The organism is Paenibacillus sp. OV219 (assembly GCF_900110075.1).
Taxonomy (GTDB): Bacteria; Bacillota; Bacilli; order Paenibacillales; family Paenibacillaceae; genus Paenibacillus_Z.
This window is the reverse complement of sequence record NZ_FOCJ01000016.1, coordinates 1-56,476: the sequence shown is the minus strand read 5'-3', so window position 1 is coordinate 56,476 and position 56,476 is coordinate 1. Positions and strand designations below refer to the sequence as shown.

The window sequence follows — 56,476 nt, the reverse complement described above, 5'->3', positions numbered from 1 at the left end:
ACCAGCACTACATCTTCAGCACCAAAGCTGCATGCAAATGTAATGTTCGGGAATGTTTCTACTGCAAACTTCAAGATCTCCTGAGGCGTTGCATTTTCCAATAGTTCAGCCTGCTCTTTAATGAGCGCTTCTTTTTCAAAAAGATTCATGGTGAATTCCTCCATCTCTTAATTCCTAGTAAACTAATCTACATTAAATTATACGTCCATTAATCAAATTGTTCAATAATTATAAATACGCAAAAACATGAAAAATGCCTCCCCCGCATAAGCAGAGAAGGCATTGTGTGAAAAATATTAACGTTTCGAGAATTGTGGAGCACGACGAGCTGCTTTAAGACCGTATTTCTTACGCTCTTTCATACGTGGGTCACGAGTCAAGAAGCCTGCACGTTTCAAAGCTGGACGGAATTCTGGGTCAGCTTTGAGCAATGCACGGGAAATACCGTGGCGAATTGCGCCCGCTTGTCCGGAGATACCGCCACCGTGTGCGATAACCAAGATGTCGTATTTGCTTGCAGTCTCAGTAAGAGCAAGCGGTTGTTTCACGATCAGCTTCAGTGTTTCCAAACCGAAGTAATCACTCAGATCACGTTTGTTAATAATGATTCGTCCTTCACCCGGCACGAGACGTACACGTGCTACAGAGTGTTTACGACGACCGGTTCCATAGTATTGAACTTGTGCCATGAACCTGTCCTCCCTCTAATTAACCGCGAAGTTCGTAAACTTCTGGATTTTGTGCTTGATGTGGATGTTCCGAACCTGCATAAACTTTAAGCTTCATCTTCATTTTGTCGCCAAGGCGATTTTTAGGAAGCATACCGTAAATCGCTTGCTCCAGAACTTGCTCTGGTTTGTTCTTGATCATGTCTTGGGCTGGAGTAACTTTCAATCCGCCTTGGTACATGGAGTGACGGTAGTACATTTTGTTTTGCAGCTTCTTACCTGTCAGGTGGATCTTCTCAGCGTTGATGACAACAACGAAGTCACCAGTGTCAACGTGAGGTGTAAATTGCGGTTTGTGCTTGCCGCGGATCAGGGCTGCAGCTTCGCTCGCTAGGCGACCAAGCGTTTTGCCTTCTGCGTCAATGACGTACCATTTGCGTTCAACTTCATTTGGCTTAGCCATATAGGTAATGCGCATGGATGTTTCCTCCTTCTTCATTCAAACAATCGGTTCATGTATGATGTTACGTGACCTTTAAAGATGATGCTGAATCGACCATCGGTCTCCTCGAGCCAATCATCTGTAAACGGCTCGATTACTCTTTTAATTGCTACTGTTTAAACGGCAATCTCAGTCGGGGCTGTGGGAGAGCCACTAAGAAAGCACAAGTTATATTCTACTATAACGAATAGGTAAGTGCAAGTCATTTCTTTGGACACGATACATGTGAAGAGCTGGTAATGCTCGTCAATTGTCGTATTCCACTTCCCACAAGGTAAGGCCGTGAGCCATAGCCGTAGGCCCAGCCTTGGTGCGGTCCTGCGCAGCCAGAATGCGGACGACATCATCCACAGTAAGTTTGCCTACACCAACCCGCAGAAGGGTCCCTACAATGATTCTAACCATGTTGTACAGGAAGCCATTCCCCGTAATAAAGAGATCCAGCTTCCCCTCGCTCTCGTCCAACCGAGCTTTGATTACCGTTCTCACATGGGTGCGTTTTGTTGATCGTTGCGATGCGAATGACGTAAAGTCATGCTGGCCCACCAGCTTCGCAAGCGCAGCTCTCATCTCTGACAGGTGAAGAGGCATGGGATAATGAAACCGATAATGCCGTTCAAACACATCTGCAAACTTGTTCGTATCAATGGAATATCGATACGTCTTCCGTTTGGCGCTATAACTGGCGTGAAAATCAAGGGGAACTTCATCCGCTCTCAGAACAGAGATATCATCCGGCAATCTGGAATTGATCGCCAACGCCCACCTATGCACCGGAATTGGTGAAGATGTCAGGAAGTTAATGACTTGTCCTCGAGCGTGAACACCGGCATCTGTTCTTCCCGACGCTGTAATATTTACGTTTTCCCCTGTTAACACGACAATCGCCTGCTCCAGAATATCTTGAACCGTATTACCGATCGGCTGTGTCTGAAAGCCATGGTAGGAAGTACCTACATAGCTGATGACCATCCGAATGTTCCTCATCCCAAATCTCCTCTCTCCCCTAGACATTGAACCCATGGGCAACAAAAAAAGGTGGCCGCAAGGTCCACCCTTCGTTTGCTACGCGCGGTCTACCAGTTCCAAGTAAACCATAGGTGCCGCGTCACCGCGACGAGGTCCTAGTTTCAAGATACGCGTATAACCGCCTGGACGCTCCGAGTAACGAGTAGCCAGTTCGGAGAACAATTTTTGGATTGCATCTTGCTCACCTGCAACAAGAGACTCACGGCGAACGAAAGCTGCTACTTGACGACGCGCATGAAGATCACCACGCTTAGCAAGCGTGATCAGCTTCTCAGCGATTGGACGAAGTTCTTTCGCTTTCGCCTCAGTCGTTTGAATACGCTCATACAAGAACAAGTCAGTAACGAGGTCGCGGAACAATGCTTTCCGGGAGCTAGCGTCACGGCTCAATTTTGAATATGCCATTCGAATTTCCCCTCCTTAAAACAGTCTATAGACATCTAGTCTGCGCTGCTTTTTATTCTTCCATGCGGAGGCCAAGACCGAGTTCTTCAAGCTTCTCTTGAACTTCTTCCAAAGACTTGCGTCCGAGGTTACGGACTTTCATCATGTCTTCTTCCGTCTTCGTGATCAGCTCTTGAACGGTATTGATACCTGCACGTTTGAGACAATTATAAGAACGCACGGACAGATCGAGTTCTTCGATCGTCATCTCGAGCACTTTCTCTTTCTTGTCTTCTTCTTTTTCAACCATGATCTCAGCATCTTTCGCTTCGTCAGTCAAACCAACGAACAGATCCAGATGCTCAGTCAAAATTTTGGCGCCGAGGCTTACAGCCTCTTCCGGACGAATGCTTCCGTCGGTCCAAACTTCAAGTGTGAGCTTGTCGTAGTTAGTCACTTGACCAACACGAGTGTTCTCAACTGAGTAGTTCACACGAGTAATCGGCGTGTAGATCGAATCAACAGGGATGACGCCAATTGGCTGATCTTCCCGTTTGTTACGATCTGCTTGCACATAACCGCGTCCGCGATTAGCGAATACTCGCATGTGGAGACGTGCACCGGAGGCCAGCGTCGCGATATGAAGATCAGGGCTTAAAATCTCGACATCGCTGTCTGCGCGAATATCGCCAGCCGTAACGTTGCCTTCGCCTTCCGCATCAATTTCCAATACCTTCTCTTCGTCGGAATGGATTTTTAGCGAGAGGCCTTTGAGATTCAGGATGATTTCAGTAACGTCTTCCATCACACCTGGAACCGTAGAGAACTCATGAAGTACACCGTCGATTTGAACAGAGGTTACCGCTGCACCAGGCAGCGACGACAACAGAATTCTACGCAGGGAATTCCCTAGCGTTGCTCCGTATCCGCGTTCAAGCGGTTCAACGACGAACCTTCCGTACGTGCCATCCTCATTCAGTTCTACGGTTTCGATTTTCGGCTTTTCGATCTCAATCACTAATAGAACCCTCCCTCAAAACGTCGCTCCGTTACCATTATCGCGGTTGCAGTCAAATCATGTAGTATGGCAAACCTTCACAACCATTATTCACAAGTTGGATTAATTTGATACCACAAATATTGACTATACGCGACGACGTTTTGGCGGGCGGCATCCGTTGTGTGGAACCGGAGTTACGTCTTTAATAAGGTTAACTTCTAGACCAGTTGCTTGAAGTGAACGAATTGCTGCTTCACGACCTGCGCCTGGGCCTTTAACCATTACTTCGACAGTTTTCATTCCGTGTTCCATTGCCGCTTTAGCTGCGGATTCTGCAGCCATTTGAGCTGCGTAAGGCGTGCTCTTACGGGAACCTTTAAAGCCGAGGTTACCCGAGCTTGCCCAAGAAATCGCGTTTCCGTGCGGATCTGTAATCGTTACGATCGTATTATTGAACGTCGAGCGGATATGCGCTACGCCAGTATCAATATTTTTACGGTCACGACGTTTCGTACGCACCACTTTTTTTGGTTTTGCCATTATCGGTTATCCCTCCTTCTTATTTCTTCTTGTTCGCTACAGTCCGACGAGGACCTTTACGTGTACGAGCATTTGTTTTAGTCCGTTGACCACGAACCGGAAGACCACGACGGTGACGAACACCACGGTAGCAACCGATCTCGATCAGACGCTTAATGTTAAGCGAGATCTCACGACGAAGGTCGCCTTCTACTTTAACAGTCTTGTCGATTGTTTCGCGAAGTTGGCTAACTTCATCTTCAGTCAGATCGCGTACACGAGTATTTTCACTAATACCAGTCGCTTCCAAGATCTTATTAGCAGTTGTTCTACCAATACCGAAGATGTATGTCAGAGCGATGACAACGCGCTTATCACGCGGTAAGTCTACACCAGAAATACGTGCCATGTATCGTTATCCCTCCTTTATCCTTGTTTTTGTTTGTGTTTCGGATTTTCACAAATAACCATAACATTGCCTTTGCGGCGAATGACTTTACATTTCTCGCAAATCGGCTTGACCGAAGGTCTTACCTTCATTGTGATTACCTCCCGATATCTTTCGTGGGTAGACCGCTTAGCAGCCTACTTCCGATAGGTAATGCGTCCTCTAGACAAATCATAAGGCGACAACTGAATGACTACTTTATCTCCAGTCAGAATACGGATGAAATGCATTCTGAGCTTGCCCGATACATGAGCGAGAATCTGATGTCCGTTCTCCAGTTCCACCTTGAACATAGCGTTTGGTAGTGGTTCAATAACCGTACCTTCGACTTCAATGACGTCTTCTTTAGCCAAAGTCAGTCTCCTTTCCCTTGCAAAGCCTTCTGAATAGCATAACGCAATTTTGCGTTTGTTACACGGCCGGTTTCCCGCATGCTGTCAGCCACTTCTGAGCTGACGACCGGTTGCATCAGAAGATGCAGTACGTTCTTCTTCTTCGATTGATCGAAGCGCCGCTTGTCACCATCTGCTACAAGAACAAAACGTTCATCCACAATCTGAATGATAACGGCATATGTGCCTGCGTCTTTACCCCGAAGCACCTTCACAAGTCGGCCGATCTCCGGCATATATTCCAATGCGCTCAACCTGCCTGCTCCCTGGATAGGGTTAATATCTCGCAGCCATCTGCAGTGACAGCCACCGTATGCTCGAAGTGAGCACACCATGAACCATCCTCAGTAACGACTGTCCAATTATCCACCAGTGTACGCACATATCGCTCACCGATGTTGGCCATCGGCTCAATCGCCAGAACCATTCCTGGTTTAAGACGCGGTCCGCGATCGGGTAATCCATAGTTCGGAATTTGCGGTTCTTCGTGCAATTCTGCACCAATGCCATGCCCCACAAACTCACGAACGACAGAGAAACCAGCAGCTTCGATCACTTGTTGAATCGCATGCGAGATGGTAAACAAACGAACATCCGGCTTCACGAGTGCGAGCCCTGCATAGAGTGATTGCTCTGTAATGTCGAGCAGCCTCTGCGACTCTTCACTTATCTCGCCCACACCATAGGTCCAAGCCGAATCGCCATGAAACCCTTTATACTGTGCGCCGATATCAATGCTGATGATGTCACCATCATTCAGCTTGCGTGGTCCAGGAATGCCGTGTACCAGCTCATTGTTTACAGAAGCGCAGATGCTGGCAGGAAATTGATTGTACCCTTTGAAAGAAGGTGTGGCGTCCTGACTGCGAATGTACGATTCAGCAATGTCGTCCAATTCCTTGGTTGTTACACCAGGACGAATCGCTTGTTTAAGCAATTGATGCGTTTCCGCAACAATTTGACCAGCTCTTCTCATATATTGCAACTCCGACTCGGATTTGCATATGATCATTCCGCTGTTCCCCGTAGGCAGCTTACGATATCAGTCGTAACTTCGTCGATTTCCTTCTCGCCGTCTACTTCACACAAAACGCCTTTACTCGAGTAGTACTCAAGTAGTGGGGCAGTTTTGGAGATGTATTCGTCAAGACGCGTGCCTACTTTTGCTTCCGTATCGTCTGACCGCTGATACAGCTCACCGCCGCATTTATCACAAACGCCTTCTTGCTTCGGCGGGTTGAACATAACATGGTAGGTGGAGCCGCATGATTTACAAATGCGACGACCGGTCAGACGCGCAAGCAGTAGACCGCGGTCAACTTTGAGGTTAACGACGTGATCGATACTGCGTCCCATTTCAGCCAACATCCCGTCCAGTGCCTCAGCTTGCTGAAGCGTGCGTGGGAAACCGTCAAGCAGGAAGCCTTCGTTGCAATCCTCTTGCGCAAGACGATCACGAACGATGCCGTTCGTAATTTCATCGGGAACAAGTAGACCTTGATCCACGAATTCCTTTGCCTTTACACCAAGTGGAGTGCCTTGCTTCATTGCTAAACGGAAAGCATCGCCAGTGGAGATATGGGGTACTTTGAAAGTATCCACAATACGTTCCGCCTGTGTGCCTTTACCTGCGCCTGGAGGACCCATGAATAAGATGTTCATTAGCGTGTTCCTCGCTTTAAACATAATAGGCTCGGCCGGGTCCCGCCACATGCTACATGCGCGGAAGCCCGCTAGCGAACCTACAGTTATTTATTGATAAACCCTTTGTAGTGGCGCTTGATCAATTGCGTCTCGATCTGCTTCATCGTATCCAGTGCAACACCGATTACGATTAGCAGCGAGGTGCCGCCTAGCTTCACGTCACGAGGCAGATCTGCGAGCGTACCGAACAGAACCGGCAAGATCGAGATAAGCGATAAGAAAATCGCACCGCTGAGCGTGATTCGCGACATAACGCGTGTAATGTAGGAAGAAGTCGGTTTGCCAGGACGAATGCCTGGGATATATCCGCCATTCTTCTTCATTTGATCAGCCATCTGCACCGGATTGATTTGCACGAACGTGTAGAAGAACGTGAAAGCGATAATCAGGATTACGTACAACACCATACCAAGTGGTTTGTCATACGGCATGTGTTCTTGAACCCATTTAGCCCAGTCATGAGTCGACCAGAAGTTCGCGATTGTGATCGGGAACATCAGAAGCGATACTGCAAAGATTACAGGAATAACACCTGCACCATTTACTTTGAGCGGAATGTGAGTCGATTGACCACCGTACATTTTCCGACCAACAACGCGTTTAGCGTATTGAACCGGAATTTTACGAATCCCTTGTTGAACGAAGATAACTCCGACTACGATTGCAATGATTGCAACGATAATCGCAACTACCTTTATGATGCTGAGGAAAATCGAACCTTGCACATCCACGAACTCTTGTTGATAAATCGAACGCGCATGTGAAGGGATTCTAGCTACGATCCCGGCAAAGATCAGGACCGAGATCCCGTTACCGATGCCTTTCTCTGTGATTTGCTCTCCGAGCCACATGAGGAAGGCAGTTCCTGCCGTAAGGATTATCGCAATCATAATATAATCCGTAGAAGTTGCATTCGGGATCATATCGAGCGAATATAGCCGATTAAAACCAATCGCTGTTCCGAAACCTTGGACCAAACCAAGAATAACGGTACCGTACCGAGTGATTTGAGCAAGCTTACGTTTTCCGTTCTCGCCTTCCTTCGCCCATTCAGCGAATTTAGGGATTACGTCCATCGACAACAATTGTACGATGATCGACGAAGTGATGTAAGGCATGATCCCGATCGCGAAAATCGAGAACTGGAACAGTGCCCCACCGGAAAACGTATTGAGCAAACCAAACAACTCAGAACCGGCCTGATCAGTTTGCGTAAATACATCTTTGTTAACACCAGGAACCGGGATGAATGAACCGATCCGGTAGACCAACAAGATGAACAACGTGAACAGGATCCGTCTGCGAAGGTCTTCCACTTTCCAAATGTTGGACACGGTCTTGAACAATTAGATCACCTCGGTTTTACCGCCGGCAGCCTGGATTTTCTCTACCGCAGATTGAGAGAACTTGCTTGCTTTTACCGTAAGCTGAACAGTGATTTCGCCATTACCCAAGATCTTGATTCCGCTCTGTGGGTTTTTAACGATACCTTGCTCAAGCAGTAGCTCAGGAGTTACCTCTGTGCCAGCTGCAAAGCTATTCAACTCATCGATGTTCACAATCGCATACTCTTTACGGAACGGGTTGTTAAAGCCGCGTTTAGGCAAACGACGGTACAATGGATTTTGACCGCCCTCGAATCCTGGGCGAACACCGCCGCCGGAACGAGCATTTTGACCTTTGTGACCGCGACCCGCAGTTTTACCGTTACCGCTACCGATACCACGGCCTTTGCGGAAACCCTCTTTACGAGAGCCCTCAGCTGGTTTGAGATCATGCAGTTTCATCGTGCGTTGCACCTCCTTAATGTTTTGCGCTGTCTTGCGACATCACTTGTTACTACAATATTGCTGCGCCCTGTATGGCGATTAAGCTTGTACTTCTTCCACTTTAATTAAGTGGCTGACATGAGTAATCATGCCACGGATAGCCGGGCTGTCACTGTGGACAACCGATTGACGAATTTTGCGAAGACCAAGCGTAGCAACTGTCGCACGCTGCTTCTCGTTACGACCGATCAGGCTGCGAACGAGGGTGATTTGCAATTTTGCCATCGTATTCTCCTCCTTAGCCCAAAAGCTCTTTCACGGTTTTACCACGAAGTTTAGCAACGTCCTCGGCACGTTTCAGACGGGAAAGTCCTTCCAGTGTCGCGTTAACCATATTCATGGAGTTTGAAGAACCAAGCGATTTGGTCAGAATGTCACCAACACCAGCAAGCTCAAGAACGGCACGAACCGGTCCGCCTGCGATTACTCCAGTACCTTCAGATGCTGGTTTCAGCAATACGCGGCCAGCGCCGAAGTGTCCAAGTACTTGGTGTGGAATTGTTGTTTTCACGAGTGGAACATGAATCAGGTTTTTCTTAGCGTCTTCGATACCTTTGCGAATTGCATCAGGTACTTCGCCCGCTTTACCGATTCCTGCGCCAACATATCCTTTACCGTCGCCTACAACTACTAGAGCGCTAAAGCTGAAACGGCGTCCGCCTTTTACTACTTTCGCTACACGGTTGATTTGAACTACTTTTTCAGTAAGTTCCAATGCATTGGGATCTATACGCAAGTCGAGTTACCTCCTTCATAAGTATTATCTTTTAGAATTCAAGACCTGCTTCACGAGCTGCATCAGCCAGTGCTTGAATTCTTCCGTGGTACAGGTATCCGCCGCGGTCAAATACGATTTTGTCAACGCCTTTCGCTTTAGCGCGAGAAGCGATCACTTCACCGATTTTACGAGCAGCATCAATGTTACCACCGTTGCTGAATTGTTCTGCAATTTCTTTATCGAGCGTAGACGCAGATGCGACCGTTACGCCTTGTACATCATCAATCAGTTGTGCATAGATGTGCTTGGAGGAACGGAATACAGAGAGACGTGGACGCTGCGTAGTTCCGCTGATTTTCTTACGCACACGCAGGTGACGTTTAAGACGTGCTTTGTTCTTATCGCCTTTTGTAATCATTCGTTGTACACTCCTTTCTCAGTCCTTATGAAGCTATCCGATCAAGCAGCGCGGTTAAGCAGCTGCTTATTTCTTCTTACCAGCTTTACCTTCTTTACGAAGGATACGCTCGCCTTCATACTTGATACCTTTACCTTTATACGGCTCAGGCTCACGTACGGAGCGGATCTTCGCAGCAGTTGCACCAACGAGTTCTTTGTCGATACCTTTTACGATGATCTTCGTGTTCACAGGAACTTCGAACTCGATGCCGCCCTCAGGCGTGATTTCCACTGGGTGCGAGTAACCAACGTTAAGTACGATTTTCTCGCCAGTTTTGCTTGCACGGTAACCTACGCCTACTAGCTCAAGGTTCTTAACGAAGCCTTCAGTTACACCACTAACCATGTTAGCGATGACGCTGCGAGTTGTACCGTGCAGGGAACGATGCAATTTATTGTCAGAAGGACGCTCAACAGTAATGACGCTGTCCGCAACTACCACTTTCATATCTTTGTGAAGTTCGCGGCTCAGTGTACCTTTAGGTCCTTTAACAGTGATTACGCTGTTGTCCAGGTCGATGTTTACACCACCTGGAACTTGAATTGGTTTACGGCCAATACGAGACATTGTTACACCTCCAATCGTTGTGACAGTTAATTACCAAACGTAGCAGACAACTTCGCCGCCGGACTTAACTTGGCGAGCTTCTTTGTCAGTCATAATTCCTTTGGATGTGGAAATGATCGCCATTCCCAAGCCACCCAGTACGCGAGGCACTTCAGTGCTCTTCGTGTAAACGCGTAGACCCGGTTTGCTGATGCGTTTCAGCCCCGTAATTACACGCTCTTGGTTCGGGCCATATTTCAAGAAAATACGGATAATCCCTTGTTTGCTATCTTCGATAAACTCAGCATCGCGGATAAAGCCCTCGCGTTTCAAAATTTCTGCGATTTGCTTCTTAACTTTAGAAGCAGGCATTTCTACCGTCTCATGACGCACAACGTTTGCGTTGCGAATGCGTGTAAGCATATCTGCGATCGGATCAGACATAACCATTGTGTAAACCTCCTTCCCGAACTAGGCTGATTACCAGCTTGCTTTTTTAACGCCAGGTATCTGGCCTTTGTATGCTAATTCACGGAAACAAATCCGGCAAATTTTAAACTTTTGCAAAACGGAATGCGGTCGGCCGCAACGTTCGCAGCGTGTGTAAGCCTGCACTTTGAATTTAGGTGCACGTTGCTGCTTAACCTTCATCGAAGTTTTTGCCACTTGGTATTACACCTCCTGTGGATTACTTCGTAAACGGCATGCCCATTTGGGTCAGCAGTTCACGAGCTTCTTCGTCCGTTTTTGCCGTCGTGACGATGACGACGTCCATACCACGAACTTTATCAACTTTATCATACTCGATCTCCGGGAAGATCAACTGCTCTTTCAAGCCTAGTGTGTAGTTACCACGGCCGTCGAACGCTTTGTTCGAAACACCGCGGAAGTCACGTACGCGTGGAAGAGTAACGTTGAACAGTTTATCAAGGAAGTAGTACATACGCTCACCGCGTAGTGTTACTTTAACCCCGATTGGCATGTTTTCGCGAAGTTTGAAACCTGCGATCGACTTTTTCGAACGAGTTACGACAGGTTTTTGACCAGCGATCAAGCGCATATCTTCAACAGCAGCGTCAAGTACTTTGGAGTTCGAAACAGCTTCACCAACACCCATGTTGATAACCACTTTCTCGATCTTAGGTACTTGCATAACTGTTGAATAATTGAACTTCTGCATTAGAGCAGGAGTGATTTCGTTAAGAAAACGATCTTTCATTCTTACTGCCATGTAACGTGAACCTCCTTTCCGTATCGGTTAATTAATCAATAACCTCGCCGGATTTCTTAGCGATCCGGACTTTTTTACCGTTATCAAGCACTTTGTAACCGATCCGAGTTACTTTACCGCTCTTAGGATCGATGTGCATAACGTTGGATACATGAATCGCCGCTTCTTGCTCGATAATACCGCCTTGCGGATTAGCTTGCGATGGACGAGTATGTTTTTTCACCATATTGACGCCTTCGACGAGAACGCGGTTTTGACGCGGATACGCAGCAATAACGCGGCCTTTTTTGCCTTTGTCTTTACCCGTAATGACCATAACCGTGTCGTCTTTTTTAACGTGCAATTTATTGTTGTGAGATTCCAACACTTTTTTCAACCGTGGCATGAGTTACACCTCCTGCGTGCCCTGCGCCTTCAGCGCAAGATACTAATTAGATAACTTCCGGAGCAAGCGAAACGATTTTCATGAAGTCGCGGTCGCGAAGTTCGCGAGCTACTGGTCCGAAAATACGTGTGCCGCGCGGGCTCTTGTCTTCTTTTACGATTACAGCTGCATTCTCATCAAATGCGATGTACGATCCGTCTTTACGGCGAACCGCGCGTTTAGTACGAACGATTACCGCTTTTACTACGTCACCCTTTTTGACAACGCCACCGGGTGTTGCTTGTTTGACGGAGCAGACGATCAGATCGCCGATGTGGCCTACACGACGTCCAGTACCACCTAGTACACGAATGCACATCAGTTCTTTCGCGCCGGAGTTGTCAGCGACGGCCAAACGCGTAAATGGTTGAATCATTTCAACGTCCTCCTTTCGAGAAAATGCTTCTTAAAGCATTCTTAGAAAATAACAGCAGCTTCAACGATTTCGACTAAACGGAACCGTTTATCTTTCGAAAGCGGGCGAGTTTCCATGACTTTGACGACATCGCCAATTTTAGCCTGGTTGTTCTCGTCATGTGCTTTGAGTTTTTTCGTATATTTAATACGTTTGTGGTACAGGTCATGTTTCTTGTACGTTTCAATCGCAACTACGACTGTTTTGTCCATTTTGTCAGACACGACTTTACCGATTAGAACTTTGCGCGCATTACGTTCGCTCATGTTCATCCTCCTTCCATACATTCGTTATCGGTTCACGGGTAAAAGCAGATTAGCTGCTAATTCCGAGTTCTCTTTCACGAAGAACGGTTTTGGCACGAGCTATGTCCTTACGAACATCGCGGATGCGAGTTGGGTTTTCCAGTTGGCCGGTAGCCAATTGAAAACGAAGGTTGAATAGCTCTTCTTTGAATCCAGCGACTTTCTGTTCGAGTTCAACAGAGGTAAGGTTGCGGAAATCGTTAGCTTTCATTTGCTTCACCACCCACTTCTTCGCGTTTCACGAACTTCGTTTTTACTGGTAGTTTATGTGCTGCAAGACGCATAGCTTCACGTGCGATCTCTTCAGATACGCCAGCAAGCTCGAACATTATTTTGCCCGGTTTTACGACAGCAACCCATTTTTCTACGTTACCTTTACCGCTACCCATCCGAACTTCAAGAGGCTTCTGAGTAATCGGTTTATCTGGGAAAATCTTAATCCATACTTTACCGCCACGTTTGATGTAACGAGTCATCGCGATACGCGCTGCTTCGATTTGACGGTTAGTGATCCATGAAGGCTCAAGTGCTTGCAGACCGAATTCGCCGAATACTACTTCAGCGCCGCCTTTTGCACGACCTTTCATGTGACCGCGTTGTTGTTTACGATGTTTGACACGTTTAGGTACCAACATGATTAGTTGCCTCCTTCCTGTGGAGCTTTCTTCTTAGTTGGAAGGATTTCACCGCGGTAGATCCATACTTTAACGCCGATACGGCCGTAAGTTGTATGTGCTTCCGCTGTTCCATAGTCAATATCCGCACGCAGCGTATGAAGAGGAACTGTACCTTCGCTATAGCTTTCCGAACGAGCGATCTCAGCGCCACCAAGACGGCCGCTAACGGCAGTTTTGATACCTTTCGCGCCAGAACGGAGCGTACGTTGGATCGATTGTTTCATTGCACGACGGAAGGAAATCCGGCGTTCAAGTTGTTGTGCAATGCTTTCAGCTACGAGAACCGCATCCAGCTCAGGATGTTTAATCTCGGAGATGTTGATGTGCACTTTTTTGCCTTTAGCAATTTTCGAAAGCTCGGAACGAAGTGTTTCAACTTCGGAACCGCCTTTACCAATTACCATACCAGGCTTAGCTGTATGAATTGTAACGTTAACGCGGTTAGCTGCACGTTCGATTTCGAACTTGGAAACTGCCGCATCTTTAAGTTTGTTCTTCAGGTGCTCACGGATTTTTACGTCTTCCATAAGCAAGTCGCCGAAGTCTTTACCAGCGTACCATTTGGACTCCCAATCACGGATAATACCAATACGAAGTCCGACCGGATTTACTTTTTGTCCCACACGTTTTCCCTCCTTATTTTTCGGATACCACCAAAGTAATGTGGCTGGTTCTCTTATTAATTCGGCTAGCACGGCCCATTGCGCGCGGGCGGAAACGTTTCATTGTTGGTCCTTGGTTCACAAATACTTGTGAAATGACCAATTTATTCACGTCCAATTGGTAGTTGTGCTCCGCGTTTGCGATAGCGGAATTCAGCAACTTCTCAACGATTGGAGATGCTGATCTTGGCGTGTGACGCAGGATAGCGATTGCTTCGCCAACTTGCTTACCACGAATCAAATCAACAACCAATTGAGCTTTACGAGGTGCAATGCGGACGTGATTAGCGAACGCTTTAGCTTGTTGCATGGATGAACCTCCTCTCAAACTTTATGACCTTAACTATTTAACCGATTAACGACGGCCTGTCTTCTTGTCGTCGTTACCGTGACCTTTATACGAACGCGTTGGCGCGAACTCACCGAGTTTGTGGCCAACCATATCTTCTGTCACATATACCGGTACGTGTTTTTTACCGTCATAAACAGCGAACGTGTGTCCGATGAATTGCGGGAAAATTGTAGAACGACGCGACCAAGTTTTGACAACAGTCTTCTTTTCCGTTTCGTTCAGAACTTCAACTTTCTTAAGCAGGTAGCCGTCGATAAACGGACCTTTCTTCAAACTGCGACCCATGGATGATCCTCCCTTCACGCTATTGTTACGTGGGCGCCGTGCGTTAAGCAGATGACGCCGAGGCGCCTATTACTTCGTACGACGACGAATAATGTATTGGCTCGATGCTTTCTTCTTCTTACGCGTTTTGGCGCCGAGAGTTGGTTTACCCCATGGCGACATAGGCGATTTACGTCCGATTGGTGCACGGCCTTCACCACCACCGTGTGGGTGATCGTTAGGGTTCATTACAACACCACGAACTTCAGGACGTTTGCCCATCCAACGGGAACGGCCGGCTTTACCGATTTTCACGAGTTCGTGATCTTCGTTACCAACAGAACCGATTGTTGCACGGCATTTCTTCAGAATACGACGTACTTCACCAGACGTCAAGCGAATTGTAACGTAATGCTCTTCTTTACCAAGAAGTTGAGCATCAGTACCGGCAGCACGAACCAATTGTCCGCCTTTACCAGGTTTCAATTCGATGTTGTGGATAACTGTACCTACTGGGATGTTTTCAAGTGGCAATGCGTTGCCGATCTTGATGTCTGCACCCACGCCAGATACGATTTTATCCCCAACTTTCAAACCTTTTGGTGCGATGATGTAGGCTTTCTCGCCATCCACATAGTGGATAAGTGCGATGTTGGACGTACGGTTCGGATCGTATTCGATCGTCGCGACGTTACCTACGATACCGTCCTTGTTACGTTTGAAGTCGATGATACGGTATTTACGTTTATGGCCGCCACCGTGATGACGAACCGTAATTTTACCTTGGTTGTTACGACCTGCTTTTTTGAAAAGCGGCGCAAGAAGTGATTTCTCCGGTGTGCTTGTCGTGATCTCTTCAAAAGTCGAGACGGACATACCACGACGCGCTGGAGATGTCGGTTTATACTTCTTAACTGGCACTTCGATTCCCTCCTTAACCGATATCTTGTTTAATCACGTTGACCCTACGGCCCGAACGAAAGATTAAACTGTTTCGAAAAACTCAAGTTCGTTGCTATCAGCGCTCAGTTGAACGATCGCTTTTTTCCACTCGGACGTATATCCGCTGTGTTTGCCATAGCGTTTAGGCTTAGCTGGCATGCGAAGCGTGTTTACGCTTGTTACTTTTACTTTGAAGATTGATTGGATCGCGAGTTTGATCTCAGTCTTGTTCGCACGAAGATCAACTTCGAAAACATAACGTTTGTTCGCCATATAATCGCTCGTTTGTTCCGTGATAATCGGGCGCTTGATAATATCGCGTGGATTTTTCATTACGCAAGCACCTCCTGTACTTTTTCAACTGCTTCTTTAGTGATGATAAGCTTGTCGTATTTCATAACATCTAGAACATTGATGCCATCGGCTACAACGAACTTCACGTTAGGAAGGTTACGAGCGGAAAGAGCTACGTTATCTTCGTAGCTAGCTGTAACAACAAGTGCTTTGCGAGCCACTTTCAGGTTGTTCAGGATAACTGCGAATTCTTTAGTCTTAGGAGCTGCGAATGTCAGTTGATCAAGAACGATAATCTCGTTATCAATAACTTTCGATGACAATGCAGATTTGATCGCTAAGCGACGAACTTTTTTAGGAAGTTTGAAGCTGTAGCTGCGTGGTGTTGGTCCGAACACTGTACCACCGCCAACCCATTGCGGGGAGCGAATGCTACCTTGACGTGCGCGACCTGTACCTTTTTGTTTCCAAGGTTTACGTCCGCCACCACGTACTTCGGAGCGGCCTTTCGTCTTGTGCGTGCCTCTGCGTTCAGAAGCTTGCTGCAACAATACTGCGCTGTGCAATACGTGAACGTTAGGTTCAACACCGAATACTGCTTCGGACAATTCAACCTCGCCAACTTGCGATCCATTCACGCTAAAAAGTGCTACTTTCGGCATTTCATGTTCCTCCTTTCTTTAACGGTTATTTCTTCACCGTAGATTTAACTTTAACGAAGCTATTTTTAGGGCCCGGAATGGAGCCTTTAACGAGCAATACGTTGCGTTCAACATCAACGCGTACGATTTCAAGGTTTTGAATCGTAACTGTTTCGTTACCCATGTGACCTGGAAGGTGTTTACCTTTAGGAACGCGGTTCGCTTGAATCGAACCCATCGAACCTGGTCCACGGTGATAACGGGAACCGTGTGCCATTGGACCGCGGCTTTGGTTCCAACGTTTGATGTTACCTTGGAAACCTTTACCTTTGGAAGTTGCCGTTACGTCAACAAACTCGCCAACTGCGAATACATCAGCCTTAAGCTCTTGGCCAACTTCATATTCAGCGATGCCGCGGAATTCACGAACGTAGCGCTTAGGAGCCGTTTCGGCTTTTTTCGCGTGGCCGATTTCCGGCTTGTTTGCTCTGTTTGCTTTCTTGTCAGAGAAACCTACTTGAATGGATACATATCCATCATTCTCTTGGTCTTTCTTCTGCAAAACAACACAAGGACCTGCTTCGATAACCGTTACTGGTACTACGTTACCTTCAGCGGTGAACACTTGCGTCATTCCAAGTTTTTTACCTAAGATACCTTTCATGTTGACACCTCATTTCCTTTCGGTTTTCAAATGTACTTTATTACAGTTTGATTTCGATATCTACACCGGATGGTAGATCCAAGCGCATCAACGCATCAACCGTTTGCGGTGTTGGGTTAACAATATCGATCAAACGCTTATGAGTGCGCATTTCGAATTGCTCCCTAGAATCCTTGTACTTGTGTACCGCACGCAGAATGGTAATGATTTGCTTCTCAGTCGGAAGCGGAATCGGCCCAGACACGCCTGCACCGGAACGTTTCGCAGTTTCAACAATCTTCTCTGCGGATTGATCCAGAATTCTATGATCGTATGCTTTCAAACGGATACGAATCTTTTGCTTTGCCATTTCAAAGTCCCTCCTTCTATCGCCCAATTTAGTATCGGACATACTCCGTAAGAAAACCCGTCACGCCCCTCATGGCAAAGGAGCCTGGTGTGTCGGCAACCTCTTACATCATCGCAACGTCACAGACCAACAGACAATATTATATCGAATTCTCTGGGCGAATGCAACTAAAATGTTTGCTTCGTTAAAAGAAAAGTTTGGATGACTTCGTCGCGCTCCGCGCTTGTCAATATTCACTCTGCTGCGCATCTCATCGACCAACTTCTTTATTAACTCCACTCAGAGAAAAAGCCATAATAAAAAGCGGCTTTATTCAGAAGCCACTTTCTGATTCGATCAAATGTCCTTGCTGCAAACGCTGATTGCTGTAATCAGCACGTCTTTGTCTTCACCTATAATAATGAATCCACACCAAAACCGCAAACCTCAAATTATAGAAAAAAACAAACCCTCACCAAAGTGAGGGTTTGCCTGCGAGCTGCAGCTTTCGCTGCAATTCATTATTTTTGGATGGATGCTACTGCACCTGCACCAACTGTACGACCGCCTTCACGGATCGCGAAGCGAGTACCATCTTCCAGAGCGATTGGAGCGATAAGCTCAACCGTTACTGTGATGTTGTCGCCAGGCATAACCATTTCAGTGCCTTCTGGCAAAGAGATGATACCTGTTACGTCAGTTGTACGGAAGTAGAACTGTGGACGGTAGCCTGTGAAGAAAGGCTTGTGACGGCCACCCTCTTCTTTAGTCAGAACGTAGATTTGAGCTGTAAAGTTCGTGTGTGGTTTAACAGAACCTGGCTTAGCAAGTACTTGACCACGCTCGATGTCTTTACGGTCTACACCACGAAGCAATGCGCCTACGTTGTCACCAGCTTGTGCGGAATCAAGCAATTTGCGGAACATCTCAACGCCTGTTACAACGCATTTGCGAGTTTCTTCAGCAATACCGATGATTTCAACTTCGTCAGATACTTTAACTACGCCACGCTCAACGCGTCCTGTAGCAACTGTACCACGACCTGTGATTGTGAACACGTCCTCGACTGGCATAAGGAACGGCTTGTCAGTATCACGTTGTGGAGTTGGGATGTAAGTATCGACTTGTTCGAACAATTCGATGATTTTGTCAGCCCATGGGCCATCTGGGTTTTGAAGTGCTTCACGAGCAGCACCGCGGATGATTGGAGTATCATCACCTGGGAACTCGTACTCAGCAAGAAGGTCGCGAACTTCCATCTCAACGAGTTCAAGCAACTCTTCGTCTTCAACCATGTCGCATTTGTTCAGGAATACGACGATGTAAGGTACGCCTACTTGGCGGGACAGAAGGATGTGCTCGCGAGTTTGCGGCATAGGGCCGTCAGCTGCGGATACAACCAGGATTGCGCCGTCCATTTGAGCAGCACCAGTGATCATGTTTTTAACATAGTCGGCGTGACCTGGGCAGTCAACGTGTGCGTAGTGACGGTTAGGCGTCTCATACTCAACGTGAGCTGTCGAGATCGTGATACCGCGCTCGCGCTCTTCTGGAGCTTTGTCGATTTGGTCGAATGCTACAGCAGCACCACCGTATCTTTTCGAAAGAACTGTTGTGATTGCAGCAGTCAGCGTTGTTTTACCGTGATCGACGTGGCCGATCGTACCGATATTAACGTGCGGTTTATTACGTTCAAATTTAGCCTTAGCCATTGAACTAATTCCTCCTTAATTATAGAGAAGATTATGTGATCGGCCGGATGGCCCCGAGTGAGGTTCATCATCCGGCCAAAGTACAACTTATATCATCCAACCCTTAGGCTGCTATTAAGCAGAACCTTTGGACTTGGACACAATTTCTTCCGAGATCGAACGTGGTACTTCTTCATAGTGCGAAAGCTCCATGGAGAACACGCCGCGTCCTTGTGTACCGGAACGAAGAACTGTGGAATAACCAAACATCTCAGCGAGAGGCACCTTAGCACGAACGATCAACGCACCATGGCGAGTGTCCGAACCTTCGATACGACCACGACGGGAGCTCAGCATACCCATTACGTCGCCCATGTATTCTTCTGGAACAGTTACTTCTACCTTCATGATAGGCTCAAGCAGGATTGGATTACATTTTTCTTTCGCTGCTTTAAGCGCCATCGATCCAGCAATTTTGAACGCCATCTCCGAGGAGTCAACGTCATGGTAGGAACCGTCGACAACGACTGCTTTGATATCAACAACCGGGAAGCCGGCAACGACACCATTTTTCATCGATTCTTCGATACCTGCTTGAATTGGAGCAATGAACTCACGCGGAATTGAGCCGCCCACGGTTTTGTTTTCAAAGACAAAACCTGTACCTGGCTCAAGCGGTGAGAACTCAACCCAACAATGACCGAATTGACCGCGTCCGCCGGATTGACGAACGAATTTACCTTCGACCTTCGCAGCTGTCTTAAACGTTTCACGGTAAGCAACTTGTGGTTTACCAACGTTTGTTTCAACTTTGAATTCACGAAGCATACGGTCAACTAGAATCTCAAGGTGAAGCTCACCCATACCTGCGATAATCGTTTGGCCGGTCTCTTCGTCCGTGTGAGCACGGAACGTAGGATCTTCCTCAGACAGCTTTTGAAGAGCAATACCCATTTTGTCTTGGTCAGCTTTTGTCTTAGGCTCAACCGCGAGCTGGATAACCGGCTCAGGGAAGTTCATCGACTCAAGGATAACCGGGAACTTCTCATCACAAAGCGTATCGCCAGTAGTTGTATCTTTCAGACCTACTGCAGCCGCGATATCACCGGAGTAAACTTCGCTGATTTCTTGACGGCTGTTAGCATGCATCTGTAGGATACGACCGATCCGTTCACGTTTGCCTTTCGTTGCATTCACAACGTATGAACCGGAGCTAAGTACGCCGGAGTACACGCGGAAGAACGTCAGCTTACCTACGTAAGGGTCAGTCATGATTTTGAACGCCAATGCTGCAAAAGGTTGATCGTCAGCAGACTTGCGAATCGTCTCTGTACCATCTTCAAGGTGACCCTTGATATCAGGAACATCGACTGGAGACGGCAAGTAGTCAACAACAGCGTCAAGCATCAATTGAACGCCTTTGTTACGGTACGAGGAACCAACGATTACTGGGAAAATCTTAACTTCGCAAACACCTTTGCGAAGTGCGGATTTGATCTCAGGAATAGTAATTTCTTCGCCTTCGAGATATTTAATTGTGAGCTCTTCATCAAGCTCAGCAATTTTCTCGACCATTTCCAAGCGGAGTTCTTCCACTTGTTCTTTGTATTCTGCAGGAATTTCAATTTTCTCCGGATCTTTACCAAGATCGTCTTTGTATTTGTAAGCAACTCGTTCAACCAAGTCGATTACACCAACAAAGTCATTCTCTGCACCGATCGGCAATTGAATTGCCACTGCATTTGCGTTAAGACGCAGGCGCATATCTCTAACTACGTTAAGGAAGTCTGCGCCGATAATGTCCATTTTGTTAACGTATGCGATACGCGGTACTCCATAACGGTCAGCTTGACGCCATACTGTTTCGGATTGCGGCTCTACGCCTTCTTTTGCACTGAATACACCTACGGCCCCGTCCAATACGCGTAGGGAACGTTCAACTTCTACAGTGAAGTCAACGTGACCTGGGGTGTCGATAATATTGATGCGGTAACCATTCCATTGAGCAGTTGTAGCAGCGGATGTAATAGTGATACCGCGCTCTTGTTCTTGCTCCATCCAGTCCATCGTAGCTGCACCTTCGTGCACCTCGCCGATTTTGTGGGTACGGCCTGTGTAGAACAGGATCCGCTCTGTAGTAGTCGTTTTACCAGCATCGATATGCGCCATGATCCCGATATTACGCGTATTTTTCAAGGAGAACTCTCTTGCCATAATTCAGTCTCCCTTCGATTAAGCGAATCCTACCAACGGTAGTGAGCGAATGCTTTGTTCGCTTCAGCCATTTTGTGTGTATCTTCGCGTTTTTTCACGGATGAACCAGTGTTATTGGAAGCATCAATGATTTCTGCTGCCAAACGCTCTTCCATCGTTTTCTCACCGCGGTTACGTGAATAGTTCACGAGCCAACGGAGACCAAGCGATGTACGACGTTCAGGTTTAACTTCGATCGGTACTTGGTAGTTCGAACCGCCGACACGGCGAGCCTTTACTTCAAGTACTGGCATGATGTTCTTAATTGCTGCTTCAAAAACTTCCATAGGGTCTTTGCTCGTACGTTCGTTGATGAGTGTAAACGCATCATACAGAATCGTTTGTGCAGTACCGCGTTTACCATCGATCATGATACGGTTGATCAGACGAGTTACAAGCTTGCTGCTGTAAACCGGATCTGGCAACACGTCACGTTTCGTTACTGGACCTTTGCGTGGCATGTGGAAGTCCCCCTTTCTTTTAGTTTTACATTTTAGGATGAAGCTAACCGCGAACGGCTATGCCTTCATTATTTTTTAACTTTAGGACGTTTTGTTCCGTATTTGGAACGTGCTTGTTTACGGTTGTTAACACCTGCAGTGTCAAGCGCGCCGCGAACGATGTGGTAACGAACACCCGGAAGATCTTTTACCCGGCCGCCGCGTACCAATACTACGCTATGCTCTTGAAGGTTATGACCGATACCGCCGATGTAAGCAGTAACCTCAACGCGGTTCGTCAAACGTACACGCGCATATTTCCGCAAAGCGGAGTTTGGTTTCTTAGGAGTCATAGTGCCTACACGAGTACAAACACCGCGCTTTTGAGGTGAGCTCAGGTTTGTTTCTTCACGTTTCAGTGCATTGAAACCTCTTTGCAAAGCCGGCGATTTCGATTTAACGACTTTCGCTTCACGGCCTTTACGAACGAGTTGGTTAATTGTTGGCATGTTGCATCCCCCTTCCTCACTTAGTAAAGCATTTCAAGACATATTGGCTATTAAGCCCACAGATCCAGGCGGTTCATAAAGAGACAAACGAAAGTTTCTACCTTGTCTTTCAACTTAGTAAAAACGATATTTGCTTTATTCGATTTCCGGAATAACCGCTGCCATCGCTGCCCCAACTTCAATACCGCAGGTTTCCCCAAGGCTCTTCATCGTATCAGACCAGGTGATTGGCACTCCTGCTCGCTCGCAAAGCTGAACAATATTGTTCTTTAGCCGCGGATCTGCATCTTGCGCAACATAGACTGTAGTGGCGAGACGTTTCTCGACCATCTTCGTCGTTTGTTTACTACCTATAATAAATCGCATCAGAACCATCCTTCCAGGTCAACCATTATGACAGGTGCAGAGGTTGTGCGATCAGGCACACTACGACATATTAGCACTTCGCCTAACCGAATGTCAAGCATCTTGCCCATGAATATCGTGTAAATAAATGGGATCCGTGTTTTGCATAGCATGACGGATCAAAGAGCGACTAAACGAATGTGTACGAATACACAGCCGTTCAGCACGCTCTTCGCCTTCACGCTCTAGATCATGCATCTAAGTCAATTATGACTCTACAGGCACGCTCTCTGCTTCTGCTTGTTGCACTTCAGGGCTTAGCACATCATCCATACCGGCAACGTGTACGCTGCGATAACGCTGCATACCTGTACCTGCAGGGATAAGTTTACCGATAATAACGTTCTCTTTGAGACCAAGCAACTGATCGACTTTTCCTTTGATTGCTGCATCCGTCAAGACACGAGTTGTCTCTTGGAAGGAAGCTGCGGACAAGAAGGAATCTGTCTCAAGCGATGCTTTGGTAATACCAAGCAATACCGGTTTCGCAACAGCTGGCTCTTTGCCAGCTAGAATTGCTTCACGGTTATTCGCTTCGTACTCATGGATATCGACGAATGCACCTGGCAATAGCGGTGTGTCGCCTGCTTCAATGATACGGATCTTACGAAGCATTTGCTTTACCATAACTTCGATATGCTTGTCGTTGATTTCTACCCCTTGGTTCCGGTATACGCGCTGAACTTCTTGCAGAATGTAGTTCTGAACGCCACGGATACCTTTGATACGGAGCATATCCTTCGGATCGATCGAGCCGTCTGTCAGTTCATCGCCGGCTTCAATCTGTTTGCCTTTGACGGCACGGATACGCGAACCAAAGGTGACTGTGTATATCTTCGTCTCAGCTTCACCCTGGACTTCGATTTCACGGCGGTCCTTCGTCTCACGGATGTCTTTAATGACACCGTCGATTTCAGAAATGATCGCTTGACCTTTCGGGTTACGCGCTTCGAAGAGCTCCTGGATACGCGGCAAACCTTGCGTGATATCATCGCCGGCAACACCACCGGTATGGAATGTACGCATTGTAAGCTGTGTTCCTGGTTCCCCGATCGATTGCGCTGCGATAATACCGACCGCTTCACCGATTTCAACGAATTTACCTGTTGCCAGGTTACGTCCGTAACAGATTTTACATACGCCATGACGCGCACGGCAGCTGAGTACGGAACGGATTTGCAAGCTTTCAACACCTGCAGCAATTAGTTCCTCCGCTTTATTCGAGTCAATCAGTTGATTGCGGTGAAGAATAACTTCACCCGTTTGCGGATTGCGAACGGTCTCGAAGGAGTAGCGGCCTTCAATACGGTCATACAGGTCTTCGATAACCTCTTTACCGTCTTGAATTTTACTAACTCTAAAGCCTTTATCTGTTCCGCAGTCATCTTCGCGCACGATAACGTCTTGTGCAACGTCAACGAGACGACGAGTCAAGTAACCCGAGTCAGCTGTACGCAGAGCTGTATCGGCAAGACCTTTACGCGCACCGTGCGTCGAGATGAAGTACTCGAGAACTGTCAGACCTTCACGGAAGTTCGATTTGATTGGCAACTCGATGATACGACCTGACGGATTGGCCATCAGACCACGCATACCGCCGAGCTGTGTAATTTGCGATTTGTTACCCCGTGCTTTGGAGTCCACCATGAGCATGATGGAGTTATAACGATCCATCGACTTCATGAGAACATCGGTAATTTGATCTTTCGTCTTACTCCAAATTTCGATAACACGGTCATAACGTTCTTCGTTCGTGATCAAACCGCGACGGTATTGATTCGATACGATCTTTACTTTATCTTCGGACTCTCTCAGGATCTCCTGTTTCTCCGGCGGCACAATAACATCTGATACCGCAACAGTAATACCCGCACGTGTCGAGTATGTGAACCCAAGTTGTTTAATTTGGTCAAGCATTATGGAAGTCCGAGTTGTGTGGTACTGACGGAAACACTCAGCAATGATAAGACCGAGGTATTCCTTGCCGACGCCACCAACAGTTGCCAAGGCATCCATAAACTTCAGTAAATCAGCGCCCTTTTCATGGACAAAATATTTATCCGGAGTTCCGTTCAGCAGGTTCACCTTTGTAGGCTCATTGATGTACGGGAAGTCCGCAGGATAAATTTCGTTGAAAATGACTTTACCGACAGTTGTGCAAATCAGCGCCTTCTGCTGTGCATCGGTAAAGGACGTTTTCTTAAGCACCTTAACTGGAATAAAGATACGTGCGTGCAGCGATACGATACCGCGTTGGTAAGCGGAAATGGCCTCGTTAACGTTAGCAAATACCGAACCTGCACCTAGCGCCTCTTTGTTGTCCATTGTCAGGTAGTAGCTGCCTAGAACCATATCTTGGGAAGGTGTAACGACCGGCTTACCGTCTTTCGGGTTCAAAATGTTACCCGATGCGAGCATCAGCAAACGTGCTTCTGCTTGCGCCTCAGCGGAAAGTGGTACGTGAACGGCCATTTGGTCACCGTCGAAGTCAGCGTTGTATGCTGTACAAACGAGCGGATGAAGTTTAATCGCACGGCCTTCAACAAGAATCGGTTCAAACGCTTGAATACCCAAACGGTGAAGGGTTGGAGCACGGTTCAATAGAACTGGATGCTCCCGAATTACTTCTTCAAGCACATCCCATACTTCAGGGCTCACTCGTTCAACTTTACGTTTCGCACTCTTAATGTTGTGCGCGAGACCTTTGTTGACAAGCTCCTTCATTACGAACGGTTTGAAGAGCTCGAGCGCCATTTCTTTCGGCAAACCACATTGGTACATTTTCAAGCTAGGACCGACAACGATAACGGAACGACCGGAATAGTCAACCCGTTTACCGAGCAAGTTCTGACGGAAACGTCCTTGTTTACCTTTAAGCATATGGCTAAGCGATTTGAGCGGACGGTTACCTGGACCCGTTACCGGGCGGCCACGACGACCGTTATCTATTAATGCATCAACCGCTTCTTGAAGCATACGCTTCTCGTTCTGCACGATAATATCCGGCGCACCGAGATCGAGCAGACGCTTTAGACGGTTGTTACGGTTAATAACACGGCGATACAAGTCATTCAGGTCAGACGTTGCAAAACGACCGCCATCGAGTTGTACCATCGGACGAAGCTCAGGAGGAATAACAGGCAGAACATCAAGAATCATCCATTCCGGCATATTGCCGGAGTTACGGAATGCTTCGATGACTTCAAGACGCTTAATCGCACGGTTACGGCGCTGGCCTTGAGCAGTACGAAGATCTTCTTTCAGTGTTTCAAGCTCACGCTCAACATCAATGTCTTGAAGCAACTTCTTCACTGCTTCAGCACCCATGCCAGCATGGAAGCCATACCCGTATTTCTCACGGTAGCTGCGGTATTCTTTCTCCGAGAGTAGCTGCTTCTTCTCAAGCGGAGTATCTCCTGGATCAGTTACCACATAAGATGCAAAATAGATAATCTCTTCAAGCGAACGAGGAGACATATCAAGCGCAAGCCCCATACGGCTCGGAATTCCTTTGAAGTACCAAATATGAGATACAGGAGCTGCAAGCTCAATGTGACCCATACGCTCACGGCGAACCTTCGCACGTGTTACTTCGACGCCACAACGGTCACAAACGACGCCTTTATAGCGTACACGTTTGTACTTACCGCAATGACATTCCCAGTCTTTCGTCGGCCCGAAAATCTTTTCGCAGAAAAGACCTTCTTTCTCCGGTTTCAAAGTCCTATAGTTGATCGTTTCCGGTTTCTTAACTTCTCCGCGGGACCACGATCGAATTTTATCCGGAGATGCCAATCCAATCTTCATATACTCGAAGTTGTTCACGTCCAACAAGGAGCAACCCTCCTTCGTCCTGGTTCACTTTGTTCTTGCTGCTTACATGTCTTGGCAGCCAGCAGAATGCCTCTATTAGAGAGACTCCCGCCGGCTTGATCCGCCCGTGAAGAAGGATCGACATTGTTTATGACATTAAACAGTAGCACGGCCTATGATTCAGCGCCGACCTCTGTGCCTTCTAGATTGAGGTTGAGCTTGTCAGATGCTCCGTCATCCTCATCATCCATCTCTTTCATTTCGATCTCTTCTTCGTTCTCAGCCAGGATCTTAACATCCATGCCTAAGCTCTGAAGCTCTTTGATCAAAACTTTGAACGATTCAGGCACGCCCGGTTCTGGAACGTTCTCGCCCTTCACGATCGATTCGTACGTTTTGACACGACCGACAACATCATCGGACTTAACTGTCAAAATCTCTTGCAGCGTATATGCGGCGCCATAGGCTTCAAGCGCCCAAACTTCCATCTCCCCGAAACGCTGACCACCGAACTGAGCTTTACCACCCAGCGGCTGTTGCGTAACGAGCGAGTAAGGACCAGTGGAACGAGCATGGATCTTATCATCAACCATGTGCGCCAGTTTGATCATGTACATGACACCAACGGTAACTTCACGCTCGAACGGCTCGCCGGAGCGCCCGTCGTATAGAATTGTTTTACCGTTGCGCTGCATGCCTGCTTCTTCCATAGTGTCGAATACGTCATACTCTCGAGCACCATCGAATACCGGAGTTGCAGAGTGAATACCAAGATGCTTACAAGCCATGCCAAGGTGAACCTCGAGCACTTGACCGATGTTCATACGGGATGGTACGCCTAGCGGGTTAAGAACAACCTCTACAGGCGTGCCGTCTGGCAGGAACGGCATATCTTCTTCCGGAAGGATACGAGCGATGACACCCTTGTTACCATGTCGTCCCGCCATTTTGTCCCCTTCGGAGATCTTACGTTTCTGAGCAATATAGGCACGTACGAGTTGGTTAACGCCTGGTGGCAGCTCGTCACCGTTCTCACGCGTAAATACTTTAACGTCAACGACGATACCGTCAGTACCATGAGGTACACGGAGGCTCGTATCACGAACTTCGCGCGCCTTCTCACCAAAGATTGCATGCAGCAAACGTTCTTCAGCCGTCAGCTCTGTCACGCCTTTAGGCGTTACTTTACCAACGAGAATGTCTCCTGCACTAATCTCAGCACCGACACGGATGATGCCACGCTCGTCAAGGTTGCGGAGCGCCTCTTCACCGACGTTCGGAATGTCGCGTGTAATTTCTTCAGGTCCGAGCTTCGTATCACGCGCTTCAGACTCATATTCCTCAATATGAATCGACGTGTACACGTCCTCTTTAACGAGCTTCTCGCTAAGTAGAATCGCATCCTCGTAGTTGTAGCCTTCCCACGTCATGAACGCAACAACAACGTTACGTCCGAGCGCCAATTCGCCCATTTCTGTAGAAGGACCGTCAGCAAGGATATCGCCTTTCTTAACGATGTCGCCTTTATGGCAAAGCGGACGTTGGTTGATACATGTACCTTGGTTCGAACGCATGAACTTATGCAGCTTCGACTTCACAAGGTCGCCTGTAACCGGCTTGCCATCTACCATTTCAACACGACGCAGCCAAATCTCGTTAGCAGATACGCGTTCAATGACGCCATCATACTTAGCAACGATACATACGCCGGAATCTTTCGCAGACTTATGCTCCATTCCTGTGCCGACTAGCGGCGATTTCGGAATAAGAAGCGGTACAGCCTGACGTTGCATGTTGGAACCCATGAGCGCACGGTTGGAGTCATCGTTCTCGAGGAACGGAATGAGCGCCGTCGCGACGGATACAACCTGTTTCGGCGATACGTCCATGTAGTCAACGCGTTCGGTTGGCATAGTCAAAATATTGTCCGCCTGCTTGTTGTAACGAACGATAACCGCATCATCTATGAATTTACCTTCGCCGGTAAGCTTCGCATTCGCTTGCGCGATAACGTAGTTATCCTCTTCGTCAGCAGTCAGGTATGCAATTTGCTCCGTTACTATAGCCAGCTTAGGATCAACCCAGCGGTATGGGGCTTCAATAAAGCCATATTCATTAATACGCGCAAATGTCGACAAAGAGTTGATCAGACCGATGTTCGGCCCCTCTGGCGTCTCGATCGGACACATACGGCCATAGTGAGAGTTATGAACGTCACGAACCTCAAAGCCCGCACGCTCACGAGTCAAACCGCCCGGTCCGAGTGCGGACAGACGACGTTTGTGCGTAAGTTCAGCAAGCGGGTTCGTTTGATCCATAAATTGCGACAATTGTGAGGATCCGAAGAACTCTTTAATCGAAGCAATAACAGGTCGAATGTTTATGAGCGCCTGAGGCGTAATTGCATTCGCATCCTGAATGGACATCCGCTCACGAACAACACGCTCCATACGGGACAAACCGATACGGAACTGGTTCTGGAGCAGTTCGCCAACGGAACGCAAACGACGGTTACCCAAGTGGTCGATATCATCTGTACTACCAACGCCATGAAGCAAGTCAATGAAGTAGTTGATAGATGAGATAATATCAGCAGGCGTAACATGCTTAACTGCTTTGTCAATAATGCCATTCGCAATAACTTTGATCACTTTACTATCATCCAGTGGAGAGTGTACGCTGATCGTTTGCAATGGAATGCTATCAGCATCAAGCACACCGTTCGCAACGTGATAGGTTTTGAAACCTACGTTGTTCTCCAAATGCGGAATGAGTTCATCCAGCAAACGACGGTCAATCATTTGACCAGCTTCAGCGAGAATCTCTCCCGTAGCCGGATCAACTAATGTTTCAGCCAATCGTTGGTTGAACAAACGATTCTTGATGTGAAGCTTCTTATTAATCTTGTAACGTCCTACGTTAGCAAGATCATAACGCTTTGGATCAAAGAAACGAGCTACTAGCAAGCTCTTAGCGTTATCCAACGTCGGTGGCTCACCTGGACGAAGTCTTTCGTAAATCTCGATAAGCGCTTTTTCCGTGGAATCGGTGTTATCCTTATCCAGCGTGTTGCGGATATATTCGTCATGGCCCAGCAATTCTAAAATTTCAGCATCTGTTCCAAAACCAAGCGCGCGAAGAAGAACCGTCACTGGAATTTTACGAGTACGATCGATACGGACATAGATGATGTCCTTCGCATCAGTCTCAAGTTCCAGCCAAGCACCACGGTTCGGAATCACAGTTGCTGTATAGTTTTTCTTGCCGTTTTTGTCCACTTTCGTACTAAAGTACACGCTAGGTGAACGAACCAATTGGCTGACGATAACACGTTCCGCTCCATTGATAATGAATGTGCCCGTTTCGGTCATCAGCGGGAAATCGCCCATGAACACTTCTTGCTCTTTCACTTCGCCGGTTTCTTTGTTAATGAGCCGCACTTTCACACGCAGCGGAGCTGCGTAAGTAACGTCGCGTTCCTTCGACTCATCGACAGAGTACTTAGGCTCACCAAGTGAATAATCGATGAACTCAAGCATCAAATTACCTGTAAAATCCTGAATCGGCGAGATATCTTGGAAAAGCTCAAGCAAATCCTTCTCCAAAAACTTCTCGTACGATTTTTGTTGGATTTCAATCAGGTTCGGAACTTCGAGCACCTCGCGGATGCGGGCATAGCTTCTACGTGTGCGACGCCCATACTGAACAAGTTGTCCTGCCAACTTAACCTCACCCCTCATGTCTGCTTCACAGAAAGTGAACAATGACCTTGTATAAACAAGCTTAAACAGTTCGCTGTTACTACTCGCTCATGAATTTGAATCATTCACTCACAAGCAAGAAATCTCGAACGTTTCACATTGTTAAAATCAGCTTTGCACCTTTAAGCAAAATACTGATTCAAATAAAGAAAAGCCCTTATCGAGAGTTCGAAAGAAGAGCATACCTCTGTCAGTCATACCTTTACAGCATAGACCGTAAAAGTCTCATATCAAGTAATTTTGACCCAAAATGTAAACATTATACGTCAAATGCGCGTATTCTATACGTTAAAATACCGCTTGACATTTTAGTTCACTAAAGACATTGTACCCATTTTAATACTGACATTTTATAATGATATCACATTAGAAAAGTCAAGTCAACAAAATGTTCATTTATATCCTAGTCTTCTTTCATCGACCTAAATATACGATATCCCTTGTCCTTGGTTACTTCTTCAACATTACCAAATATCGCTTCGAGCTTGGCTTCAGCGGATGGCGCACCTTGCTTCTTCTGAATAACTACCCACATTGCACCGCCCGGAGCTAGTAACTTCGCACCTTCTTCAAAGATACGGTGGACAATTTCTTTACCCGCCCGAATTGGAGGATTCGTTATGATTGTATCGAAGGAACGGTCTTGCACACTCTCATAGATATCGCTTTGTAGCGCAATTGCATTCGTAACGCCGTTCAGCTTCGCGTTCTCATTCGCAAGTCCGACTGCACGCTCATTGATATCAATCATCGTTACTTTACCTTCACTCGCAAGCTTCGCCGCTGTAATCCCAATCGGCCCGTAACCACAGCCAACGTCCAGTACATTCGCCTGCTCACCTAGCTCAAGCGCTTCAAGCAGCACTCTACTGCCATAATCAATGCCCGTCTTCGAGAATACGCCGGCATCCGTCATGAATTTCAGCTTATAACCACGGATTTCCGTCTCTAGCTGATGGCGATCATGCACTGTACTTGGTTTATGCGTATAATAATGGTCTGCCACGAAAGCTTCCTCCTTCAACAGAACAGTCCTATAAATTAAGGAAACCCCTTGAAGCAAGAGCTCCAAGGGGTTCGCCGCTATTAAGCGGATTATTACTTAACTTCTACGGAAGCGCCTGCTTCTTCAAGCTTAGCTTTAACAGCATCAGCGTCTTCTTTGGATACTCTTTCTTTAACAGCTTTAGGAGCGCCGTCAACAAGGTCTTTCGCTTCTTTCAGGCCAAGACCTGTGATTTCGCGAACTGCTTTGATAACGTTGATTTTGGAAGCACCAGCGTTGTTCAAGATTACGTCGAACTCAGTTTGCTCTTCGACTACAGCTGCTGCTGCACCTGCTGCTGCAACTGGTGCTGCAGCAGTTACGCCGAATTCTTCTTCGATTGCTTTAACCAGGTCGTTCAGTTCGAGTACGTTCATGCCTTTGATGGCTTCCAAGATTTGCTCTTTACTCATGAGATAAACCTCCAATAATTTGTTTTGTTTTTGTTATTAAATTCCGGCTTGCCGGATAGGAAATTAAGCTTCTTGTTTCTCTGCAACAGCTTTAACCGCAAGGGCGAAGTTGCGCATTGGTGCTTGAAGCACGCTGAGGAGCATGGAGAGCAAACCTTCGCGGGAAGGCAGATCTGCCAATGCTTTAATTTCTTCTGCGTTGAATACTTGACCTGCGATAACGCCGCCTTTAAGTTTCAGTGCGTCGTTCTTCTTAGCGAAATCAGCCAAGATTTTAGCAGGAGCAACAGCATCATCTTTACTGAACGCGATTGCTGTAGGACCAGCAAGAGCGGCATCCAGCTCAGAAAGTTCTGCGTTAGCAGTTGCACGACGAACCAAGGAGTTCTTCAACACTTGGAACTCAACGTTCGCTGCGCGCAATTGCTTACGAAGCTCAGTTACTTGAGCAACGTTAAGACCACGGTAATCAGCAACAACTGTAGCGGAGCTCTCACGAAGTTTCGTTGTGATTTCTGCAACAGCAGCCTCTTTACCTTGAATGATATTTGCGTTAGCCAAAATGTACACCTCCCGTTATGTTATCAACATCCCGATTGAAAGCAGCGGAGTCCTTTCCAGTCGGTGCATGAGAAAGGCCCCCGCAGACAGTGCGAAGGCCATGATGGTCCGTAAATCGCACCTGCCAAAGCAGGCAGCGAACAAACACGTTTATCATAACACCTCGGTAGGGAATTAAGCCGCGCAGGCACCTACTGTCTTCGGTATGCATATTCGAATTTCAAAGTTGCGTTTTCTCTTAACGGAATTCAGCTGCGTTAACACGCGCGCCAGGACCCATTGTCGAGGAAACCGCAATGTTTTTCAGGTAAACCCCTTTAGCTGCAGCCGGCTTAGCACGGTTCAGCGCATCCACCAACGATTTCAAGTTCTCGTTCAGCTTCTCAGCATCGAACGATACTTTACCGATTGGTGCGTGGATTTGACCTGCACGGTCAAGACGGTATTCAATCTTACCAGCCTTGATCTCTTGAACGGCTTTCGTAACGTCAAACGTTACTGTACCCGCTTTAGGGTTAGGCATAAGACCTTTACCGCCGAGGATACGACCGAGTTTACCAACTTCAGCCATCATGTCCGGAGTTGCAACGCAAACGTCGAACTCAAACCAGCCTTGTTGGATTTTTGCGATTACGTCAGCATCGCCAACATAATCTGCGCCAGCTGCTTCTGCTTCTTTAGCTTTATCGCCTTTAGCAAAAACGAGTACGCGCTTTGTTTTACCAGTGCCGTGAGGAAGCACAACTACGCCACGAACAGCTTGGTCTTGTTTCTTAGGGTCTACACCCAAACGAACTGCTACTTCAACAGTTTCGTCGAACTTTGCAGTCGAAGCTTTCTGAACGAGTTCAATAGCTTCAAGAGCTTCGTAGGTAGCTTCGGAATCAATCAGTTTTGCAGCTTCAAGATATTTTTTACCGTGTTTAGCCATTAAAAATTCTCCTCCTTGTGTGGTAGTAGCGGAAAATACTCCATGCGAAATGGAGATCCTCCCACCTAAGCGAAAACAAGTTCCGCCTAGTCAGACAACGCCATCTGGCGTGTCCTAGTTGTTGCTCATGCGAATTAGTCTTCGATGACAACGCCCATGCTGCGCGCTGTACCTTCAACCATGCGCATTGCTGCTTCTACAGAAGCTGCGTTGAGATCAGGCATTTTTTGCTCAGCGATCTCACGAACGACCGAACGCTTAACTGTAGCTACTTTTTTCTTGTTAGGCTCGCCGGAACCCTTAGCAATCTTAGCAGCAACGCGAAGAAGTACTGCAGCCGGTGGAGTCTTCGTTTCGAAAGTGAAAGAACGATCCTCGAATACTGTAATTACAACCGGGATAATAAGACCCGCTTGATCAGCTGTACGAGCATTGAACTCTTTACAGAACGCCATGATGTTTACGCCTGCTTGACCTAGTGCTGGGCCGATCGGCGGAGCCGGATTCGCTTTACCAGCTGGAACTTGCAGTTTAACCAACTTGATGACCTTTTTTGCCATGATGAACACCTCCTTGCCGTAATAATCACATGTTTGCACTAACGTTTCATCGCCGCAAGGCGATCACGTTAGGCTTGGCAGGTCTATTAAACCTTCTCTACTTGACCGTAGTCAAGCTCAACCGGAGTTTCTCTGCCGAACATGTTGACATGCACCTTCAGCTTGCTCTTGTCGAGCAGAATTTCTTCCACTGTTCCGACAAAATTAGCGAACGGCCCGACTTTAACACGTACCGTCTCCTTCAGATCGAATTCGATCTTCGGTTTAGGTTCTTCCATACCCATATGTTTCAAAATCTGCTCCACTTCATCAGGCAAAAGTGGGGTAGGTTTCGAACCTGAGCCAGTCGAACCGACAAATCCGGTTACGCCGGGAGTGTTGCGAACGACATACCAGGAATCATCCGTCTGAACCATTTCGACGAGGACATAACCAGGGTAAACTTTACGCATGACGATCTTTTTCTTACCGTCCTTGTTTACAACCTCTTCCTCCATCGGTACAAGCACACGGAAGATCTTATCTTCCATGCCCATGGATTCAACACGTTTCTCCAAATTCGCTTTTACTTTGTTCTCATACCCAGAATAGGTGTGAACAACATACCATCTTTTCTCCATCGTTTCCATCTCAAGCCACCCTTGGACCCTTCTTAAACAATCAGTTCAACCAATGCGGAAATCCCGATGTCAAGAACCCAGAAGTAAATTGTCACTGCTACAATCGTAAAGAAAACTACGAGCGTATAGCTTGTCAATTCCTTGCGGCTTGGCCAGCGGACCTTCTTCAGTTCCGCGAAGCTGTCGGTTAAGAAGGAAAAAGTCGACCCGAAGCTCTGCTTCAGTTTAGCTAAAAATGCCACGTCCACACCTCCAAATTGACCTATCGAGTTTCGCGATGAGGAGTATGCTCGTTACAATACTTGCAAAACTTCTTCATCTCAATACGGTCAGGGTGATTCCGTTTGTTCTTGCTCGAAGCATAGTTTCTTTGTTTGCAGTTTGTGCAAGCCAACGTAATTATTACCCGCATTGCTGACACCTCCCGAACTTACCATAAATAAATAAATGTGATGCATGTATGTGAATCTAGCCTGATTCAGAACCCATAATAAAAAAAGACCTATTTAGGGCTACCAAAACACTTTATCACAAGCAATATTCAGTGTCAACGGAAAACTGTTCCTGTACACTGGTATATCACTCACTTGCCGTTCACATAAGAGACATAGACGACAGAGCAAATAAGACGAACATTTCCATTTCCGCAATTGACAGTATTGTCAACGGAGAGGCACTTCAAACCGTGAAATACCCTCCCATTAAAAAAAGAGCCTCGGCGGCTCCCTATTTAAGTCGGTTAGCTTCCAATATCTCGCAGCTCGAGGTAACGTTCTAACTTCCGTTTCACACGTTGCAGCGCGTTATCGATGGACTTCACATGGCGATCGAGATCGACAGCAATTTCTTGATAGGATCTCCCGTCAAGATAAAGCATGAGCACCTTACGTTCAAGATCACTCAGAATCTCCGACATCTTATCTTCAAGACCAATGAATTCCTCTTGATTGATGATCAATTCTTCCGGATCCGACACTCTAGTCCCGCAGATAACATCAAGCAACGTACGGTCAGAGTCCTCGTCGTAGATCGGCTTATCGAGCGAAACATACGAATTCAGTGGAATATGCTTCTGGCGTGTGGCGGTCTTAATTGCCGTAATAATCTGCCTTGTAATGCACAATTCAGCAAACGCCTTGAAAGAAGCAAGCTTATCCCCTTTAAAATCGCGAATCGCCTTGTAAAGACCAATCATACCTTCTTGGACGATATCCTCGCGGTCGGCCCCGATCAAGAAATAGGATCGCGCTTTAGCCCGGACAAAGTTCTTATATTTGTTTATTAAATATTCAAGAGCTTCGCTATCACCCTCGCGAACCGTCTCTACAATGTCTTCGTCCGTTCTGCAGTCATAGTCCAGCGTTTTCCATTCTCTGAGGTCGATGCTCACGAACAATCCCTCCGGCTCGAAAGGCGTACAATGCCCTTAACTTTCAGTAGCATAATCTATATACCGGCGCACATTTGTTAATCATATTAAGAGCATGCAGCAAACCTGGAAAAATCAATCTAGCACTAGTATCCACGATGAGAAACATAGACTCAGTATACATTATGTAACCTAATTCAGTCAATGATAACGGCGCCTCGCGGCTGTTTATTATCTAGCAAATCTGGAATATCACACCGAATCTTAGATGTTTCGTTAACTGAAATTAACACCTTGATTACACCAGCTATACACTACAATTCGCCTCGACGCATCTTTTCCAGTTTCATCCGGACATCCATCTTCAAGTTGCTGTCGAGCTCATTCCTCACGTTAGTCTTCTGCTCAACTTTATGTTGAATCGCTTTGCGGCTCTGCTTGATCTCAGTCAGCAGCTCCCTTGCAGATTTACGAAGAGCGCCTTTGCCGAATATGACATGCTGCTCAATCATATCTGACGTAGCAACATGGATATTACGGCTTCGTTGCGCCATTTCCGATGCAAACCGCTCAATGCAAGCATCGGCTGTTTCCTTCTCCTTCGTAAAAACGACCGTCAGCCTGCGCTGCTTGAAGGTTTTACCGATGCCTGGAACTTGATGCGCGTCAAACACGACAATAACCGTCATGCCCGTAAAACCTTGATAGTCAGCGAGCATCTCCAACAGCCGGTCGCGCGCATCCTCGAAGTCCTTGTCCCGCAAAGCGGCAAGCTCCGGCCAGGCGCCGATCATATTGTACCCGTCGACAAGCAGCACATCGTCCCGCCGTTTCATCGGTTAGCGGTTAAGGCGCTGACGCAACACTTCGTACATAAGCACTCCCGCAGCAACGGAAGCATTGAGCGAATTGAGCTGTCCGTTCATCGGCAGCTTGATTAGAAAATCACACTTATCGCGAATTAATCGGCCGATACCCTTCGCCTCGTTGCCGATGACGATTGCAAGCGGCATATCGAACTTGGTCGATGAGGAGTATACGTCCTGCTTCGCGCCAACATCCGCTCCTGCCACCCAGATACCCGCTTCCTTCAGCTTATCAATCGTTTGCGCCATATTCGTAATACGCGCAACTGGAATGTACTCAACCGCACCGGCCGATGTTTTGGACACCGTTGCCGTTAATGACGCCGAGCGGCGCTTCGGAATAATAACACCATGAACCCCTGTGCATTCAGCCGTCCGCAAAATAGAACCGAGGTTGTGTGGATCTTCAATCTCATCCAGCAGCAGGAAGAACGGCTGCTCCCCGCTTTCTTTCGCCCGCGCCAGTAGCTCATCTACCTCGTAATAGCGGTGTGCCGCCGCTTGAGCGACGACGCCTTGATGCGGTACGCCTTCGACCATCTGGTCCAGCTTGCGCTTATCGACCACCTGAACGATGATCCCTGCTTTCTTCGCCTCCATCATGATCGGCTGCGCATTCTTCTGCGCTTGCTCCGCGATCCAGATCTTATTGATGTCGCGACCGGAGCGCAGCGCCTCCATAACCGGATGTTTCCCTGCAATCCATTCTTGTGATTCTTGTGATTCTTGTGATTCATCTTGTGTGCTCATGCTGATGCTGAACCTCCTCTTCTGATGTCTATTTGTTAAGTCTGCTCGTTTGTATCTTCACGTTCTTCGGGAGCTTCATCGAATGCAATCGCCATTAGCTCACGTATACGCGCAATTTGCTTCCCATAATAGAGATAGCCGATCAAGCACTCCAGCGCCGTTGCTTGCTGATAATGCGCCGGGTCGGCGTTTTTTGGCGCCGTACCCGACTTGGCATTGCGTCCCCTGCGCACAATGTCCGCTTCAGCTTCTGTTAAGTGAGGCTGCCACTTCTCCAACAGCATGCACTGCGCCTTCGCTGAAACGAACTGTGTAGCCTGCCGGTGCAGATGGTTCGGCTTATGATTTGGTAACGAAATCAAGTATTGTCGGACGAGCACTTCAAATACGGCGTCTCCGATATAAGCGAGAACGATCGGATTCAACAGATTGATCGGCTTCGTCGGGATATGAAACAACAGGCTATCTGATGCGAGATCGTCGATATTCATCCGCTCGTTCATCATTTGCGCCGCCAACGGATGCCCTGCGACGTATCTTCCAGCACGATACCAAGCGCCGACAATTGGTCACGGATCTCGTCAGCCCGCTTCCAATCCTTGTTCGTCCGAGCTTCGGTCCGCTGTACGATAAGTGCGTCGATATCCGCATCCAGCAGTTCATCCTCCGTATTGAGCAGACCAAGGACGCGGTTAAACGCTTCGAACGCTTCGAGCAGCAAGTTTAGTGCGGCCTCAGATACGACCGGCCGTTGCAGATACAGGTTTGCTTCACTAACGAGATCGAACAGTGCCGTAATCCCATCAGGCGTGTTGAAGTCGTCGTCCATCTTCGCATTAAACTGCGCTTTGATTTCGCCAATTCGCGCTTCCAATGCTGGAACAGATTCATCCGCCTCACTGACAGCGATAGACAGGCGGTGCTTCAGATTGGTAACTGAGTTCACGATCCGCTCCACGCTATTCTCCGCTTGTGCAATCGTCTCATCGCTGAAGTTCAGTGGACTTCTATAATGCGCGGATAGCATGAAGTAGCGAATAACCTCCGGCTTGATTCGCTTCAGAATTTCCTGAACCGTAATACCGTTGCTGAGCGACTTGGACATTTTCTCATTGTTAATGTTGATGAAGCCGTTATGCATCCAGTAGTTAGCAAGTGGTTTGCCGGTAACTGCCTCGGACTGTGCAATCTCGCACTCATGATGCGGGAACTGCAAGTCATGGCCGCCGCCGTGAATGTCGAGCGTATCACCCAGATATTTGCGCGCCATTGCCGAGCATTCTATGTGCCAGCCCGGACGGCCTGCACCCCACGGACTATCCCACTTGATTTCGCCTGGCTTCGCAGCCTTCCACAGTACAAAGTCTTGACCGCTTTCTTTGCGTTCATCCACGCCGATGCGGATACCGAGCTGCAGCTCCTCCAAGTTCTGATGTGACAGCTTGCCGTAATCAGCAAATGTGCTAGTGCGATAGTAGACATCTCCACCACTCTCGTACGCGTGACCGCGATCCACAAGCTCAGCTATGAACGCGATAATCTCTTCAATGTGATCCGTAACGCGTGGATTCAGCGATGCTTTATTAATGCGGAGACCTTCAATGTTCTCCTTAAACGCCTCAATGAATCGCTCTGCTACCTCCGGCACCGTCGTACCGAGCTGCTCCGCCTTGCGGATCAGCTTATCATCCACGTCCGTGAAATTCACGACGTATGTCACCTCATAGCCAATCGACTCCAAGTAGCGGCGCACCACATCGAAGAAAATGGCAGGACGCGCGTTGCCGATATGGATATAGTCGTATACGGTCGGTCCGCACACATACATTTTGACTTTGCCCGGCTCAAGCGGGATAAAGTCTTCTTTTTCCCGTGACAGGGTATTATAAATTCGCAGGCTCATTTTCTCGTTTCTCCTCACGATGTTTGCGTTTCTCTTGCTCAAGCTCAAACCGCAGCTCCGACACTTCCTTCTGCATCGCCCTAAGCATCTCAATAACAGGATCCGGCAGCTGCGTATGATCTAACCGATCACTGACGCGCGCGCCATTGCGCTTCACAATTCGTCCCGGAATGCCGACTACCGTACTATTCGGCGGCACCTCGCGCAGAACGACAGAATTGGCGCCTATATTCACATTGTCCCCAACCTTGAAGGAGCCTAGAACTTTCGCCCCCGAAGCAATAACGACATTGTTACCAATCGTTGGATGCCGTTTCCCCTTCTCCTTGCCCGTACCGCCGAGCGTTACGCCTTGATAAATAACGACGTTGTCGCCGATTTCACACGTCTCCCCGATGACGATACCCATCCCGTGGTCGATAAAGAGTTTCGATCCAATGGTCGCGCCAGGATGAATCTCAATGCCTGTGAAGAACCGGCTCGTTTGTGATATGAGGCGGGCAATGGTGAACCAATTACGCTTGTAAAATGCATGCGCAATACGGTGTGCCCAGATCGCGTGGAGGCCTGAATACGTGAAGATGATCTCAAGCTTATTCCGGGCGGCTGGATCGTTCTCAAGAATCGTTTCTATGTCGGTTCTAAAATTTCGAATCACGGGCCGAGTCCTCCTCTCAGACATGGTAAACAAAAAAGCCTCCGCAGCCAATTGGCTGCAGAGGCGTGTATACGCGGTTCCACTCTGCATCGGAAATGATTGCTGCTATACACATGTATGCAGTCAACCATTCTCGTCTCATAAGTCCGTAACGAGGACCAAACGTCACCACCCACCCTGCCGATAACGACAGTTCGGAGGCGCGGCTCCCAGGCGCAATGTCTATTCCGAGGAATGAGCAACTCCCAGCCATCAAGCCGTATCCGAATCATAACTAACATGCTCCAGCTCCGTTTGAAGGTCGCCCTCTCTGACAATTCCCAATTGAAATAAACGATCCTGTTCCAAGCCTTATACGTGTGTGTCTGCCTGACAGAAATTAAAGTACCTCAAGTATAGCTTAGCGCCCGAGAACTGGCAAGTAGGACATGCGCCTAAGGCCAGGTCCCGCTTCCTCGCTTAAGCTAAACGACCTTGCAACCGCTGCTCGACTTTCGCCCGGCCAAGCAAAGCGATCGATTGATTCAAATCCGGACCATGCGTCTGGCCAGTGAGAGCAGCTCGAATCGGCATGAACAGCTGTTTGCCTTTGAAGCCGGTCGATGTCTGGACCGCTTTAATCGCTGCTTTAATACCGTCTACATTGAATGCTTCAAGCGCCTTCACTTGCTCAAGGAACGCCTGCAGTACAACAGGCATTTGCTCCTCTGAGAGAACCGTCACCGCTTCTTCCTCATCGGCAGTTTCTGCGCTGAAGAACAGCTCAGTTAACGGTACGATATCTGCTGCAAAGCGGAGCTTATCTTGATAAAGCGCAACGAGGTCGCCGACCCAAGCGCGGTCTTCCGCACTCAGCTCAGAAGGCAGGCGGCCCGCTCCCTGCAGATGTGGCACGCACATATCGACGACACGCGGTAGCTCGGTCTTCTTCATGTACTCGTTGTTCATCCAGCTCAGCTTGTTCGTGTCGAACAAGGCTGGGCTCTTGCTAAGACGGCTCGCGTCGAACGCCTCAATCAATTCCTCACGAGTGAATATCTCCTGCTCACCTTCCGGTGACCAGCCAAGAAGCGTAATGAAGTTGAAAATGGCTTCCGGCAGGTAGCCAAGCTTATCGTATTGTTCAATGAACTGGATAATGGACTCATCGCGTTTGCTGAGCTTCTTCCGGGACTCACTCACAATCAGCGTCATATGGCCGAATACCGGCGTCTCCCAGCCAAACGCTTCATAGATCATGAGCTGACGCGGCGTGTTGGAGATATGGTCTTCGCCGCGCAGCACGTGGCTGATCGCCATCAGGTGATCATCGAGCGCTACCGCAAAGTTATACGTCGGAATGCCATCCTTCTTCACGATAACGAAATCGCCGATGCCATCCGATTCAAAGCTAATTTGACCTTTCACAAGGTCGTTGAACGTATACAGCTTACCTTCAGGCACACGGAAACGGATGCTTGGAATACGGCCTTCTGCTTCGAATGCAGTACGTTGCTCATCCGTCAGGCTGCGGTGCTTGCCCGAATAACGAGGCATTTCGCCGCGCGCTGTCTGCTCTTCCCGCTCCTGCTCCAGCTCTTCTTCTGTACAGTAGCACTTATAAGCAAGGCCTTTGTCCAGCAGCTCCTGCCAATACTCTTTATAAATATCAAGCCGCTCCGTCTGGCGGTACGGACCGTAGCCGCCGCCGATATCAACGCTCTCATCCCAGTCGATGCCGAGCCACTTGAGGTAGGTCAGCTGACTCTCTTCGCCGCCCGCCACGTTGCGCTTCACGTCTGTATCTTCAATTCGAATGATGAATTTGCCGCCTAAGTTGCGTGCAAACAAATAATTAAATAAGGCCGTTCTGGCATTGCCGATATGTAAATGCCCTGTCGGTGACGGTGCATACCGCACTCTGATTGGTTGTGACATAATGGTCAAGCTCCTCCCGTCATTCTAATCATATTGCAGAATCATAGCACAACTTTTACAAGGCAGACAACAGACTGTGCGGCAATCCCTTCGCCGCGTCCCGTAAAGCCGAGCCACTCGGTTGTCGTTGCCTTCACATTCACTTGGTAGCTATCTTCCGCCTCCAATGCGCCTGCGATAATCTCGACCATTTGCGGGATATGCGGAGCCATCTTCGGCTTCTGCGCAATAATCGTTGCATCGACGTTGCCGAGCTTATACCCCCGCTCCTTCACGAGCTTCCAAATATGCTGCAGCAGCTTCAAGCTGTCCGCGTCTTTAAAGGCCGGATCCGTATCTGGAAAATGTTTGCCGATATCACCGAGCCCTAGCGCTCCAAGCACCGCATCGCTAATTGCGTGCAGCAGCACGTCCGCATCGGAATGGCCGAGCAGCCCCTTCTCATAGGGAATCGTCACGCCGCCGATAATGCATGGACGATCCTCCACCAATTGATGCACATCAAAACCTTGTCCTACTCGAATCATTTCTCTTTATCCCCTCTCCTGCTCCCGGCTTGCAAGCAGAAACTCTGCGTAAGGCAAGTCCTCAGGCGTTGTAATCTTAATGTTCGTATACTCCCCTTCAGCGACGGATACTTGAACGCCTAGACGCTCAACCGCCATCGCGTCGTCCGTGCCGAGAAACTGATCTCGAGCCGCCTGCGTAAGCGCCTGCAGAAGCAAGGAACGACGAAAAGCTTGCGGCGTTTGAATCGCCCACAAGCTTCGCCGGTCCGGTGTCGCGGTAATGACGCCGGTCTCATTCACTTGCTTAATTGTATCTTTAACGGGCACAGCCAGTACAGCCGCCTCCGTCTCTTCCGCCTTCACCATACATCTGCGTACGGCTTCAGCCGTCACAAGCGGTCGAACACCGTCATGGACCATCACCCATTCGATATCGCTGCCGAGTGCCTGTATGCCAATTGTTACGGAATGCTGACGTTCGCTGCCGCCTGCAAGCACCGATTTTACTTTATGCAGACCATAGCTTTCGACGACCTGCTCACAGCGGGCTGTATCTTCCTTGCCCACAACGAGCACTACTTCTGCAATATCGTCCATCGCTTGGAATCGTTCAAGGGTATGTACAAGGATCGGCTTGTCCTGCAAGAGCAAATATTGCTTGCTCGTAGACGTTCCCATTCTCGTACCTCGGCCCGCCGCCACAACGACGACACCCCATTTTGCACCTGCTGCTTCCATGCCCTTCAACCGCCCTCGCGTATATAGGTTCGTTCAAGCTACATACGGATTGCTCTTAGTAGCCTATCCCCTATCATACCGCTTTAGAGCGCTTTTTCCAACAGCTTCGGCTTTGCGAAAATCATCCGGCCCGCAGACGTTTGCAGCACGCTCGTAACGAGAACCTCCATCGTCGTTCCGATGTAATCCCGTCCGCCTTCAACGACAATCATCGTGCCATCATCCAGATAGGCGACGCCTTGTCCATGCTCCTTGCCATCTTTGATCACCTGCACGACGATCTCTTCACCTGGGAGAACAACTGGCTTCACTGCATTAGCGAGATCGTTAATATTGAGTACAGATACGCCTTGCAGCTCGCACACCTTATTCAAGTTGAAGTCGTTCGTCACCACTTTGCCGTGCAGCACTTTCGCCAGCTTCACCAGCTTGCTATCGACTTCGCCCTCTTCCGCTTCACCTTCATAGATGAGGACCTTCACATCGAGCTCTTTCTGGATTTTGTTGAGGATATCAAGTCCTCTGCGACCTCGATTGCGCTTGAGCAAGTCCGATGAATCGGCAATATGCTGCAGCTCTTCCAGCACGAACTCCGGAATGACCAGTGTGCCTTCAATGAATCCAGTCTTGCAAATATCGGCGATTCGGCCATCGATAATGACGCTCGTATCGAGAATTTTATGCTCCTCGTAGCTGCTCTCCTCATCCACCCGTACCTGCGCATTCGTGCGCTCGGAAATCGATTTGAACATAGATGCCAGTTCGACCTGTTTACTAAGTCCCACTCGCATTCCGATATAGCCAAGAAGAATTGTCAATGCGATCGGAACAAAGATGCCCGCGCCGGTCAAGCTAGACAGTGCCGGATAAATAAGGGCCGATAACGCCAGACCGCCAAGCAGACCACCACCGCCGGACAACAGTTCGCCTGTCGGCATCGCCGAAGCCCGCTCCGCCCCTTGCTGCATCCATCTCAAGATTGGGCCTGCCAAAACCGTTGCTGCCGCAAAGCCGCATATCGCGCCAATGCCGACGTTCATGTAGTAGCCGCCTGAATGCTGCATAATACCATTTGTTGATTCCATAAAGCTCATGCTCCCATTCAAAGAGCCGTACATTTGAGCACCTAGAAATCCGCCGAACAAAAAACCCATTAATTGAATCATTCGCTTCATCATATAAATCCACCTCCACTAACAATTATGTGCCAATTATTGTCACGCTAATCGCCCGCGCTCCCAATCCATTAGAAATTATTAACTTAGCCCATAAATCGGACAAAATCGTATAAATCGGTTTTGAAAAGAGAGCCGAGGAGGCTTATAATAAAAGTAAAGCAATCCCAATCCTGAAATGAGGTGGTACCCGATGAACGCACCAACATTGGAGCAGTTTCAGAAGCAAGTTTCGGAGCTGCTGCTGCGACACCGCAGCTTGCTAGACGTCATGTCAAAGTACGGCCAATCCGGCACTTCCGTGAATCGCGCGGTAGCGAAGGCTGTTACAGAATGCGGATGTATTGAATTAAACGCGCGGAAGCAGCAGTTTGCAGACGACTTTAATCTCGAGCAGGCCAAGACCAAACTTCACCATCACATTTCAGGCGATCTTTGCGAGCACTGCAAGGAAGCCATTCAAACCGAGCTTGGACGCAATATGTTCTATATGTCCGCTATGTGTAATTTACTCGACATTCAGCTTGCCGACGTCATTGACCGGGAATCTGATAAATGCAGCACGCTTGGGCTATTTAACTTAACGTAACGTAAATCATCTTCATAACAAAAACCGCCTCGTCAATCCGGTTTCGGATTTGACAAGGCGGTTATTTTTGTTTAAGCACATGAATTATGCACTATGTTCGCTATGAACAGCTTCCTCTTGAAGCTGATTTTCCAGCATTCTCTTCCGTTTCCGGCTGGGGAGACGGCGATCAACGTTTTTTTTTAAGCCATAGAGCGCGTATATCACGAGCGGGATGAAAATGATCTTCGATAGATGGTGTGGGAACAGAATACCGAGCACAACAGCAACTGCTACGACGATCGGCACGACCCATATGGCATTCTTCGGAATGCCCACTTTCTTAAAGTTCGGATAACGAACTGTGCTCACCATTAAGAACGAGAGAACGAGTGTACTGATCATTAGAACGGAAACGGTAATATCTTTGTGGAACAGGGCAAGTGTTGCGAGCACACCGCCTGCTGCCGGAATCGGCAAGCCGATAAAGTAACCTGGCATTCCGGAAACAACATTGAACCTCGCGAGCCGCAGCGCTCCACAGATCGGGAACAGTGCTGTAATAATCCACGCCGGAGCTGGATTAAGCTCTTGGAAAGCAACGCTGTACATGATAAAAGCTGGTGCAACCCCGAAGGAAATGACATCGGACAAGGAATCAAGCTCTTTGCCGAATTCACTTTGGGCGTTAAGCGCACGCGCTACCCGACCATCCACGCCATCCATCAGCATCGCGATAATGACCATCATCGCAGCTACTTCAGGCTTTGCATTTTCGGGAAATATAAGAATGATGGCGACGATGCCTAGAAATAAGTTCGCCACGGTAAAAAGACTCGGTATTGACTTCGTGATCATTTTGCTCCACCTCATCTTTACTATGCCCCAAAACCGCAATTTGCAGTATCGACGGCAAACTGAGAAAAAAACTTCCTGCGAAGTTTTTGAAAGGATGCATAAAACGGTTCAATTGTAAGTAATACCCAAATGTGATTTGTCTGCATTCCCTCATTGTATGAGATTTAGATTTGTCTGTCAATGAACATCTGTTCTTGAATCCGTTTGAGCCCTTCTTTAATCGCACGCGCCCTCACTTCACCAATACCATCCACAGAGTCGAGCTCTTCAATCGTCGCCATCAAAATATGAGGTAAGTAGCCGAACCGTTCAACCAGATTGTTCATAATAACTGCTGGCAGGCGCGGAATACGGCTCAGTAAACGATAGCCGCGCGGTGCAACCATCTCTTCCGATGCAGCGCTAAAGCCACTATAGCCAAGCAGCTTAATGATCTGCGGCAGCTCAAGCAGCTCTTCGGAGCTAAGCTTGCGAATGCTTGCACGGATTTCACGAATGCGATCCTCATGCGGGTCTTTCACGTAGTCTTTGAGCAGGAACCACGCTTCTTCCTCTACGCCGCCGACGAGCTCTTCCATCTGCATCGCAATGAGACGACCTTCGGTGCCAAGCTCATTTACATACCGCTTAATTTCCGTCTTCACGCGGATGACCATTTCAACCCGCTTAATGACGTGCGCTACTTCCTGTAGTGTGACCATCTCTTCGAATTCTAGTGCAGACAGGTTTGTAAACGACTGGTTGAGCACCACTTTGTATTTCTCAAGCGTCTGAATCGCTTGGTTTGCCTTTGTTAAAATAACTCCCATTTCCTTCAGCGAATATCTGAACTGGCCCTGGTACAGCGTAATAACGTTTCGCCGCTGGGAGATCGATACGACGAGCTTGCCGGTTTGCTTCGCGACCCGCTCCGCTGTCCGGTGACGTATCCCCGTCTCACTGGACGAAATGGAGCTGTTCGGAATGAGCTGTGTGTTGGCATACAAAATGCGTTTGCGATCCTCGCTAAGAATAATTGCGCCGTCCATTTTGGCCAGCTCGTATAAATAGTTCGGGGAAAAGTCGCAGTTAATGGAGAATCCGCCGTCAACGACCTCCATTACCTCCGGGCTGTAGCCGACTACGATCAGCGCTCCTGTCTTCGCCCGCAGCACGTTATCGAGCCCTTCTCGGAATGCCATGCCGGGTGCGACCATCTGGAGCAGTTGATTTACGAAATCTGTTTGGTTCGTCTCTTTCATCCATTTCCCCCCTCTATCCGAATGCTGCGGACAGCGCTTGTGCGACCGTCTCTACACCGATGATTTCTATGCCTTTCGGCGGAGTCCAGCCCTTCAAGCTCTTGCTTGGCATAATGACCCGTTTGAAGCCCAGCTTCTGCGCTTCTTTCACACGCTGCTCCGCACGGGATACGCCCCGCACTTCACCAGTAAGTCCGATCTCACCAAAAAACACATCGTACGGTCTAGTCGGCGCATCGCGGAAGCTTGATGCAATGCTGACTGCTGCTGCGAGATCGACTGCCGGCTCATCGAGTCTTATACCGCCGGCGACGTTCAAATATGCATCCTGCGTCTGCAGGAACATCCCCATCCGCTTCTCCAGTACCGCGACAATAAGCGTCATCCGATTATGGTCGATCCCGGTTGCCATCCGGCGCGGCGAAGGGAAGTTCGTTGTGGCGACAAGCGCCTGAAGCTCCACGAGCACGGGCCTTGTACCTTCCATAGCTGCGACAACGGTAGAGCCTGATACGCCAAGCGGACGTTCGGACAAGAACAGCTCGGACGGATTGTTGACCTCCCGCAGCCCTTCCTCCCCCATCTCGAAGATCCCGATCTCGTTCGTAGAGCCGAAACGATTCTTAACGGCCCTAAGCAATCGGTACGTATGATGCCGCTCACCTTCGAAATAGAGCACACAGTCCACCATATGCTCCAGCATACGTGGACCGGCGATTGCGCCTTCCTTCGTGACGTGACCGACAAGCACGGTTGCAATGCCTTTAATCTTCGCGACGCGCATGAAGTGGGCGGTACATTCCCTTACTTGCGAGACGCTGCCAGGGGCAGATTGCACATTCGGATCGTACACCGTCTGGATCGAGTCGATAACGAGAAAATCAGGCTGGACCGATTCAATCGCGTCGTTAATTTGCTCCATGTTCGTTTCGCACAGCACGTACAGCTTCTCGGTGAGCGCTCCGAGGCGGTCTGCCCGAAGGCGTGTCTGCCGAACCGATTCCTCTCCGGAAATATAGAGAACCGTTAGGTTCATGGAAGCCAGCGCATGCGAGGTTTGAAGCAGCAGCGTCGATTTGCCAATACCAGGGTCTCCGCCTACAAGAATGAGCGAGCCTGGTACGACTCCGCCGCCCAATACGCGATTGAGCTCCTGATTGGTTGTCTCAATCCGTTTCTCTTGGCCACTTTCTATATGTATGATGGGACGCGGCTTTTCTTTCGTCTGAATGAGCTGCGAGCCCATTCCTTGTGTTTTGACAACCGTTTCCTTCTCTTCCACCATCGTATTCCATTGCCCGCAGCCTGGGCATTTGCCCATCCACTTCGGTGATTCTGTGCCGCATTCTGTACATGCGAACTTGGTTTTAAGTTTTGCCATCAGCGGCTCCTTATACATTAGAGGTATCATTTAAAGTTTACCATTTACAAAGTGTGTAAACCACCCTAATTAAACCTTTATATCAACTTAGCTTCTCCTAAATTCAATTACCCCCCCTTAATTTACTTACCACCCCCTAAATCCCCCTTGCCAGGGGGACCCCAAGGGGTTACCACCCACCCCTCTGGACTCCCGGAAGGTATAACGTTGGAGTTACAGAGAGGCGCTCGCGAGTGAGTTTGTACTAGTACTCGCTTTCGTCCCTTGCGGGACACGCTTTATGTTTGGCGTTGTTTAGTTACCTGGTGTCCCTGCGGGACCATGGGGACGTGAGGTGTCGCAGAGGCGCGTGAGTGATTTTGCCTGCTGGTGCTCGCTTTTGTCCCTACGGACACGCTTCCATTTAGGAGCAGAGACAGATGGAAAAGCCCCTCACTCTGCGAGTGAGGGGCTGCATGTAACTTCGTTACATATTTATCTAACTGCGTTACATATTAACCACGTTACTTCGTTGCCGTTTCCTCTGGAGCCGACACACTATCTACATGAGTAACTGTCAACCCGCCATCCTTCTCATCAATGATGAGCTTATGACCTTTGGCAATAGTACCCATGAGCAGATCTTCGGACAGACGGTCCTCGATATGCTTCTGGATTGCTCTGCGCAGAGGACGAGCGCCGTACTGCGGATCGAAGCCTTCCTTCGCGAGGAAATCCTTCGCTGCGTCAGTAAGCGTAAAGTCCACTTCCTGCTCACGCAGACGTTTGCGAAGCTCTTCGGACATGAGCGTCACGATCTGCGAGATATGCTCTTTTTCGAGCGAGTGGAACACGATTGTCTCATCAATCCGGTTCAGGAACTCCGGACGGAAGCTCTTCTTGAGCTCTGCCAGCACCTTCTCCTTCATGATGTTGAAATCGCGGCCAGCATCCTGCGCTGCCGTGAAACCAAGCGAAGAATTTTTCTTGATTTGGTCAGCGCCTACGTTCGACGTCATAATAATGAGCGTATTACGGAAGTCCACCACGCGGCCCTTGGAGTCCGTCAAACGGCCGTCCTCAAGCACTTGCAGAAGAATATTGAATACTTCCGGATGCGCCTTCTCGATCTCATCAAGCAGCACGACCGAATATGGCTTACGGCGTACTTTCTCCGTCAGTTGGCCGCCTTCTTCGTAACCGACATAGCCTGGAGGCGCTCCGACAAGTCTCGAAGTCGAATGCTTCTCCATATACTCAGACATGTCGATGCGGATAACCGCATTCTCATCGCCGAACATCGCTTCAGCCAGCGCACGGGCAAGCTCCGTCTTACCTACACCCGTTGGGCCGAGGAAAATAAACGAGCCCATCGGACGCTTCGGATCTTTCAAGCCTGCACGTGCTCTGCGGATTGCGCGGGATACCGCTTTAACCGCTTCGCTCTGACCGATAATGCGGTCATGCAGAATTTCTTCCATCTTGAGCAGGCGCTGTGTTTCTTCCTCCGCTAGCTTCGTTACAGGAATACCGGTCCAGCTAGCTACAATTTGAGCGATATCGTCCGGCGTTACTTCAGAATCCGTGCGACCTTGCTTCTCTTTCCACTGGTTCTTTGTAACGTCGAGCTCTTCGCGAATCTTCTGCTCCGTATCACGGAGTGCAGCCGCTTTCTCGAACTCCTGGCTCTGAACAGCGGAGTCTTTCTCCTTACGGATATCCTCCAGACGGTTCTCGAGCTGCTTGAGATTCGGCGGTACCGTATACGATTTCAAGCGTACTTTGGAAGACGCTTCATCAATCAAATCGATCGCTTTATCCGGCAGGAACCGGTCTGTAATGTAGCGGTCAGATAGCTTAACCGCTTGCTCAATCGCTTCATCGGTAATCTTCACGCGGTGATGCGCTTCATAACGATCGCGCAGCCCGTGAAGAATTTGAATCGCTTCCTCCGGCGACGGCTGATCAACCGTAATCGGTTGGAAACGACGCTCCAGCGCTGCGTCTTTCTCAATGTATTTGCGGTATTCGTCCAGCGTCGTTGCACCGATACATTGCAGCTCGCCCCGTGCAAGCGCTGGCTTCAAAATATTCGAGGCATCAATCGCGCCTTCCGCCCCGCCTGCACCGATAAGCGTATGCAGCTCATCAATGAACAAGACGATGTTTCCGGCTTGGCGAATTTCGTCCATAATCTTCTTCAGTCGGTCTTCGAATTCACCGCGGTACTTCGTTCCGGCAACGACAGAGCCCATATCGAGCGTCATGACGCGCTTGTCGCGCAGCGTCTCCGGAATTTCGCCTGCGATGATCTTCTGCGCGAGCCCTTCGGCAATAGCAGTCTTACCAACCCCTGGCTCACCGATCAGAACGGGATTGTTCTTCGTTCTACGGCTGAGCACTTGGATAACGCGCTCGATTTCTTTGCTGCGTCCGATAACCGGGTCAAGATTGCCGTCTTTTGCGTAAGCCGTCAGGTCACGAGCAAGTCCGTCCAGTGTCGGTGTGCTTACATTCGCCGGTGCGCCATGATTGCTGGACACGGCTTCGCTGCTTCCGAGCAGCTGCAGCACTTGTTGACGTGCTTTATTTAAGCTAATGCCGAGGTTATTCAGTACGCGAGCTGCGACGCCTTCTCCTTCACGGATGAGCCCCAGCAGGATATGCTCCGTTCCCACATACGTGTGACCAAGCTTGCGCGCCTCATCCATCGACAGCTCAATAACCTTCTTCGCACGCGGTGTATAAGCGATATTGGTCGGTTGCTCTTGTCCGCGACCGATTAATGTCTCAACCTCGTCTTGAATCTTCTCAAGGCTAAGGCCTAATCCGATGAGTGCTTTGGCTGCGATTCCTTCCCCTTCTCGGTTCAACCCGAGCAAAATATGCTCCGTGCCGATATTGTTATGACCGAGACGAACCGCTTCTTCCTGAGCAAGTGCGAGCACCTTCTGTGCCCGTTCCGTAAATCTTCCAAACATCATGTTCATACACCCCCATGATCAGTTTCACTGTACAACTGATTGCGTATAAGTTCCGCTCGCCGGATGTCCCTCTGTTCAGGCGTCATTTTCTCACGGAACACCTGTTGGAGAAAGCCCGGCTGCGTTAATACCATCATTTCGTTCATCGCCTGAGGCGACACATCTACAATTAAGCCTAGATCAATGCCGAGCCTTACATCGGAAAGCCGCTGAGCCGCTTCCTTCGAATCCATAATCATCGCATGCGACAACGTACCGTAAGAACGGAGCACCCGATCCTCCAGGCGCACCCGCGACTCTTCCAGCAGACGCTGGCGTGCCGCTCTCTCGTGCTCGATAATTTGACGCGCTACGCTGTGTAGATTCTCGATGATTTCCCCCTCGGACTGACCAAGCGTAATCTGATTCGAGATTTGGAACAGGTTTCCGAGCGCTTCGCTGCCCTCGCCGTAAATCCCCCGAACCGCAAGCCCCACTTGCTGGATAGCTGACAAAATCCGGTTGATCTGCTGTGTAAGCACAAGCCCCGGCAGATGCATCATCACTGAAGAGCGAATGCCCGTTCCGACGTTGGTCGGACAGCTCGTTAAGTAGCCTCTTCGTTCATCGAATGCGTAATCAGTGACCTCTTCAAAAATATCGTCAATGCGGCTCGCCACTGTCCATGCTTCCTTAATCTGAAAACCTGGATACAAGCATTGAATCCGCAAGTGATCCTCTTCGTTCACCATTATGCTAACCGACTCGTTCTCGCTAAGCATCACCGCGCCGCAGCGCGATTCATTCGCTAAGTTCGGGCTGATCAGATGCTTCTCCACAAGAACTCGGCGTTCCAATTCACTTAACTGGGAGAGCTCGATCGTTTCGAATGGTCCACAGCTGTCTAATCGGCCAGTCTCAGCAACAGCGGTGAGCTGCTTCATGACATCCTGCGCCTGCTGTGAGGTCGCAAGCATCGGAAACGGATGACCCGATAAATTACGAGCAATACGGATCCGGCTGCTAATGACAACATCCGTGTCCGGGCCGTTGCCCTTCATCCAGTCGCTTAGCGCTTCTTCTACATAAGACCGCTTCGACATCGTTTCATTTCACCTTCCTAACCGTGCCTAAACATCGGCTATTTTGCGCTCCAGCTCCCGAATTCGGTCGCGTAGCTCAGCAGCGGTTTCAAACTCCTGCTGCTCGATTCGCATGCTCAAATCCTGTTTAAGCTCGTCAATTTCTCGTTTGAGCTGAATTTGAACACCTGTGCGCTTTGGAATTTTACCGACATGTGTCGTATTGCCGTGAACCCGTTTCAGAATCGGGTCCAATTTGCTTCCAAACTGGGTGTAACAATTGCTGCAGCCGAAACGGCCCATCTTACTAAATTGTGTATAGGTCAGACCGCAATTGTCGCAGCGCAGCTGCTGTGCCGGCTTCGCGCCAAGCGCGTTCATGCTGCCAACCGGTTCGAAGTCCAGAAGTCCGGACAGCAAGCTGTGGATTGAAAATCCGTTCGCTGTGCCTGGGATTCCTTCGCCCCGTTCGCGTGCGCACGATTCACAAATATGAAACTCCGTCTTCTCGCCATTCACAATTTTCGTAAAATGAAGCGTAGCCGGCTTCTTGTCACATTCCTGACAAAGCATTCCGCACTATCCCTCCTCTTGCAAGGCTGCGCAGCTTACTTCACGAGCAGCGTAATTAACATCGCCCGGAGCAGCCTAGCCCGAATTTCGTCACGCAGTGGAAGCTTCACAGCAATGGTGTCGCGGGACATCGCCGCCCGGAGCAAATTCGCTTCGCGCCTCGAGATGTGCTTCCCTTCCTCCAGCTGATACACAATTCCTTCTGCCGTATCCTGGTCCACTTGATCGCCGATTGTTTCGGCAAGATGGCCTTGGAGAGCCGATAAGGTAGGCAGCTCCACGCGCTGAATGCGAATATACCCGCCGCCGCCGCGCTTGCTCTCTACCATATATCCCTTCTCCATCGTGAACCGTGTACTGATGACGTAATTGATTTGGGACGGAACACAAGAGAACCGATCTGCCAAATCGTTGCGCTGCAATTCGACAGCGCCGCCAGGGCTTTCCTTTAGCATATGCTTGAGATACTGCTCGATGAGATCGGAAATGTTGCGCATTTCGCCAACCTCCCTATGATGCCCTTACAACAAACTTGAGGCTAAATCAGCCGATTGTTGGAATCGTCAAAGTTTTTAGTCAAATTGACTTTGACTTTCTTTGACTTTAACTTTATTATACGCAAAATTGCCAAAAGGTCAAGTGTATTGCCTTCGTTGCATGACTGTAATGCCCCTTACTATCTTGGGCGGATTCGGTCCATTTATACCCCTGCTTCCAACCTCCTCTTGCAAAAAAAACTGCCTCCACCCCTGGCATGCAGGAACGAGACCGTGTCGTCTTGACTATCTATGCCTAATGTTTAAGGCTCGCCAACGTTTGCAGCGCTTCTTTTCCAGTTCCGATCTTGTAACCAGAGGCAGTGTAGCGTACCAGGGAGTTGCTGTCCAGGACGAACAGATGAGGGAAGCCTGCTTCATTCGCCTGTGTCCGAACGATTAGATCCGGTAGCTCGGCGCGGCTCATGTCACGAACGAACACGGTATTCGAAGGCAGCAACGAATAGTTCGCTTGGTCAAAGGATGCTGTCCACTCTGCATCGCCAATAAGCAGCACGATCGGTATCCCCAGCTGATTCAGCGGTTCAGTCAACTCGCTCAGCTCACGGAACAGATGCTTAGTCGGCTCCCGTTCCGGCTCAATCCAGGCTGCAATTGCGCCATCAGTTCCGAGCAGCTCCGCAAGCGATGCCGATCCGCCGTCCAACTGCGCTATCCCTCTGCTGCAATCGAAAGTGCCAAGTACCGGGATATCGACCAGCGTCTCATGGAATGTAAGTGGCAATGCCGTCGTTGCTCCAGCCGAGACGGTGAAGTACGTCAGACGCACTCGCACCGTGCCGTCCTTCAGACGAATGCCTGTCGTCAACCGGTAATCCCCTGGATCCACTTCGAACGACTCTTCATATACATCCTTTTTGGCGTAAGGATACACTAGTGTCTTATAGACACTGCCTTCCAGCCGAGCGAAGGTGAAGTTCTCCATATAGGAGGCGTCCGGCGTATCCGGTGAAGCGGCAGCGTCCTTGACAAGCTTTAGCTGCCCGCGCGCGTTCGACTCCCGTCCCTGCGAAGCGGCCTCCTTAATCGCGGCATCCATCCAGTTGCCCTCATGCAAATATTGCGCATGTTGTTCGCTTGGCTGCAATCGAGCCGGAATGCCCAGGCTACGGCAAATAGCGACGAACATAATGTCTAGCGACTGAGGATCGCCCAGCTTCAGCTCGTAGGTGCCAACCGGATTCCCCCTTCCCATCAGGTTCGGCAAATCTGTCCAAACGCCGAAGCCCTGCCGAAGATGGTTGACCAACGCTAATGGCTCAGTGCGGAACAGATTGGCTTCTGTTTCCGTGAACGACTCGCGAAGCTTCTGACGGTACGGAACAATCATCTCATGCAACACCCGCGGACATAGCACATAGTTGACAAAAGCGTCCTCATCTAGCGTGCCACGGATTGCCAGCGCGCCGATCAAGTGATCTTCAAGCGCAGACCGGAACGTATCGATCAAATCCTTGTCTCTGAGCGTTTCTAACAGGCGAAGCGGCCAGTCGCCGAATGAACCCGACTGCTCGCGCAAGAAAGCCGCGATTTCCTTGCTGTTACCCCGCGCTTTCTGAAGCACGCTCCATACCCGCTCAGGAGGCAAGCCCGTCTCCACCGCTAGAGCAGCGGCATCTTGCTCGCTCAGGAACGTGCCCTCGTACGCAGAACGGCAACTGGTTCCTTCCTCCAGTCGGCTATTATGCTGCTGGATTTTCGTTTCCATCAGCGTCTCCAACGATTCTCCTTCGCGCTCCGGCGGTGGCACCATATCGAAATCGACACTTCCAGAGGGCTGATTAGCTGCGCTTAGAATTAGTGTGATGGAGTCACAATCCGGTACCGAAATTATGGTTTCGGCCCATAGGCCATCCTTCACCGCGCGGACGACAAGATCGCCCATGTTCATCCCTAACTTCCGTGCGGATCTCGCGCGTCGGCGAATATTTTCTAACAGGTTAATCTCTGTAAACCAATCGTGAGCGAGAGTAATGTCCTCGGGGCCCAGATACTCCGCAAAAATCCGCGTGTTAATCAGCATAGCCCGGCGCGCCGGCGGCGAGAACCAGCCCTGATCGAGACGAGCTTCCGGTTCACAAGCTCCGATGTAATGCCATTTTCCGTCGGCCCAAGCTTCTACCCATGCATGGTTGTCATCGCAATGGGCCCAGCGGGGCGTATACACCTGACGGGCAGGAATGCCGATGCTGCGAATTGCTGCCACGGCCAGCGTCGACTCTTCACCGCACCGCCCGCGCGCGTTCCGCACCATGGAGAGCGGAGACAGCGTACGAAGATCGCTACCGATGTAAGTCGCTTTCTCATGGCACCAATAGTTCGTTTCCAGAACCGCCTCCTCCATCGAGAGATGAGCAGTCCGCCCTGCCAGTTCGCGGTACAGGATGCCGCGCGAATCCTCAATGTTCTCCGTATTGACCCTGTAGGGCAGCACGAAATGCAGGAAGAGATGATCCGGCACGCGCGATCCCCACGGCACTTGTTTGCGAATCTCCAGTGTCTGGCGCACATGGTTCAGAAATAAAGCCCCACCGTAATCCGCCATGTCACTGATTGGCATATAAGCGAACAAAAACTTAAGCGCCAACTCCTCTTCTTCGGTCAGCGTTTCCTCTTGAAAAATTCCGAACAGCTCCTGTTGCCTAGTCTCGGTCAGCTGCTGCTTTACCTGAAATTTGCGCTCGATTTGATCAAGCGTCGCTTGATCCAACGAGAATACTGTTGTTGTCTTCATCTGCTCACTCCCTCGTTCATATCTGTTTTTCCACCTCTTAACATGGACTAACCTATATTCTGGATAACACTGGAAAATCCTTTGTTGATAGCCAAGTCAAATGACAGCAACAAATGAGTGAAAACAACAAAAAACCGACCATATCGAATATGGTCGGTTATCTGTGCTTGGCGACGTCCTACTCTTCCAGGACCCTGCGGTCCAAGTACCATCGGCGCTGGAGGGCTTAACGGTCGTGTTCGGGATGGGAACGCG

69 protein-coding genes, 1 rRNA gene and 1 other annotated feature (1 of these 71 cut by a window edge) are annotated in these 56,476 nt (G+C 48.9%); of the genes, 1 reads left to right on the top strand and 69 read right to left on the bottom strand.

Annotation, left to right across the window (positions count from 1 at the left end; all coding sequences use genetic code 11):
• The 60 genes from BMY11_RS26935 to BMY11_RS26640 all read right to left on the bottom strand — a co-directional run.
• Positions 1-149 carry the 5' portion of a phosphoadenylyl-sulfate reductase gene (locus BMY11_RS26935; protein WP_090583285.1) on the bottom strand. Its footprint begins 544 nt before the window's first position, so 149 of the gene's 693 nt are visible here — the first part of the coding sequence; it begins with the start codon at positions 147-149; its stop codon lies beyond the left edge, outside the window.
• Positions 150-296: 147 nt separating this feature from the next.
• Positions 297-689, bottom strand: coding sequence for a 30S ribosomal protein S9 (gene rpsI / locus BMY11_RS26930; protein ID WP_090583283.1), 393 nt, complete (start codon positions 687-689; stop codon positions 297-299).
• Positions 690-708: 19 nt separating this feature from the next.
• Positions 709-1,146: a 50S ribosomal protein L13 gene (gene rplM / locus BMY11_RS26925; protein ID WP_090583281.1), complete on the bottom strand. Its 438-nt coding sequence runs from the start codon at positions 1,144-1,146 to the stop codon at positions 709-711.
• Positions 1,147-1,416: 270 nt separating this feature from the next.
• Positions 1,417-2,157 (bottom strand): tRNA pseudouridine(38-40) synthase TruA, encoded by a 741-nt coding sequence (truA, locus tag BMY11_RS26920; protein ID WP_090583279.1) that lies wholly within the window; start codon positions 2,155-2,157, stop codon positions 1,417-1,419.
• Between the two features lie 78 nt (positions 2,158-2,235).
• Positions 2,236-2,604, bottom strand: coding sequence for a 50S ribosomal protein L17 (gene rplQ / locus BMY11_RS26915; protein ID WP_090583277.1), 369 nt, complete (start codon positions 2,602-2,604; stop codon positions 2,236-2,238).
• Between the two features lie 52 nt (positions 2,605-2,656).
• A complete protein-coding gene (locus BMY11_RS26910) occupies positions 2,657-3,601 on the bottom strand; it encodes a DNA-directed RNA polymerase subunit alpha (RefSeq protein WP_090583274.1) in 945 nt (314 codons plus the stop codon).
• A gap of 126 nt (positions 3,602-3,727) precedes the next feature.
• Positions 3,728-4,123, bottom strand: a complete 396-nt coding sequence (gene rpsK, locus BMY11_RS26905) for a 30S ribosomal protein S11 (protein ID WP_090583272.1) — start codon at positions 4,121-4,123, stop codon at positions 3,728-3,730.
• Positions 4,124-4,142: 19 nt separating this feature from the next.
• Positions 4,143-4,511 (bottom strand): 30S ribosomal protein S13, encoded by a 369-nt coding sequence (gene rpsM, locus BMY11_RS26900; RefSeq protein ID WP_090583270.1) that lies wholly within the window; start codon positions 4,509-4,511, stop codon positions 4,143-4,145.
• A 17-nt stretch (positions 4,512-4,528) separates the two neighbouring features.
• Complete coding sequence (rpmJ, locus tag BMY11_RS26895) at positions 4,529-4,642, bottom strand: 50S ribosomal protein L36 (RefSeq protein ID WP_003333770.1); 114 nt, start codon at positions 4,640-4,642, stop codon at positions 4,529-4,531.
• Between the two features lie 45 nt (positions 4,643-4,687).
• Complete coding sequence (infA, locus tag BMY11_RS26890) at positions 4,688-4,903, bottom strand: translation initiation factor IF-1 (RefSeq protein WP_015847200.1); 216 nt, start codon at positions 4,901-4,903, stop codon at positions 4,688-4,690.
• Between the two features lie 2 nt (positions 4,904-4,905).
• Positions 4,906-5,178: a KOW domain-containing RNA-binding protein gene (locus tag BMY11_RS26885; protein ID WP_090583303.1), complete on the bottom strand. Its 273-nt coding sequence runs from the start codon at positions 5,176-5,178 to the stop codon at positions 4,906-4,908.
• Between the two features lie 14 nt (positions 5,179-5,192).
• Positions 5,193-5,954 carry a type I methionyl aminopeptidase gene (gene map, locus BMY11_RS26880; RefSeq protein ID WP_090583267.1) on the bottom strand — a complete coding sequence of 254 codons (762 nt, stop codon included), beginning with the start codon at positions 5,952-5,954 and terminating at the stop codon, positions 5,193-5,195.
• Entirely contained in the window at positions 5,951-6,604 is a 654-nt protein-coding gene (locus BMY11_RS26875; RefSeq protein WP_090583265.1) for an adenylate kinase, read from the bottom strand. The genes map and BMY11_RS26875 overlap by 4 nt, the downstream gene beginning before the upstream one ends.
• 86 nt (positions 6,605-6,690) lie before the next feature.
• A complete protein-coding gene (gene secY / locus BMY11_RS26870) occupies positions 6,691-7,992 on the bottom strand; it encodes a preprotein translocase subunit SecY (RefSeq protein ID WP_090583262.1) in 1,302 nt (433 codons plus the stop codon).
• The gene (rplO, locus tag BMY11_RS26865; protein ID WP_090583260.1) at positions 7,993-8,433 is read right to left on the bottom strand and encodes a 50S ribosomal protein L15; all 441 of its coding nucleotides are present in this window, start codon (positions 8,431-8,433) and stop codon (positions 7,993-7,995) included.
• Positions 8,434-8,514: 81 nt separating this feature from the next.
• Positions 8,515-8,700 (bottom strand): 50S ribosomal protein L30, encoded by a 186-nt coding sequence (gene rpmD, locus BMY11_RS26860; protein ID WP_090583259.1) that lies wholly within the window; start codon positions 8,698-8,700, stop codon positions 8,515-8,517.
• Positions 8,701-8,713: 13 nt separating this feature from the next.
• Positions 8,714-9,211, bottom strand: a complete 498-nt coding sequence (rpsE, locus tag BMY11_RS26855) for a 30S ribosomal protein S5 (RefSeq protein ID WP_090583257.1) — start codon at positions 9,209-9,211, stop codon at positions 8,714-8,716.
• Positions 9,212-9,242: 31 nt separating this feature from the next.
• Complete coding sequence (gene rplR / locus BMY11_RS26850) at positions 9,243-9,611, bottom strand: 50S ribosomal protein L18 (RefSeq protein ID WP_090583255.1); 369 nt, start codon at positions 9,609-9,611, stop codon at positions 9,243-9,245.
• Positions 9,612-9,677: 66 nt separating this feature from the next.
• Positions 9,678-10,220, bottom strand: a complete 543-nt coding sequence (rplF, locus tag BMY11_RS26845) for a 50S ribosomal protein L6 (protein ID WP_090583253.1) — start codon at positions 10,218-10,220, stop codon at positions 9,678-9,680.
• A 30-nt stretch (positions 10,221-10,250) separates the two neighbouring features.
• Positions 10,251-10,649, bottom strand: a complete 399-nt coding sequence (gene rpsH / locus BMY11_RS26840; RefSeq protein WP_090583251.1) for a 30S ribosomal protein S8 — start codon at positions 10,647-10,649, stop codon at positions 10,251-10,253.
• 30 nt (positions 10,650-10,679) lie between these two features.
• Positions 10,680-10,865: a type Z 30S ribosomal protein S14 gene (locus BMY11_RS26835; protein WP_090583249.1), complete on the bottom strand. Its 186-nt coding sequence runs from the start codon at positions 10,863-10,865 to the stop codon at positions 10,680-10,682.
• Between the two features lie 22 nt (positions 10,866-10,887).
• On the bottom strand, positions 10,888-11,430 hold the full coding sequence (rplE, locus tag BMY11_RS26830) for a 50S ribosomal protein L5 (RefSeq protein ID WP_090583248.1): 543 nt from the start codon (positions 11,428-11,430) through the stop codon (positions 10,888-10,890).
• Positions 11,431-11,461: 31 nt separating this feature from the next.
• Complete coding sequence (gene rplX / locus BMY11_RS26825; protein WP_090583246.1) at positions 11,462-11,815, bottom strand: 50S ribosomal protein L24; 354 nt, start codon at positions 11,813-11,815, stop codon at positions 11,462-11,464.
• Positions 11,816-11,861: 46 nt separating this feature from the next.
• Positions 11,862-12,230, bottom strand: a complete 369-nt coding sequence (rplN, locus tag BMY11_RS26820; protein WP_090583243.1) for a 50S ribosomal protein L14 — start codon at positions 12,228-12,230, stop codon at positions 11,862-11,864.
• A gap of 41 nt (positions 12,231-12,271) precedes the next feature.
• Positions 12,272-12,535, bottom strand: coding sequence for a 30S ribosomal protein S17 (gene rpsQ / locus BMY11_RS26815; RefSeq protein ID WP_090583241.1), 264 nt, complete (start codon positions 12,533-12,535; stop codon positions 12,272-12,274).
• A 49-nt stretch (positions 12,536-12,584) separates the two neighbouring features.
• Complete coding sequence (rpmC, locus tag BMY11_RS26810) at positions 12,585-12,785, bottom strand: 50S ribosomal protein L29 (RefSeq protein ID WP_090583239.1); 201 nt, start codon at positions 12,783-12,785, stop codon at positions 12,585-12,587.
• Complete coding sequence (rplP, locus tag BMY11_RS26805; protein WP_090583237.1) at positions 12,775-13,209, bottom strand: 50S ribosomal protein L16; 435 nt, start codon at positions 13,207-13,209, stop codon at positions 12,775-12,777. The genes rpmC and rplP overlap by 11 nt, the downstream gene beginning before the upstream one ends.
• Positions 13,210-13,211: 2 nt before the next feature.
• Entirely contained in the window at positions 13,212-13,874 is a 663-nt protein-coding gene (gene rpsC, locus BMY11_RS26800; protein WP_090583235.1) for a 30S ribosomal protein S3, read from the bottom strand.
• 13 nt (positions 13,875-13,887) lie between these two features.
• The gene (gene rplV, locus BMY11_RS26795; RefSeq protein ID WP_090583233.1) at positions 13,888-14,223 is read right to left on the bottom strand and encodes a 50S ribosomal protein L22; all 336 of its coding nucleotides are present in this window, start codon (positions 14,221-14,223) and stop codon (positions 13,888-13,890) included.
• A gap of 45 nt (positions 14,224-14,268) precedes the next feature.
• Positions 14,269-14,550 (bottom strand): 30S ribosomal protein S19, encoded by a 282-nt coding sequence (rpsS, locus tag BMY11_RS26790; RefSeq protein ID WP_090583231.1) that lies wholly within the window; start codon positions 14,548-14,550, stop codon positions 14,269-14,271.
• A gap of 69 nt (positions 14,551-14,619) precedes the next feature.
• Complete coding sequence (gene rplB, locus BMY11_RS26785; protein WP_090583229.1) at positions 14,620-15,450, bottom strand: 50S ribosomal protein L2; 831 nt, start codon at positions 15,448-15,450, stop codon at positions 14,620-14,622.
• Positions 15,451-15,513: 63 nt separating this feature from the next.
• Positions 15,514-15,804 carry a 50S ribosomal protein L23 gene (rplW, locus tag BMY11_RS26780; protein ID WP_090583227.1) on the bottom strand — a complete coding sequence of 97 codons (291 nt, stop codon included), beginning with the start codon at positions 15,802-15,804 and terminating at the stop codon, positions 15,514-15,516.
• Entirely contained in the window at positions 15,804-16,427 is a 624-nt protein-coding gene (gene rplD, locus BMY11_RS26775) for a 50S ribosomal protein L4 (protein ID WP_090583225.1), read from the bottom strand. The genes rplW and rplD overlap by 1 nt, the downstream gene beginning before the upstream one ends.
• 25 nt (positions 16,428-16,452) lie before the next feature.
• The gene (gene rplC / locus BMY11_RS26770) at positions 16,453-17,070 is read right to left on the bottom strand and encodes a 50S ribosomal protein L3 (protein ID WP_090583223.1); all 618 of its coding nucleotides are present in this window, start codon (positions 17,068-17,070) and stop codon (positions 16,453-16,455) included.
• Between the two features lie 40 nt (positions 17,071-17,110).
• A complete protein-coding gene (gene rpsJ / locus BMY11_RS26765) occupies positions 17,111-17,419 on the bottom strand; it encodes a 30S ribosomal protein S10 (RefSeq protein WP_005544556.1) in 309 nt (102 codons plus the stop codon).
• A 500-nt stretch (positions 17,420-17,919) separates the two neighbouring features.
• The gene (gene tuf / locus BMY11_RS26760; protein WP_090583221.1) at positions 17,920-19,110 is read right to left on the bottom strand and encodes an elongation factor Tu; all 1,191 of its coding nucleotides are present in this window, start codon (positions 19,108-19,110) and stop codon (positions 17,920-17,922) included.
• A 114-nt stretch (positions 19,111-19,224) separates the two neighbouring features.
• Positions 19,225-21,303 (bottom strand): elongation factor G, encoded by a 2,079-nt coding sequence (gene fusA / locus BMY11_RS26755; protein ID WP_090583219.1) that lies wholly within the window; start codon positions 21,301-21,303, stop codon positions 19,225-19,227.
• 29 nt (positions 21,304-21,332) lie between these two features.
• Positions 21,333-21,803 carry a 30S ribosomal protein S7 gene (gene rpsG / locus BMY11_RS26750; protein ID WP_090583217.1) on the bottom strand — a complete coding sequence of 157 codons (471 nt, stop codon included), beginning with the start codon at positions 21,801-21,803 and terminating at the stop codon, positions 21,333-21,335.
• Positions 21,804-21,871: 68 nt separating this feature from the next.
• The gene (rpsL, locus tag BMY11_RS26745; RefSeq protein ID WP_090583216.1) at positions 21,872-22,291 is read right to left on the bottom strand and encodes a 30S ribosomal protein S12; all 420 of its coding nucleotides are present in this window, start codon (positions 22,289-22,291) and stop codon (positions 21,872-21,874) included.
• 135 nt (positions 22,292-22,426) lie between these two features.
• On the bottom strand, positions 22,427-22,657 hold the full coding sequence (locus BMY11_RS26740; RefSeq protein ID WP_090583208.1) for a ribosomal L7Ae/L30e/S12e/Gadd45 family protein: 231 nt from the start codon (positions 22,655-22,657) through the stop codon (positions 22,427-22,429).
• A gap of 246 nt (positions 22,658-22,903) precedes the next feature.
• Entirely contained in the window at positions 22,904-26,530 is a 3,627-nt protein-coding gene (gene rpoC / locus BMY11_RS26735) for a DNA-directed RNA polymerase subunit beta' (protein WP_090583207.1), read from the bottom strand.
• 152 nt (positions 26,531-26,682) lie between these two features.
• Complete coding sequence (gene rpoB / locus BMY11_RS26730) at positions 26,683-30,249, bottom strand: DNA-directed RNA polymerase subunit beta (protein ID WP_177182844.1); 3,567 nt, start codon at positions 30,247-30,249, stop codon at positions 26,683-26,685.
• A gap of 424 nt (positions 30,250-30,673) precedes the next feature.
• Positions 30,674-31,276, bottom strand: coding sequence for a class I SAM-dependent methyltransferase (locus BMY11_RS26725; RefSeq protein ID WP_090583203.1), 603 nt, complete (start codon positions 31,274-31,276; stop codon positions 30,674-30,676).
• A 92-nt stretch (positions 31,277-31,368) separates the two neighbouring features.
• Positions 31,369-31,728: a 50S ribosomal protein L7/L12 gene (gene rplL / locus BMY11_RS26720; RefSeq protein WP_090583201.1), complete on the bottom strand. Its 360-nt coding sequence runs from the start codon at positions 31,726-31,728 to the stop codon at positions 31,369-31,371.
• A 63-nt stretch (positions 31,729-31,791) separates the two neighbouring features.
• Positions 31,792-32,289 carry a 50S ribosomal protein L10 gene (rplJ, locus tag BMY11_RS26715; protein WP_090583199.1) on the bottom strand — a complete coding sequence of 166 codons (498 nt, stop codon included), beginning with the start codon at positions 32,287-32,289 and terminating at the stop codon, positions 31,792-31,794.
• Between the two features lie 60 nt (positions 32,290-32,349).
• Positions 32,350-32,511: a sequence feature (ribosomal protein L10 leader region), on the bottom strand.
• Between the two features lie 16 nt (positions 32,512-32,527).
• Positions 32,528-33,220, bottom strand: coding sequence for a 50S ribosomal protein L1 (gene rplA / locus BMY11_RS26710; protein ID WP_090583197.1), 693 nt, complete (start codon positions 33,218-33,220; stop codon positions 32,528-32,530).
• 134 nt (positions 33,221-33,354) lie between these two features.
• Positions 33,355-33,780 carry a 50S ribosomal protein L11 gene (gene rplK, locus BMY11_RS26705; protein WP_090583195.1) on the bottom strand — a complete coding sequence of 142 codons (426 nt, stop codon included), beginning with the start codon at positions 33,778-33,780 and terminating at the stop codon, positions 33,355-33,357.
• 86 nt (positions 33,781-33,866) lie between these two features.
• Positions 33,867-34,400 (bottom strand): transcription termination/antitermination protein NusG, encoded by a 534-nt coding sequence (gene nusG, locus BMY11_RS26700; RefSeq protein ID WP_090583301.1) that lies wholly within the window; start codon positions 34,398-34,400, stop codon positions 33,867-33,869.
• Between the two features lie 32 nt (positions 34,401-34,432).
• Positions 34,433-34,642, bottom strand: coding sequence for a preprotein translocase subunit SecE (gene secE, locus BMY11_RS26695; protein ID WP_090583193.1), 210 nt, complete (start codon positions 34,640-34,642; stop codon positions 34,433-34,435).
• Positions 34,643-34,662: 20 nt separating this feature from the next.
• Positions 34,663-34,812, bottom strand: a complete 150-nt coding sequence (rpmG, locus tag BMY11_RS26690) for a 50S ribosomal protein L33 (protein WP_090583192.1) — start codon at positions 34,810-34,812, stop codon at positions 34,663-34,665.
• A gap of 327 nt (positions 34,813-35,139) precedes the next feature.
• Positions 35,140-35,790, bottom strand: a complete 651-nt coding sequence (gene sigH, locus BMY11_RS26685; protein WP_090583188.1) for an RNA polymerase sporulation sigma factor SigH — start codon at positions 35,788-35,790, stop codon at positions 35,140-35,142.
• 293 nt (positions 35,791-36,083) lie between these two features.
• Positions 36,084-36,605 carry an NYN domain-containing protein gene (locus BMY11_RS26680; RefSeq protein ID WP_090583186.1) on the bottom strand — a complete coding sequence of 174 codons (522 nt, stop codon included), beginning with the start codon at positions 36,603-36,605 and terminating at the stop codon, positions 36,084-36,086.
• A 3-nt stretch (positions 36,606-36,608) separates the two neighbouring features.
• Positions 36,609-37,385, bottom strand: coding sequence for a 23S rRNA (guanosine(2251)-2'-O)-methyltransferase RlmB (gene rlmB / locus BMY11_RS26675; RefSeq protein ID WP_090583184.1), 777 nt, complete (start codon positions 37,383-37,385; stop codon positions 36,609-36,611).
• A gap of 35 nt (positions 37,386-37,420) precedes the next feature.
• A complete protein-coding gene (locus BMY11_RS26670; RefSeq protein WP_090583182.1) occupies positions 37,421-37,891 on the bottom strand; it encodes a Mini-ribonuclease 3 in 471 nt (156 codons plus the stop codon).
• Positions 37,888-39,288, bottom strand: coding sequence for a cysteine--tRNA ligase (cysS, locus tag BMY11_RS26665; RefSeq protein ID WP_090583180.1), 1,401 nt, complete (start codon positions 39,286-39,288; stop codon positions 37,888-37,890). Before cysS ends, BMY11_RS26670 begins: the two co-directional genes overlap by 4 nt.
• Positions 39,269-39,946, bottom strand: a complete 678-nt coding sequence (gene epsC / locus BMY11_RS26660) for a serine O-acetyltransferase EpsC (RefSeq protein WP_256217797.1) — start codon at positions 39,944-39,946, stop codon at positions 39,269-39,271. Before epsC ends, cysS begins: the two co-directional genes overlap by 20 nt.
• A 459-nt stretch (positions 39,947-40,405) precedes the next feature.
• Positions 40,406-41,863, bottom strand: a complete 1,458-nt coding sequence (gene gltX / locus BMY11_RS26655; RefSeq protein ID WP_090583176.1) for a glutamate--tRNA ligase — start codon at positions 41,861-41,863, stop codon at positions 40,406-40,408.
• Positions 41,864-41,904: 41 nt separating this feature from the next.
• Positions 41,905-42,390 carry a 2-C-methyl-D-erythritol 2,4-cyclodiphosphate synthase gene (gene ispF, locus BMY11_RS26650; protein ID WP_090583173.1) on the bottom strand — a complete coding sequence of 162 codons (486 nt, stop codon included), beginning with the start codon at positions 42,388-42,390 and terminating at the stop codon, positions 41,905-41,907.
• Positions 42,391-42,396: 6 nt separating this feature from the next.
• Complete coding sequence (gene ispD / locus BMY11_RS26645; RefSeq protein WP_090583171.1) at positions 42,397-43,110, bottom strand: 2-C-methyl-D-erythritol 4-phosphate cytidylyltransferase; 714 nt, start codon at positions 43,108-43,110, stop codon at positions 42,397-42,399.
• A gap of 83 nt (positions 43,111-43,193) precedes the next feature.
• On the bottom strand, positions 43,194-44,288 hold the full coding sequence (locus BMY11_RS26640) for a PIN/TRAM domain-containing protein (RefSeq protein WP_090583169.1): 1,095 nt from the start codon (positions 44,286-44,288) through the stop codon (positions 43,194-43,196).
• A gap of 190 nt (positions 44,289-44,478) precedes the next feature.
• Between BMY11_RS26640 and BMY11_RS26635 the strand changes: the two genes are divergently transcribed.
• A complete protein-coding gene (locus BMY11_RS26635) occupies positions 44,479-44,874 on the top strand; it encodes a DUF1573 domain-containing protein (protein WP_090583167.1) in 396 nt (131 codons plus the stop codon).
• Positions 44,875-44,958: 84 nt separating this feature from the next.
• Here BMY11_RS26635 and pssA read toward each other — a convergent pair whose 3' ends face one another.
• The 9 genes from pssA to rrf form a co-directional block, all read right to left on the bottom strand.
• Positions 44,959-45,711: a CDP-diacylglycerol--serine O-phosphatidyltransferase gene (gene pssA / locus BMY11_RS26630; protein ID WP_090583165.1), complete on the bottom strand. Its 753-nt coding sequence runs from the start codon at positions 45,709-45,711 to the stop codon at positions 44,959-44,961.
• A 164-nt stretch (positions 45,712-45,875) separates the two neighbouring features.
• Entirely contained in the window at positions 45,876-46,952 is a 1,077-nt protein-coding gene (gene disA / locus BMY11_RS26625) for a DNA integrity scanning diadenylate cyclase DisA (RefSeq protein ID WP_090583163.1), read from the bottom strand.
• Between the two features lie 13 nt (positions 46,953-46,965).
• Positions 46,966-48,333: a DNA repair protein RadA gene (gene radA, locus BMY11_RS26620; protein ID WP_090583161.1), complete on the bottom strand. Its 1,368-nt coding sequence runs from the start codon at positions 48,331-48,333 to the stop codon at positions 46,966-46,968.
• A gap of 503 nt (positions 48,334-48,836) precedes the next feature.
• Positions 48,837-51,296: an ATP-dependent Clp protease ATP-binding subunit gene (locus BMY11_RS26615; protein WP_090583159.1), complete on the bottom strand. Its 2,460-nt coding sequence runs from the start codon at positions 51,294-51,296 to the stop codon at positions 48,837-48,839.
• 2 nt (positions 51,297-51,298) lie between these two features.
• Positions 51,299-52,378 (bottom strand): protein-arginine kinase McsB, encoded by a 1,080-nt coding sequence (locus BMY11_RS26610; RefSeq protein WP_090583157.1) that lies wholly within the window; start codon positions 52,376-52,378, stop codon positions 51,299-51,301.
• A gap of 27 nt (positions 52,379-52,405) precedes the next feature.
• Complete coding sequence (locus BMY11_RS26605; RefSeq protein ID WP_090583155.1) at positions 52,406-52,930, bottom strand: protein-arginine kinase activator protein McsA; 525 nt, start codon at positions 52,928-52,930, stop codon at positions 52,406-52,408.
• A 35-nt stretch (positions 52,931-52,965) separates the two neighbouring features.
• The gene (locus BMY11_RS26600; RefSeq protein ID WP_090583153.1) at positions 52,966-53,427 is read right to left on the bottom strand and encodes a CtsR family transcriptional regulator; all 462 of its coding nucleotides are present in this window, start codon (positions 53,425-53,427) and stop codon (positions 52,966-52,968) included.
• A 295-nt stretch (positions 53,428-53,722) separates the two neighbouring features.
• A complete protein-coding gene (locus tag BMY11_RS26595) occupies positions 53,723-56,221 on the bottom strand; it encodes a transglutaminase domain-containing protein (RefSeq protein WP_090583151.1) in 2,499 nt (832 codons plus the stop codon).
• Positions 56,222-56,386: 165 nt separating this feature from the next.
• Positions 56,387-56,476: ribosomal RNA gene (gene rrf, locus BMY11_RS26590) — 5S ribosomal RNA — on the bottom strand; the annotation flags it as partial.

Coding starts and splice junctions, on each gene's coding strand:
- rpsI (WP_090583283.1), bottom strand. CDS start 689: ATGGCACAAGTTCAATACTATGGAACCGGTCGTCGTAAACACTCTGTA.
- rplM (WP_090583281.1), bottom strand. CDS start 1,146: ATGCGCATTACCTATATGGCTAAGCCAAATGAAGTTGAACGCAAATGG.
- truA (WP_090583279.1), bottom strand. CDS start 2,157: ATGAGGAACATTCGGATGGTCATCAGCTATGTAGGTACTTCCTACCAT.
- rplQ (WP_090583277.1), bottom strand. CDS start 2,604: ATGGCATATTCAAAATTGAGCCGTGACGCTAGCTCCCGGAAAGCATTG.
- rpsK (WP_090583272.1), bottom strand. CDS start 4,123: ATGGCAAAACCAAAAAAAGTGGTGCGTACGAAACGTCGTGACCGTAAA.
- rpsM (WP_090583270.1), bottom strand. CDS start 4,511: ATGGCACGTATTTCTGGTGTAGACTTACCGCGTGATAAGCGCGTTGTC.
- rpmJ (WP_003333770.1), bottom strand. CDS start 4,642: ATGAAGGTAAGACCTTCGGTCAAGCCGATTTGCGAGAAATGTAAAGTC.
- BMY11_RS26885 (WP_090583303.1), bottom strand. CDS start 5,178: ATGCCGGAGATCGGCCGACTTGTGAAGGTGCTTCGGGGTAAAGACGCA.
- map (WP_090583267.1), bottom strand. CDS start 5,954: ATGATCATATGCAAATCCGAGTCGGAGTTGCAATATATGAGAAGAGCT.
- BMY11_RS26875 (WP_090583265.1), bottom strand. CDS start 6,604: ATGAACATCTTATTCATGGGTCCTCCAGGCGCAGGTAAAGGCACACAG.
- rplO (WP_090583260.1), bottom strand. CDS start 8,433: ATGAAACTGCATGATCTCAAACCAGCTGAGGGCTCTCGTAAAGAGGGT.
- rpmD (WP_090583259.1), bottom strand. CDS start 8,700: ATGGCAAAATTGCAAATCACCCTCGTTCGCAGCCTGATCGGTCGTAAC.
- rplR (WP_090583255.1), bottom strand. CDS start 9,611: ATGATTACAAAAGGCGATAAGAACAAAGCACGTCTTAAACGTCACCTG.
- rplF (WP_090583253.1), bottom strand. CDS start 10,220: ATGTCTCGTATTGGCCGTAAACCAATTCAAGTTCCAGGTGGTGTAAAC.
- rpsH (WP_090583251.1), bottom strand. CDS start 10,649: ATGGTTATGTCTGATCCGATCGCAGATATGCTTACACGCATTCGCAAC.
- rplE (WP_090583248.1), bottom strand. CDS start 11,430: ATGGCAGTAAGAATGAAAGATCGTTTTCTTAACGAAATCACTCCTGCT.
- rplX (WP_090583246.1), bottom strand. CDS start 11,815: ATGCCACGGTTGAAAAAAGTGTTGGAATCTCACAACAATAAATTGCAC.
- rplN (WP_090583243.1), bottom strand. CDS start 12,230: ATGATTCAACCATTTACGCGTTTGGCCGTCGCTGACAACTCCGGCGCG.
- rpsQ (WP_090583241.1), bottom strand. CDS start 12,535: ATGAGCGAACGTAATGCGCGCAAAGTTCTAATCGGTAAAGTCGTGTCT.
- rpmC (WP_090583239.1), bottom strand. CDS start 12,785: ATGAAAGCTAACGATTTCCGCAACCTTACCTCTGTTGAACTCGAACAG.
- rplP (WP_090583237.1), bottom strand. CDS start 13,209: ATGTTGGTACCTAAACGTGTCAAACATCGTAAACAACAACGCGGTCAC.
- rplV (WP_090583233.1), bottom strand. CDS start 14,223: ATGCAACAAGCTAAAGCGTTCGCTAATCACGTCCGCATTGCACCTCGT.
- rpsS (WP_090583231.1), bottom strand. CDS start 14,550: ATGGGTCGCAGTTTGAAGAAAGGTCCGTTTATCGACGGCTACCTGCTT.
- rplW (WP_090583227.1), bottom strand. CDS start 15,804: ATGAAAAATCCACGCGATATTATCAAGCGCCCGATTATCACGGAACAA.
- rplD (WP_090583225.1), bottom strand. CDS start 16,427: ATGCCGAAAGTAGCACTTTTTAGCGTGAATGGATCGCAAGTTGGCGAG.
- rplC (WP_090583223.1), bottom strand. CDS start 17,070: ATGAAAGGTATCTTAGGTAAAAAACTTGGAATGACGCAAGTGTTCACC.
- rpsJ (WP_005544556.1), bottom strand. CDS start 17,419: ATGGCAAAGCAAAAGATTCGTATCCGTTTGAAAGCATACGATCATAGA.
- tuf (WP_090583221.1), bottom strand. CDS start 19,110: ATGGCTAAGGCTAAATTTGAACGTAATAAACCGCACGTTAATATCGGT.
- fusA (WP_090583219.1), bottom strand. CDS start 21,303: ATGGCAAGAGAGTTCTCCTTGAAAAATACGCGTAATATCGGGATCATG.
- rpsG (WP_090583217.1), bottom strand. CDS start 21,803: ATGCCACGCAAAGGTCCAGTAACGAAACGTGACGTGTTGCCAGATCCG.
- rpsL (WP_090583216.1), bottom strand. CDS start 22,291: ATGCCAACAATTAACCAACTCGTTCGTAAAGGCCGTGAAGCGAAAGTC.
- BMY11_RS26740 (WP_090583208.1), bottom strand. CDS start 22,657: ATGCGATTTATTATAGGTAGTAAACAAACGACGAAGATGGTCGAGAAA.
- rpoB (WP_177182844.1), bottom strand. CDS start 30,249: ATGAGGGGTGAGGTTAAGTTGGCAGGACAACTTGTTCAGTATGGGCGT.
- rplL (WP_090583201.1), bottom strand. CDS start 31,728: ATGAGTAAAGAGCAAATCTTGGAAGCCATCAAAGGCATGAACGTACTC.
- rplA (WP_090583197.1), bottom strand. CDS start 33,220: ATGGCTAAACACGGTAAAAAATATCTTGAAGCTGCAAAACTGATTGAT.
- rplK (WP_090583195.1), bottom strand. CDS start 33,780: ATGGCAAAAAAGGTCATCAAGTTGGTTAAACTGCAAGTTCCAGCTGGT.
- nusG (WP_090583301.1), bottom strand. CDS start 34,400: ATGGAGAAAAGATGGTATGTTGTTCACACCTATTCTGGGTATGAGAAC.
- rpmG (WP_090583192.1), bottom strand. CDS start 34,812: ATGCGGGTAATAATTACGTTGGCTTGCACAAACTGCAAACAAAGAAAC.
- BMY11_RS26680 (WP_090583186.1), bottom strand. CDS start 36,605: ATGAAACGGCGGGACGATGTGCTGCTTGTCGACGGGTACAATATGATC.
- rlmB (WP_090583184.1), bottom strand. CDS start 37,385: ATGAGCACACAAGATGAATCACAAGAATCACAAGAATCACAAGAATGG.
- BMY11_RS26670 (WP_090583182.1), bottom strand. CDS start 37,891: ATGATGAACGAGCGGATGAATATCGACGATCTCGCATCAGATAGCCTG.
- cysS (WP_090583180.1), bottom strand. CDS start 39,288: ATGAGCCTGCGAATTTATAATACCCTGTCACGGGAAAAAGAAGACTTT.
- gltX (WP_090583176.1), bottom strand. CDS start 41,863: ATGTCACAACCAATCAGAGTGCGGTATGCACCGTCACCGACAGGGCAT.
- ispF (WP_090583173.1), bottom strand. CDS start 42,390: ATGATTCGAGTAGGACAAGGTTTTGATGTGCATCAATTGGTGGAGGAT.
- ispD (WP_090583171.1), bottom strand. CDS start 43,110: ATGGAAGCAGCAGGTGCAAAATGGGGTGTCGTCGTTGTGGCGGCGGGC.
- BMY11_RS26640 (WP_090583169.1), bottom strand. CDS start 44,288: ATGATGAAGCGAATGATTCAATTAATGGGTTTTTTGTTCGGCGGATTT.
- BMY11_RS26635 (WP_090583167.1), top strand. CDS start 44,479: ATGAACGCACCAACATTGGAGCAGTTTCAGAAGCAAGTTTCGGAGCTG.
- pssA (WP_090583165.1), bottom strand. CDS start 45,711: ATGATCACGAAGTCAATACCGAGTCTTTTTACCGTGGCGAACTTATTT.
- disA (WP_090583163.1), bottom strand. CDS start 46,952: ATGAAAGAGACGAACCAAACAGATTTCGTAAATCAACTGCTCCAGATG.
- radA (WP_090583161.1), bottom strand. CDS start 48,333: ATGGCAAAACTTAAAACCAAGTTCGCATGTACAGAATGCGGCACAGAA.
- BMY11_RS26615 (WP_090583159.1), bottom strand. CDS start 51,296: ATGATGTTTGGAAGATTTACGGAACGGGCACAGAAGGTGCTCGCACTT.
- BMY11_RS26610 (WP_090583157.1), bottom strand. CDS start 52,378: ATGTCGAAGCGGTCTTATGTAGAAGAAGCGCTAAGCGACTGGATGAAG.
- BMY11_RS26605 (WP_090583155.1), bottom strand. CDS start 52,930: ATGCTTTGTCAGGAATGTGACAAGAAGCCGGCTACGCTTCATTTTACG.
- BMY11_RS26600 (WP_090583153.1), bottom strand. CDS start 53,427: ATGCGCAACATTTCCGATCTCATCGAGCAGTATCTCAAGCATATGCTA.
- BMY11_RS26595 (WP_090583151.1), bottom strand. CDS start 56,221: ATGAAGACAACAACAGTATTCTCGTTGGATCAAGCGACGCTTGATCAA.